The sequence below is a fragment of the Thermogemmatispora aurantia genome, from assembly GCF_008974285.1.
Classification (GTDB): Bacteria; Chloroflexota; Ktedonobacteria; order Ktedonobacterales; family Ktedonobacteraceae; genus Thermogemmatispora; species Thermogemmatispora aurantia.
Genome location: NZ_BKZV01000003.1, coordinates 229,909 through 287,579 on the forward strand (window position 1 = coordinate 229,909; position 57,671 = coordinate 287,579).

Below are 57,671 nucleotides of genomic sequence, written 5' to 3' on the forward strand. Positions count from 1 at the left end.
TTTCGCCGATAAGTCCCCGGAGCAACTGCGCGAGGGAGTCAAGCGGCTATCGTCGACGCTGCGCGCTCTGCTACATGGAAGCAGCTCTGGACGGGGACGGGCCTCGCCCGATCTGTTCACCGCTGTCTGAGGTCTGGAAAACCTGGAGGTTCGAAGCTCCCTTGCTCGCCTCCTCACGACTCTCGTCTCCTCTCCTCAAGGGCAGGGCAGCTATCTTGCCACCAGGTCGGCAGCACAGTACATCCCACCAGGGGAGGGTAGCACTATCGAGATGGGCAACTTGCTCTTCTCCGATCTCTTCAGTGCGCCCTCTCCATGAGCGATAGGCGGGCAGAGGCTCGGGCCTGTGATGCTTGCGTTACGTCTTGGGTTAAGCTGCTTCTGCCTCGGCCACATCCCAAGCTATGACGGGAGGGTAAAAGAGTCTGAGAGAAAGTAGCACGTTGAGAGGCTGCTGCTCTCGTCTGGCCGGACCTCATCCGCTCAGCCAGGCAGGAAGAGGTGAAACCAACGTCAATGGTTCGGAGAAGGTTTTAAGAGAAGGAAGAGGCGAAGGCCCGTGGGCGCGACCTGCCTGCCGTCTCAGGCAGAGTGAGGAGCCTTCTTTCTCTCTTCCTGCTCTACCTGTTACTGACCGGTGAAGTGCGCAGGACGCTTTTCCACGAAGGCCCGTGTCCCCTCCTGACGATCATGAGTCCCAAAGAGGACCAGCCAAGCCTCGGCCTCGATCACCAGGCCTTGGTCCAGGGAGGTCTGTAGCCCCTGATTGATGGCTCGCTTGGCTTGCTGCACCGCAATTGGGCTATTGCGCGCAATGCTCCGCGCCAGTTCATGGGCTTCGCTTAGCAGACGCTCGCGCGGGATCACCCGATTGACCAGCCCGATCTGCAGCGCCTCCTCTGCTCCTACACGGCGCCCTGTAAAGATCAGCTCCTTGGCCAAACCAGGTCCTAGCAGGCGCGCCAAGCGCTGGGTACCGCCCCAGCCAGGCAAGAGACCAAGCGAGGTTTCCGGCAAGCCTAGCTGTGCCCCTTCCGCCGCCAGGCGAATATCGCAGGCCAGGGCCAGCTCCAACCCTCCCCCAAGGGCATAGCCATTGATAGCCGCAATACTCACTTTAGTGCTGCGTTCAAGCCGCAGCAAGACCTCCTGTCCCGCATAGACAAAGCGCCGTGCCTCCGGCATGCTCATGGCCGCCATGTAGGCCACATCTCCCCCGGCCACAAAAGCCTTCTCGCCGGCCCCGGTCAAAATGACCACCATCAGCTCGTGATCCTGCTCCAACTCATCTACCAGTTGACGCAGCTCGTCGAGGACAGCGCGGTCAATGGCGTTGAGCTGTTCCGGGCGCGCAATGGTCACCTGCGCCACCTGGGGATGAGCGCGCTCCAGCTGTAGATAACGATAGCTCATCTTCGCCTCCCTCGCTTTACTTACACCCGCTCAGTACGAGCGCGGCAGCCCCAGCACGTGCTGGGCAATGTAATTGAGGACCATTTCCTGACTGATAGGCGCCAGGCGGAAGAGGCGGACATCGCGCCAGAGGCGCTCGATGTGATACTCTGTTGAGAAGCCATAGCCGCCCAGGGTCTGCATGGCCTGATCGCAGGCGTTGAAGGCGGCCTCTGCCGCCACCATCTTGGCCATATTGGCCTCCGCCGCACAGGGCAGGTGATGATCAAGCAGCCAGGCTGCTTTGTAGTTCATGAGACGAGCCATCTCAATCTCGGCTTTCAGACGCGCCAGCGGGAACTGAATGGCCTGATGGCGCCCAATCTTCTGACCGAAGACCATACGCGCATTGGCATAGTCGACCGCCAACTTGATGGCCAGCTCCCCGGCTCCTACGCAGCCCGCGGTTGTGACGATGCGCTCGCTGTTCAGGGTATCGACCAGATATTTCCAGCCCTCGCCCTCCTCACCAATGAGCGCCGTCTTGGGCACGACCAGTTCGTCAATGAAGACCATGCTTGAGGTCACGCAGTGCGTTCCCACTTTCTCCAGCGGCTGATGGCTAACGCCCGGCGAGCGCGGATCAACGAGAAAGAGGCTGAGGCCAAAGGTGCGGCGTGGCGCCTCCTCCAGCGGCGTGGTGCGTGCCACAAGCAACATGCCTCCAGCGCGATCAACTCCTGAGATCCAGACCTTTTGACCGCTGATGACGTACTCATCACCACGGCGGCGTGCCAGGGTCTTGGTGGCCAGCGTGTCGCTTCCCGCATCCGGTTCGGTGAGGGCCATGCTGAAGTCGAATTCTCCGCGCGCCAGCGCTGGCAGGTAACGTTCGCGCTGCTCTTCGGAGCCGTGCCGCAAGATAGTCAAGGCTCCAAAGACCGGCGTCATCATGAACAACTGGGCAATAGTGGCTCCCGCCCCGCTGGCGGCCATCTCTTCCACCACGATCGCCATTTCCAGCAGCCCCATGCCAGCTCCCCCATAGCGTTCGGGAATGATCGTCCCCAACCAGCCGGCCCGAGCCAGCTCCTGCCATAGCTCCTCGGGGAAAGCATGCTGGCGGTCCTTCTCGCGCCAGTACTCCAGGCCATAACGGCTGGCGAGCTGCCGTACGCTCTCACGAATGAGGGTATGCTCTTCTGAGGTCTGAAAATCCATCGTTGTTCTCCCTGTGCAAGATAGGATGGATCAAGATGGGTCGGGCCGCACCGAGGCCCTCCAGGATGGTGGACACCCTGTAAGATAACTCCCTCAATGGGACGAGAGGAGAAGCGTCCAGGGATGCTCCAGCAGATATTTGACGCGCGCAAGGAAACGCGCCGCCGGCTCGCCGTCGACGAGACGGTGGTCGAAGGTCAGGCTCAGCCCCAGTCGGCTGTAGCGCTGGAAACCCTCGGCGCCAGCACGGACCTGCTCGCAAACGCGCCCCACCCCCAGGACGGCCCCCTGCCCCCTGGGAAGGATGGGAGTGAAATAGTCGACTCCCTGCGCTCCCAGGTTGGTTACGGTAAAGGTCGCCCCGGCAAGGGCATCGGGCGGCAGCCGACCGCTGCGAGCCTGCTCGGCCAGGCTCTGCAGCTCCGCACTGATCTCGGCCAGGCTCTTGCGATCAGCTTCCCGGATAACAGGCACGAGCAAGCCATCCTCAAGCGCTGTGGCCACGCCAATATTGATCTCGCGATAAAGGCGGATCTCGTCCCCCACCAGGGCAGCATTGAGCCGACGATGCTCGCGCAAGGCAAGAGCCACCATCTTGATCAAGAGATGGGTAATGGTGATTCCGGTCCCTCCAAGGCGCTGTTGCTCTTGCTGTAGCTCCGCCCTGAGCTGCAAGGTCTGAGTGACATCGGCCTCCATCATCAAGGTGAGCTGGGCCGTCTCTTGCAGGCTGCTCAGCATATGCTCGGCAATACGCCGACGCATAGGGGTCAGTGGCTCGCGATCGTAGGCCGGCAGCGACGCGACGCGCTGGACGGGGGCCATCGCAGCAGGGGGCGACGCCGTGCTCACTGCGTCGACAGCCGCTGGCTGGCTGCTCTCCTCACGGAGCTGCTGCCAGGCCCGCAGAACGTCAGCTTTGTGAATGCGTCCCCGGGGTCCGCTGCCCTGGATACGCTCCAGGGGTAGGCCCAGATCCTGGGCCATACGTAAGGCCACGGGCGAGATCTCAAGCCGCCCACGCCCGTCTCCGCTACCAGCCTCCCGCCTTGGAACCGCTGGCGGTACTCTGTCTGGTTGCTTTTCTGTTCCCCACTCTGACCCCGGCCCTGGCCCCGGGGTCTCAACTGCTCTTGCGGCCCCTACAGTCACCGCCTCCCGCTGAGCCAGAATGCGTGCAATGACAGCACCGACAGCGACAGCTGTCCCTTCAGGCTGGAGGATTTGCAGATAACCACTCCTGGGAGCCTCAATCTCATGAGTGATTTTCTCCGTCTCAATCGTACAGACGACCTCGCCAGCGTTGACCCATCCTCCCTGCGGCTTGGACCACTGGACGATGGTACCCTCTTGCATGGTCAGGCCCAGACGAGGCATGATCACCTCGGACTGCGCTCCCTCACTTGCCTCAGTCATAGCTGCTCCCCAACGTGTTTGCTCGGCCAAATGATCAACGACCAGATCACGACGGCTGACGATCCCCGGTCAGGATAGCGTGAGAACACCAGCGCCTCATCTCACGGGGCCAGCACTTGCTCTACAGCCGCGATAATGGCCGTCCGATCGGGCACAATGGCCCGCTCCAGCGGCGGCGAAAAGGGAATCGGCGCGAACGCCGCTCCTACGCGCGTAATAGGCGCATCAAGCATATAAAACGCCTCTTCACCGAGAGCCGCCGCCAGCTCAGCCCCAACTCCGCCGCAGCGCGTGGCACTATGAGCAATCACCAGACGATTGGTCTTCTCCAGCGAGGTTCGTACCGTCTGCAGATCAAGTGGATTCGCGCTGCGCAGATCAATGACCTCGCAGGAGATCCCACGCTCCGCCAGCGCCTCCGCCGCCGCCAGGGCTTCACGCACCATGATCCCAATGCTGGCAATAGTCACATCCCGCCCCTCACGCTTAATGGCTGCGCGCTCCAGCGGCAGGACATAATCACCGTCTGGGACCTCTTCGGCCAGGGCGTACAGGGTCCGGTTCTCAACAACGATCACGGGGTTGTCGTCGCGGATGGCCGCCTTCAGCAGGCCCTTGGCCTCGCAGGGGCCAGAGGGCATCACCACTTTGAGGCCGGGTACGTGGGTTAGCCAGGCCTCCAGACTTTGCGCGTGTTGAGGGCCGGCGCTGTCGCGATAGCCAGTCTGGGTACGCACCACTAGCGGTAGTTTGGCCTGCCCTCCAGTCATGTAGCGCATCTTGGCCGCCTGGTTCACGAGCTGATCCATGACCAGGGCCAGGAAGTCCATGAACATGATCTCTACGACCGGGCGGAGACCGAGCGTGGCCGCACCGATGGCCAGGCCCACAACCGCCGCTTCGCTGATCGGCGTGTCGCGGACTCGTTGCGGCCCAAAGCGCTCCCGCAGGCCACGCGTGGCTCCAAAAGGCCCGCCAGGCGCCCCAACGTCGACCCCGAGCAGGCAGACCGCTGGATCGCGCTCCATCTCTTCACAGAGAGCTTCGTTGACTGCACGCACATAGCGTTTTTCCGCCACAGCAACTGCTCCTTTGCTTACCCGGATGTCAGTCCAGCCTCGCTCAGCTCAGCCTGCCCCAGACGGCTGGTAGAGCACATCTTCTAAGGCCGAGGCAGGATCAGGAAAGGCCGCCTCTTGAGCATAGGCGATGGCCTCCGCCACCGCCTGACGGGCCTGAGCTGCCACCTCCGCCTCCTCCGCCTCGTTCAACAGCCCTTCTCGCCGCAGACGCTCGGCAAAGAGGCGGAGAGGATCATGCGCTACCGCCTCCTCCAGCTCAGTGGACGAACGATAGCGCTGCGGATCACCTTCGTAGTGCCCTCGCACACGCCAGGTCAGGCACTCCACCAGAGCTGGCCCCTCACCAGCACGGACCCGCCCCAGCGCCTCGCGCACCGCAGCGCGCACGGCGAGCGGGTCTTGCCCGTCCACTCGCCAGGCCGGTAGCCGATAGGCGGCGGCTCGCTCAGCCACGCTCTCGACGGCGGCGTGCACACTCAAGGGCGTAAACTCGGCATAGCCGTTGTTCTCGCAGAGTAAGAGCAGCGGCAGGCGCCAGAGAGAGGCGATATTGGCCGTTTCGTGAAAGAGACCAGTATTGACCGCTCCATCGCCGAAGACTGCCACGGCTACCTGTTGCCGTCCCTGCAACTGTAAGGCCCAGGCCGCCCCCGCCGCATGCGGGAGGCCTGCCCCTACCACGCCATTGGCTCCCAATACTCCCACCTCAAACGCCGCAATGTGCATGGAGCCGCCCCGCCCTCGACAGTAGCCGCTGGCCTTGCCGAAGATCTCCGCTGCTACGCGCTTCAGGTCGGCCCCCTTGGCAATGACATGGCCATGTCCTCGATGCGTCACATACAAATAGTCCTCGCGCTCCAGAGCGCTGGCCAGACCAGCTGCCACTGCCTCCTGACCAATAGAGAGATGAATAAAGCCAGGAATATGCCTGGCGGCAAAATGATCGCGCACCGCCTCCTCGAAGGCCCGAATCAGCTGCATCGTCGCCAGCAAACGGCGCGCTAGCGCCCTATCAATCTCCTCAGCAGGCACACCTCGCCTCCTCTCCAAACAAGATCAAGATCGATCTCACAGGGCAGGCGGGCAACGACAACGGATAGCCGTTTTCACCAGCTTCCTGCGTTGCCCGTCTGCGCAGCGTTCAGCAGCACAACGCTAGCTGCCGACGGAGCTGGGGGCCGGTACCGCCAGCAAGCGCGTCAATTCATGCACATCCTGGCACTGCTCCAACGAGCGAATCAGCTCGATCAGCCGCTGCGTCGCCTCGGGCGTCAGAGGCAGATCTGGCTGCAGCTCCTTGAGCAGTTCCAGCTCGCGAGCAAAGTCCCAGGCATAGTAGCTGGCATCAACCTGCAGCTCCTGCTCCAATGTGCGCCCATCGACAAGATGAACCGTCAGACGCAGCGAGAGCGGCGGTAGATCCTGGCGGGCTCGCATCTCCAATTTGCTGATCAGAGCGCGCGTGGCCTCATCATCAAACTGGGTGAGGGCAGAGAACGAGAACGCGCGATGCGCCAGGGTCCAGGCCACACAGAAAGGCGCGCTCATCTGCGTCTGCTCCACCGTCGTAAATGGTCCGGTGTAGGCCATACCTGGATAATTGGCCTCGTAGGCGTTCATCTCCAGTTCAATACGCGCGATCTCCTCTGGACGTGGCCCATGCGCTCGCACCAGCTCCAAGGCTGCTGTAATGGGACTTTGATTAAAGGCGCAGACTGGATACGGCTTGAAGGTCACGTTGAGGATCTCCCAGGTGCGCCCCAGGTGACTCACCACGCGCTCCAGCCCCTCCCGCGTACCGGCAAAGGCCTGGTAGAAGCCGGCAGGACCTTCCAGAGCAATGGCCGAGGCCCGCGCTCCTTCGCGCGCGAGCAGAGCAGCCAGCAGACCGTTACGCGCCGCCACGCCATTTTCAAAGTGCCATTCCATCGTTCCCGAGGCGAAGGACTGTGTGGTTCCCCCGGCAAAGGCCGAAGCCAAACCAAGTGCCGCCGCCAGCTGCTCCTCGCTCAGAGCCAGCGCCTTGCCCGCTGCCGCCGCCGCCCCAAAGACTCCGTAGATCGCACTGGCCCGGAAGCCACGCGGCGTGGTCAAGGCTGTAAAATCGCGACTGACCGCCGCCAGGACCTCGTAGCCGGCCACCAGGGCGGTCAGGAAGGCCCGCCCATCCAGCGGACGCAGCTCGCTCGCAGCCAACAGCGCGGGGATGATCATCGTGCCCGGATGAGCCGTTCCATGCGTGTCCTCCTGGACACGTCCATGCAGAATGACTCCATTGGCAAAGGCTGCTCCAGCCACGCTTGCGCGCAGAGAGGAGCCGATCACGGGCGCGCTGACCTCACCCACACCAGGCTCGGCCAGCACCACCAGACGGCGTGCAATGTGAGCATACTCCAGCTCTGAGCCAGCTAGCCCCACCGCCAGACCGTGTAACAGGCACGTCTTGGCCTTGTCAATCACCTGGGCCGGCAGCGCCTCATAGCCCAGGCCAGCCACAAACTGCGCAAGCTCTGCGCTCAAGGTTCTTTCCATTGACACCCTCCTTGTTCTCACTCACTTGCTCACGCAAACAGCCGCAACCGCCTCCTGATCCGGTACCCGGCACCGGACTGACTCACCGCTCCTCGACAGACTCAGGCCGGATTGGCCGACTGGCTGGGGCTGGAGCTACCTCCCCTGGCCGTAGCCGCAGCATCCTCAGCGACGCGCAGGCGCAGCTCGCGCTTGAGTACCTTCCCCGAGGGATTGCGCGGCAGCGCCTCGATGAAAAAGATATGGTGCGGCACCTTAAAGCGGGCAAGCTTGGCCTGACAGGCGGCTCGCAGCTCCTCGGCAGTCACCGTCTGGCCCGGCTTCACCACAACATAGGCCACCGGCACCTCTCCCCAGCGCGGATGCGGCATGCCCACAACCGCCGCCTCCAGGACACGCGGGTCCTCGTAGAGCACTCGCTCCACTTCGAGCGAAGCGATATTCTCGCCGCCGCTGATGATCATGTCCTTCTTGCGATCGACAATGTAGAGATAGCCCTCCTCGTCGAGATAGCCGATGTCGCCGGTGTGGAACCAGCCGTTGCGCAAGGCCGCCGCCGTGGCCTCGGGGTCCTTCCAGTAACCCTTGAAGACCTTGGGACCGCGCAGGACGATCTCCCCCGGCTGGCGCGGCGGCAATGGCCGGTCGTTCTCGTCAACAACGCGCAGTTCCAGGTGGAGACAGGGCTTGCCGACTGAGCCAATCTTCTCTATGGTCTTGGCCTTGTCGAGATAGGTATCGCCCGAGACCGTTTCAGTCAGGCCATAGGCATCAGCAAACCAGGCCTGGGGGAAAAGCGAGAGCAGTTTCTGAATGAGCGGAATGGGCATCTTCTCGCCACCATCGATAATGAAGCGGACCGAGCTGAGGTCGTAGTTCCAGATGCCTTCGGCCTGGAGCAGCATGTTGATCATCGAGGGCGGCAGCCACATGTTGGTGACGCGCTCGCGCTGCACGGTCTCCAGCAAGGCCAACGGCTCAAACTTGCGCAGAATGACCACACTACCACCTGCATAGAGAACCGAGGTCGCAGGCAGATCCAGCCCACCAACATGGTAGAGTGGCCCCACAATGAGCGTGCGATCCGCCGCCGTGATGCCGAAGAGCGTGATCTGCGCAATATTCTTCCAGTAGAGGTTGCCATAGGAGATCATGACCCCTTTGGGGTAGGCCGTGGTGCCAGAGGTGTACATGAGACGGTGTAGATCATCGCTCCCTACCTCTACCGCCGCTATGCGCTGGCCCTGGTGAGCCGCCAGCAGCTCATCATAGACCAGCCAGCCCGCCGGTACGTCCGCCCCAACCCCAAGCACATGGCTCAGCGCCGGACAGCGCCCCCGAACCGCCTCAACAACGGGGGCAAACTCGCGCTCACTCACAAGCAGCTTGGTCTCGCTGTGATTGAGGATATAGACCAGCTCTTCGCCTACGAGCCGCCAGTTGACCGGCAGAGCTACCGCGCCAAGTCGGTTCACGGCGATGATGGTCTCCAGGAACTCGGGGCAGTTTTTGAGGAGAATAGCGACGATGTCACCAGCCTTCAAACCACGCTCCTGAAGAGCACAGGCCAGCGCCTCGCAGCGCTCTTGCAGCTGACCATAGCTGAGCCGCCGCCCCTCGTAAATAATGGCCTCCCGCTCGGGGTGCCGTTCCGCATAGTGCTCAATGACACTGCTGAAGTTGAAGGTCATGACGCGCTCCTTTGCCGGCTCACCAGGCCGCAGCTTAGCAGGCAGATTGCTCCTTTGCTCGCTCGCTGGTGGCCTGGCAAGCACCTTCCTTCCAGGTTGCTGGACCGGAGAGATGGAGAGGACAACACAACGCAAGGCAGAAGCCGCGCGCGGCTGCCACTCTGAACCGCCTGCTGGCAGACCCAGGTCCGGCCCCTCGCTCGTCGACGCGCTGGGCACGGGAGACACAGGCTCGGTGGCCGTGCCACACTTTCCCGACCGACCAATCGGTCTGTTTGGCGGAAGTATAACATAGCCTGCAATTTGGCGTCAAGGGTCAGTGGAAAGTATTGCGCAGATTACTGTCGCGCAGGATTAGATTTTACTAGTATCGTGATTTCACTAAAGGCGGAGGAGCAGCGACTTCTAAAAGTGCTATCATCGATAGACCCTTGACGGCGGTACTTCGCCTATGCTATACTCTCAACCGACTGGTCGGTCGCATAGAAGCGACCCGTCCACCGTAGACGCTGCCGCTGGCGCAGCGCACAGCGCAGATTGTCAGGTCGCTGCTCTGCTTTCGGCAGCTCCAGTAGAGCAGACGGCTGGCCGTCGACGTCAGGGTAGCGTGCTTCTGGCCTGGTCTTGTTCGGCCTGGCCCGCACAGAGACGACGTGCGGCCTTCGTTCAAAGGAGGTCTAAGGATGAGCGTCTACCCACGGTCCAGTGAGCCTTTCCTCTTCGTCCACAAGGAGCCTGTCCAGGGTCAATGTCCTGAGTGTGGCAGCCACAACCTGCGGCGCTACCCCGTGCTGAGTGAAGGCGGCTGGTGGCTCGTTACAAAATGCCAGGACTGCCTCTTCAGCCTGGAGCGCGAGCGCTGGGGTCGCCTCGGCTCCATCCAGCTTCTCTCCGAGACACTCTAGCCTGGCCTGATTGGGCGGAGTGACATCCATCCTTGCGCCCTGACTAACTGACTGACTTCACTGATCGTAGAGTCGCCTCGTGTGAGTATTTCTTCTGAGGAGTCTTTCTATGCTTGCAGTCGATGTTGGCGGCACGTTCACCGACGTTGTGGCCCTCGACGACCACATGATCAAGGTGACCAAAGTCCCTACCAATGCCCTGGAGACGGAGCGCTCGGTGATCGAAGGCGCGCGCCTGCTCGATATCGCCAGCAAACCGATCTTCAACCATGCCAGCACTGCCGGCCTGAATGCCATCATTACGCGCCGTCTCCCCAAGGTGGCTTTTCTGACGACTATCGGACATCGGGACATCCTGGACATGGGCCGAACATGGCGCCCGCTCGACGCCCTGACCGACCCCGGCTGGCGCCGCCCCTTCGGCGATGCTGCCGCTCCCCTGGTCCCTCGCTATCTACGCCGTGGCATCAGCGAGCGTATCACCGCTGATGGCAGCGTGCTGATCCCTCTCGACGAGTCCCAGGCCCGCCAACAGCTGGCCATTCTCAAGAAGTGCGGCGTTCAGGGAGTTGCTATCTGCCTGCTCAACGCCTATGTCAACCCACAGCATGAGATCCGCCTGCGTGAGCTTGTCCGCCAGGAGCTGGGTGATATTCCCTGCTCGATCTCCTCGGAGGTCTCTCCCCTGGCCAAGGAGTACGCACGCGCCTCGACAACGCTGATCGATGTGCTGATGAAGATCATTTTCTCTCAGTACTCGCACAATCTGCTCTCGGGACTGCGCGAGGCCGGCTTCACGGGCCAGGTTAATTTTGCTGATTGCGCCGCGATGCTACGCCCCGCCGAGATCGCGATGGAGCAGCCTTTCCGCATTGTCTTCGCCGGCCCGGCGGCGGGAGCGGTCTCCAGTGCTCATTTTGGACAGCTCATCGGCGAGGAGAATCTGATCTGCTGCGACATCGGCGGCACCTCCTGCGATATCAGCGTGGTGACGCATGGTCAGCCGGTGGTGAATGAGACCTTCGAGCTGGAGCATGATCTGCTGGTCAATGCGCTCTCGATCGAGATCACCAGTATTGGGGCCGGCGGCGGCAGCATCGTCTCGATCGCTCCTTCCGGAGAGATGCACGTCGGACCGGAGAGCGCCGGCGCCGATCCCGGTCCAGCCTGCTACGGCAAGGGCGGTACAGCTCCGACTCTGACCGATACCTGCCTGTTAATCGGTATCCTCGACCCCGAACGCTTCCTCGGCGGCCAGATGCGCCTTAATGTGGACCTGGCTCGCGCGGCATTCGAACGCCTGCCCACTTCGTTGAGCCTGGAGAAGCGCATCGAGTACGCTTATAAGATCGGTCTGAATAATATCGCCGAGGGCCTGCTGGACATCACCATTAAGCAGGGCATCGATCCACGCGATTATAGCTTGATCGCCTATGGCTCCGCCGGCCCGCTCTTCCTGCCGGCAATTCTGGAGCAGATCAAGGCCAGGCGGGTGATCGTCCCTCCCTATCCTGGCTTCTTCTCTGCACTTGGCCTGCTCAGCTCCGATCTGGTCTATTCCGACAGCCGCAGCGCCTATATGGTTCTGACGCCGGAGGCAGCTCCGACGATTGCGCAGATCTACCGCGCGATGGAGGAGAAACTCCTGGCGCGTATTCCTGGCGACAAGAGCCAGCTACGGGTCCTGCGCAGTTTCGATGGGCGCTTGCTTGGCCAGACCTGGGAGACCCCCTTTGTGGAGGTGCCCGCCGGCGAGATTACCGCCGAGACGATCTCGACAATGATCGAGAATTTCCATCGCGTCTACGAGCAGCGCTCGGGCAATCGCTTCGAGGCGATTCCGGTCCAGAGTGTGACCTATCGGGTGCAGGTCGTGGTGCCTTCGCAGAAGGTTGAATATCCTTTCCTGGGGCAGGGCCAGCCGCACGAGGCCGCTCCCGAGCGCTGGACGACGCTGCGCTATCTCGGCAACGGAGAGCTGCGAGTCGCAGAGTATGAGCGCACTCACCTGACGAGCGGGGCATTCGTGCGTGGCCCGGCTATTATCCGCGAACCGACCTCGACGATCCATGTGGTCGCCGGTCAGGTGGCCCGCGTTGGCTCCTGGGGAGAGATTGTTATCGAGCCAGCGGCTTAGCGCGGTTCAGCTCCATCTGGTGCGGGCAGGGGCCACTCCCTGCACTCATTCGCTCGCAGCAACAGCGAGCCTCTGCCCGCCCACAGACTCGCCAACGCCAATCTACTTCGCCCTGTCTTAGCCGTCTGTACGCTGCTACAGTACACAAGGAGGTCCTACTATGGTGCGCGTCGAGCCACCGGTGCTCATCAAGGATCTGGACGAGGATGCTTTCCGCGCGCGCTATCAGTGCGATCGCTTCACGGCAACGGTCCTGTCGAGCCGTCTACGCTATATCGTGCAGCATATGTGCACGGGATTACTGACCAATGCCTTTTCAGTTATTTTACGAGATTGGTACGATTTCGCCAGCACGATTGCTGGTCCGCCAGAGCTGGACTATCCGACACCGGCGGTGAGCAATAGCCTGGTGCTCTTCCTGGGTACGATGACCGATGCGGTGCGCAATGCCGTTGAGGAGTTCGGACCCCAGAATCTGCAGCCGGGCGATGTGCTGATGTGCAACGATCCCTATCGCATTGGAACCCATGTGAACGATGTCTGCTTTATTCGTCCGGTCTTCTTCGAGGGCCGTCTGGTCGGCTTTGTCAATCTACAGGCCCATATGCTCGATATGGGGGGCGTAGTGCCGGCTGGCTTCAGTGGCACGAAGCGCAATGTCTATGAGAACGGCCTGGTCATCGGGCCGCAGTTGCTCTATCACGACGATCGTCCGGTCAAGTCGGCCTGGAGCCTGATCTTCGACAATGCCCGCTTCGGCAATCTGCTGCTGCCAGATATTAAAACGATCTATCAGAACCTCCGTCTTGGCGAGAATCTGCTGCTGGAGACCATCCAGCGCTACGGCGTTGAGAGCTATCTGGGAGCGGTTCGCTATGCCTGCGATCTCTCGGCGGAGACCATGCGCCAGGCTCTGGCCCGTCTGCCGGATGGCGAGTTCGAAGGTGAGGATTTCATTGACTGCGATGGCGTTGACGATAGCGAGGAGTACCACGTCAAGGTGAAGGTGCGCATCCGCGGCGATCGCGCGGAGGTTGACCTGAGCGGCAGCTCACGCCAGGCGCGCACGAGTATCAATGGCGGTTGGCTGGACGCCAAGACGGCGGTGGCGGTGGCCCTCAAGTATCTGCTGGACCCGCGCAGCCCCTTTACGTCGGGCACGCTGCGCAATGTCGATATTGTGCTGCCGGAGGGCACTTTCTTTAGTGCCATGCCGCCCGACGGGGCGATCTTCCTCTATTGGGAGAGCACCCAGCCACTGCTGCTGGCGATCTTCCGCGCGCTGAAGGAGGCCCTGGGGCCGAACGCCGTCGGCGGCGATTACTGTTCGCTCAATATCCATAATGCCAACGGCGTGCGCAACGGTGTTCCTTGGGTGACAATGGCACAGTGCGGCGGCGAGCATGGCCCCTGGGGCGCGACCAAGGATGGCGATGCCGATAGCTATATGGTGTTCTACCTGGCGAATAATCTCGACCCTGCCACCGAGGCTATCGAAGCCGATTTCCCCTGCGTGGTGCTGCGCAAGGAGTATGCCACCGACACTGCCGGCGCCGGTCGGCATCGCGGTGGGGCCGCGGTGGTCAAAGATACGCTGTGGCTGACCGAGGCCGAGCACTATTCGATGCCGCTGCATACGAAGGCCCCCAGTGGCTTCGGCGTCTACGGCGGCAAGGATGGAGCCGTAGGGGCCGTCTGGGTCTGGGAGCCTGAGGCCTACGAGCAGGTCCAGCGAGCCGGCCTGGTCGGTTTCGATGAGGCGGTCTATCGCCAGGCTACGCCCGTCGCCGGGGTGCTCAATCCCGAGTCTCACACCCTCGACCACCAGGGACGCTACTTTCACTTCGCCCGCGTGCCCATCTGGCGCACACGCCCACGCACGATGTTCCGCTACCTCACCAACGGCGGTGGCGGCTGGGGCAATCCTTTGGAACGTCCCCCCGAGCGGGTTCTGCGGGATGTGCGCGATGAGTACATCAGCATCGAGACGGCACGAGAGCTGTATGGCGTGGTGATCCAGGGCGACCCTCAGCACGATCCCGAGGGACTCCAGATTGACTATGAGGCAACGCAGGCGCTGCGTAACGCAGCTGCCAGTCAGAGACATTGACAGGCGTTCTATAATCTGTACTGCATGTGAAAGGTGGGATCTATGGGCCAGCACTTCCCGATCTGCAGGAGAACACGAGGCCTTCGACCCGCGGTTCCGGCTTCCATCCCGGTGGCGGTTCCTCCTCATCCCCCTTAAATCAACGCCGCCTTTGCTTGCTGCAGTGCAGAAAATCAATTTGGGGCACGCTGATGGTGACTGACAGTTTGTCGAGGGAGCAGAGGCCGGCCCCCTGCCTCCCACCCCGCGTTCAGAGAGGAGGGTTCCCGTGGCGCGTAAGCGCGATATTATCGAGGTAGCTGCTCAGCTCTTCGCCCGGCATGGCTACCACGGTACCAGCGTACGTGACCTCTCCGAAGCGCTGGGGCTGGGCAAGGCCAGCCTCTACCACCATATCGAAAGCAAGGATGAGCTTCTGTTCTGGGTACATGAGCAGTTCATTAATCCCTTGCTAGAGGAGACAGAGCGACGCCTGAGTGCCGAGATGGACCCACGCGATGCTCTGCGCACTCTGAGCTGTATTCTGATGCGCGTCATCGCCGACTACCGGCCCTACGTGACTGTCTTCTTGAATGAGTGGCGGGCGCTCTCTCCCGAACGGGCCGCGGCGATTCGGGAGAAGCGCAAGCGCTTTGAGGGCTACATCCGCGCGGCTCTACAGCGCGGTGTTGAGCAGGGCCTCTTTCGGCCCCTGGATGTCTCGGTGACCTGCCTCGGCTTCTTGGGCATGCACAACTATGCCTATCAATGGCTCAATCCCGAGGGACGCCTCTCCCCCGAAGAGATTGCGGCTACCTTTAGTTCCATCTTCTTGCGCGGCATTGCCCAGGGAGACAACCAGAGCCAGGCCCCGGAGACCTCAGCCAGCCCACAAGCTGGCTGATCGGCATCGGCCCGCCGCGCGACTAGTCCATTCTTCTCTCGCTTGCTTACTTGCCGCGCGGCGAGTGGATGGCCAGCTGTGATGCAGTACCCAGTACGAGCCGGGACAGCCACAGGGAGTGCCTTGAGTACGCGTTGTGGCTTGCTGATCCTGGCTGCTGTTTGGGCGCTGCTGGTTGTGTTGTGTGTGCATTGAGGCAAAGTGAAGCGATGCAGCGAAAGGCGGTTCTCTTATGGCAGCAGCTCCTGTTAGTGATCGGATTAACCTGAGCGGTCAGGTGGCGGTGGTCACCGGCGCGGCGCGCGGCATCGGCCAGACCACCGCCCGGGTGCTGGCCCGCGAAGGGGCCAGCGTGGCCGCCCTGGATGTGCTTCCCTGTACGGAGACGGTGCAGGCAGTGGAGGCGCTGGGCCAGCGCGCGTTGAGTGTGCATTGTGATGTGTCCGATGCGCAGCAGGTGCGCCAGGCGATTGATGAGGTCGTGGCCCGCCTCGGCGCCCCCCATATTTTGGTCACCTGCGCCGGGGTGGTCTCGCGGACAGATCTGGAGGCGATGACGGTGGAAGAATGGGATCGGGTGCTGGCCATTGATCTGCGGGGCACGTTCCTCTGTGTGCAGGCGGTCTATCCCCATATGAAGGCCCGCGGCTATGGGAAGATTGTATGTGTAGGTTCGGTCGCCGGGAAGGTCGGCGGCGTGATCTCCGGCCCCCATTATGTGGCCGCTAAGGGTGGCGTTCATTCTTTTATTAAGTGGGTGGCGAAGGCTGGCGCTCCCCATGCAATCTATGTCAATGCCGTGGCTCCCGGCCCGGTCTGGACCGACATGACCATCGGGCACCCTTATCGCGATGAGATGTCCCCCCTGGGCCGCCTGGGCGATCCGCGCGATATCGCTGAGGCGATCCTCTTCCTGGCTTCCCCTGCCTCGAATTGGATCACCGGTCTGGTGCTGGATGTCAACGGCGGTATGCTCATGGATTAGCCACGCTTCGCTCTTCCCTCTGGCTCCGCTTTGACTCCAGTTCCAGTGAGCGCGGTGGCCTATTGCTGGCTTCTCGCTGGCTTCTGCCTTACCACCGCGCTCCTCCCTTATTATGGAGACTGCAGCTCTCTGCGTTCCGCACCGTTGCTCGGCTTCTGCGTGCTCAGACCGCATTTGCATCAATTGCTGAGCTTGTCCACCGGTCAGCAGTAATGCTATCCTGGTAGGTCAGAGTAAGAATGGCAAGCAGGAGGGGCGCTTGCTTCTCAAGAGCTGAGCAAGCGCGATGGCGCCGCTTTCCGGCTTGCACAGAAGCTGTAGCCTTCCTCTCTTCTACCAGAGCGATGATGAGGAACAGGTAGACCATGAGCAGTTCAGCGGAGCAACCAGCAGAGCACCAGTCTGGCGAGGCACTGGCCAAGCGCCGGCATACGTATGTGATCGATCCCGAGAATCCAGGCGAACTGGCTCGCCTGACGATGCAGGAGCGCATCATCACCGAGGGTATGGGCGGCCTCTTCCCCGAGGGGCTGACGCTACCGCCAGCGGCCAGAGTGCTTGACCTGGCCTGCGGCCCAGGTGGCTGGGTCCTGGACCTGGCGCGCACCTATCCCGATGCCGAGGTGATTGGGGTCGATATCAGTCCGACAGTAGTGGAGTACGCGACGGTCCAGGCCCAGACACGCCGCCTGGCCAATGCCAGCTTTCAGGTCATGGATGTCACCGAACCATTGGCCTTCCCCGAGACAGCTTTTGATCTGGTGAATGGCCGCCTGCTGTCTGGCTTCATGCTGCCCTCAGCCTGGCCACATCTGGTGGCCGAAGGGTATCGCCTGCTGAAGCCAGGCGCCGTACTCCGTCTAACCGAAGGCGAGCTGTCGCTGACAACCAGCCCAACGCTGAGCGCATTGCACGAGCTGGGAACACGCGTGCTGAAGATGGCTGGTCGCAGTTTTTCGCCTGATGGACGCCATGTCGGTATCACTCCTGTACTGCCACGCTTGCTGCGCCAGGCCGGCTTCCAGCAGGTACGCCTCCATGCGACCGCCATCGAATGGTCAATCGATACCCTTGCCTACTATGGCCTCTTTAAAGACTGCCTGATGGGCTTGGAGCTGATCCAACCGTTTTTGTTGGGCACCGGATTGATCGAACGTGAGGAGCTACAGCGTCAGATGCAGCAGGCTCTGGCAGAGATGCAGCAGGACGATTTTTGCGCTCTCTGGACCCTGGTGACAGTCTGGGGCCAGAAGCCAACAGCGTCATCTCCGGCCTGAGTTCCCTGGCTTGTCCCCACTCCTCCGACACGGTCTGGCCTGGCTCCAACTCGCCCCAGTGTGATCGTGGGCTAGAGCTGGCTTCCAAGAGCCAGCAGGAGTAGAAGGATACTCAGGAGGAGACCGCTGAGCAGGAGGAAGGCGATGAGGCGGGCCTGACGGCTGGTTTCGTCTACGGCGATGTCGACGGCCAGCAGCAGACTCTCATCGTTCATGGTCGGCTGGATCGGCTCTGCCGGATAGTGCGGTCTACCAGCGCTGGCCTTGGCCCGCCAGTGCCCAGGCCAGCGGCTGAGAGGCGTGAGCCGTGGCCGGCCCAGGCCACAGCGCAGATAGAGATAGCAGAGAACCACCAGGCCGCCAAGCAATAGCATGCAGACGATCAGCATGAGAAAGGGCAGCATCGTGTTTCGCTCCTTTGTGCTTCACGGCGCCTACACTCGTTCTTTCGTCACCCCAGGAAGAGTGTTGCCACTCTCCCAACACTTTGTAATGACGCTTGCCTCGGGCTTCCGTGAAAAGGAAAGGGCGCCCAGCTTCACCCATACTCACGAGCTAAGTAGCTCCCCGGGAGACAGGTCTCTCCCGCTGGAGAAAAGAGACTGCAGCGAACAGGCAGAACTGCCAGGTCAGCAGGAGGGATCTTCTACATCAGCATCTATCGCTCTTGGCGCTCACGGCTGAGATTGTGACCAGCCCACCGACTGTGATAGAGTACAGGGACGCAGAGAGAACGTGTGAGAAATGAGGTGTTCTATGAGTGACCACGACCAGTTGGAGCTGGCCACGCTCGCGGGAGGCTGCTTTTGGTGCACCGAAGCGGTCTTCAAGCGCGTCAAAGGAGTGGTGAGTGTGACACCAGGCTATGCCGCCTCCCAGGTTCCGAATCCCAGCTATGAACAGGTCTGCTCGGGAAAGACTGGCGCCGCCGAGGCCGTTCAGATTCGCTACGATCCGCACCTGATTTCCTACGAACAGCTACTTGACATCTTCTGGCATACCCACGATCCCACAACGCTCAATCGTCAGGGGAACGACGTCGGGACACAGTACCGCTCAGCCATTTTCTACCACAACGATGAGCAGCGACGCATCGCCCTGGCTTCGAAGGAGGCTCTGGAGCAGGCGCGGACCTACCGCGACCCGATCGTGACAGAAATTGTGCCCTTCAGCAACTTCTATCCGGCAGAGGATTATCACCGCGACTACTACGATCGTCACCCTAACCAGCCCTACTGCATGATAGTCATTACACCCAAGGTGCAGAAGCTGTTGAGGGAGTACACTCCGGTCGTTAAGGAAGACCAGGCGCACGCGTAGCCCACCAGAGAGGGCCACGTCTGTATGCGCTGGGAGCCGAGTTCGGGAGCGAACGGAAGAGCGGTGACCCCAGAGGGGGAGAGCAGACACCTGTCTGATTGTTTCAGGTATCCTCTCCCGGCTCGCCCTCTCTGCAACGCTCGTAAGAACCAGCCAAGAGGGCCTGCCTGGGGTCACCTTCTGCTTCGTTGATGACTGGGAGCGGAACAGCGGCAACAGCCGGGTCCGCTGCGAGGCGGTCGCTCTTAGAGGACAGCGGTTACCCGGCGCAACCTGCCATCGCGCAGGAAGTTCACAACCAGGCGATCACCGGGCACATGGCGCCGCACAATACGTTGCAGGTCGCGTGGCTCAGTGACTGGCTCACCGTCGGCAGCCACGATGAGGTCGAGGCGGCGCAGACCAGCTCGCTCAGCAGGACTGTCGCGGTGGACCTCCAGTAACTCCATGGCACTGGGCTGGCTGAGTTGGAGACTCCGCCGCAGGGCAGGATCAAGCTGGACACGCATTCCTCCAACTCCCAAGGCGACGCTACCCGTTCGTACTGTCCCCCCCCGCGTGATGCGCGCAATAGCCCCCTGAAGCGCCTCCAACGGAATCGAGAAACCCAGTCCCTGGGCCAGTGCCACCATTGCGGTCGTCATACCCACGACCCGCCCGGAGCTGTCAACCAGTGGGCCGCCCGAGTTTCCTGGGTTGATAGGAGTATCGGTCTGAATGAGATTGGTGAGGCGGCGCCCTCCACGCCCCTCCAGGGTACGCCCGAGGGCGCTGACGACACCTGCCGTCACAGTCCAGTTCAAGCCGTAGGGATTGCCTACGGCGATCACCAGCTGGCCTACCCGCAGCTTCCCTCGTCCAAACTCAGCAACCGGCAGGCGGTCCGCGCCGATACGCAGGAGAGCAACATCGGCATCAGCATCGGTACCGACCAGACCAGCATCAAAGGAGCGCCCATCGGCCAGCGTCACTCGAATGCGCCGCGCGCCCTCGACAACGTGGGCATTGGTAAGCACCTGCCCATCGGAGGCAAAGAGAAAGCCTGAACCCAGCCCGGTTGCATCGAAACCGGGTCCCCCGTAGGCCGGGGAAAGGTATGGCCAGCGCAGCCCGCCGCGCTCAACGTCAATTCGCACGACCGCCGGCCCCACCCGCTCCGCTGCCGTTGTTACCGCACGCGAATAGGCATCGAGGGCCTGTGCATCTCGTTCTTCTGTTTCCATCATAGCTGCAAGCTTTCTGACGTGGAACCCCATTTTTCGCCGAGCGTGCGAGGCCGCGAAGCAATGAGATTGCTTCCTATTGTATCACATACCCGCATCAAAGGACAGAGGAGGCACCCGGGCACCTGGGGAGAGCCTCACTTCGACTGGCTTTTCTCTCCCAGGGCAGGGCGCCCGTCCGATCGCTGGCTAGAGGTTGCCCAGCAGCTCCATGAGCTGCACCAGCTCGCGCCGGTCATCGGCTAGAGGCACCAGCGTCACGATCAGTTCATCAAGCCCCTGAGCCAGCAGTTCACGCAGGCGGTCGGCCACGCTGGCTTCATCACCCCACACAACCAGATTCCTGATCAATTCTTCTGGCAAGAGGCCATCGGCCCCCAAGGGATAGCCCGCATCTGCGAACATGTTGCGATAGAAGGGCGCGCGCCCATAAAAGCCGAGATGACTGCGCGCTGCCTCCAGGACTGCCTGCCAATCCGTTCCCAACGCCACCGGAACGTGGGCCAGCAAGGGCGGCACCGGGCGCCCGCGTGAGGTGGCGCCTTCGACCAGAGCCGGCCTGGCCTTCTCCAATAGATAGGGATGGGGGCACATCCACGAAATGGCACCATCGGCTAACTCGCCCGCCAGTCGAAAGGCCCGGCTGCGCAGAGCAGAGATCAGAATGGGAACGCGCACCGGCTGCGGAAAGGCGGCGTGCGCCGTGTAGAAGCGCCCCTGAACGTCCACAGTGCCATCCCACAGCGCCGCTCTCAGGATGCTCACATACTCGCGGAGCTGCTCCAACGGCTCCACCATCGAGAAGCCGTAGACCCCCTCAATCGAGTGGCGATGGCTGGTCCCTACTCCAAGGCGCAGGCGGCCCGGCCCCAGCTCCTCCAGCGTGTAAGCCTGCTGGGCCATCACCAGGGGATGCCGCGGGTAGGTCGGCACAATCGCCGTTCCCAGGCGGATGCGCTCCGTCTGCACCAGAGCCGCGGCAAACAGCGTCAGAGTATCCGGCGAGGTTGGCAGCTGCGTCATCCAGAACTGGCGCACCCCAGCCTGCTCGGCTTGACGAAGCCTCTCTAGAAGATGAGGCACACCGGCGCGCCCAAAGAGCGCCAGCCCAACACGCTCGCGCGCCGGCTGGTTAGCATTTCCTTGTCCGTGAGCAGAAGCGGTGCTCTCTTGCTGCATAGGTCTTCTCTCTTCCTCTATCTGGTAGTGCCTTCGCGGCAGCTACCAGTTCTCATGCAAGAGGAGAGCAGCCTTAGCAGGCCCTCTCCTGCCGTGCAACATAGCACCCAGCAAGCAGCCCTGTCAAGCCAAGAGAGCGCTCCCGGCGGACCGAAACCGCGCACGTAGATCAATCGTTCAAGCTAGAAGCAGACTAGCGACCAGCCAACGGCTGCTGACGCTGATTGGCCCCGGCCCGATATTCACGCATCACCAGCTCTGTCAGCTCCTCAACCGACGTCTGCCCCGCTGGCTTATCCAGGGCAATACGCCCGTGCTGCAGGAGATTGACGCGATCACAGATCTCCAGTACCTGGGCATAGTTGTGGGCGATCATAATGATCGAAACCTGACTCTCGCTCTTGAGCGTACGAATCAGATTCATAATCAGGCTGCCTTCTTTGGCCCCCATCGCCGCCAGCGGCTCATCCAGCAGCAAAATGCGCGCCTGTGAGTAGACCGCGCGCGCAATAGCAATCGATTGACGCTGCCCTCCCGAGAGTTGGGCCACCTCCGTATCGACCGAGGGGATATTGACTCCCATACTCTGCAGATACTCGCGTGCCAGGCGGCGCATGCGCCAATTATTGAGCAGCGGCAAAGGATTCAGCAGCGTCTCACGCTTGAGAAACATGTTATGATAAACGCTCAATTCATTTACTAGGGCCAGATCCTGATAGACAGTCTCGATGCCCAGTGAACGTGCATGGGAGACCGAGCGCAGGCGGACCTCCCTACCGTCGATAAAGATGCGGCCCTCATCAGGCTGCAGGAAGCCCGTCAGGATCTTGATCAGTGTCGACTTGCCGGCCCCATTGTCGCCGACCAGGCCCAGAACCTCACCCTGGCGCAGGTAGAGACTGACGCCATTGAGAGCTGTCACCGCCCCAAAGCGCTTGACTAGCCCCTCCGTGCGGATCACCTCTGTCGTTGCAGACTCACTCATTCGCGCCCTGCCTCCCGCCATAGTCGCAGGCGAACGTTCAAAATCATCGCCACCAGAATGGCCGCCCCCAGGATAATATCAAACGTGAAGGCGCTGACCCCGAGCAGGGTAAAGCCATCGCGCAAGATCGAGAGCACGAGCGTGCCCAAGAAGGCCCCGACAATCGTGCCCAGGCCGCCGGTCAAGGCTGTTCCCCCGATGACCGCGCCGGCTACCGCCATGAACATGATGTCGGTGCCACCAGCCAGGGGATCAATCGAGGTGATGCGGAAAGCCTCCAGGATGCCCGCGAAGCCACCGAGTACGCTACAAAGCATGAAATTGCCAATCTTGATACGCGCTACATTGACACCCACCTCGCTGGCTCCTAGCAGATTGCCGCCGGTCGCCACCGTGTGCAGCCCCCAGCGAGTCCAGGAGAGCACAATCTGCATGACGACGGTGATAGCAATGGCCCAGATGATTTCCGAGTAGGAGGCGTGCCCCAAGATTTCATTGATCAGCCCCTCCGAGGGCGTCAAGACCGGGAAACCCTGAGAGATGGTCAGCGTCAGGCCATTGATCAGGAAGAGAGTGCCCAGGGTCGTGATGAAAGAGGGCACTTTCAGCATAACGGTAATCAGGCCATTGAACAGCCCCACGAGCGCACAGACGATCAGCCCCAAAATCAGCCCCACCAGCAGCGGCAGGCCCGCCTGATTGGCAAAGTACATGATGAATGGCGCCAGGGCGTAGACTTGACCCACCGAGAGGTCGATCTCACCACAGATTAAGAGCATAACCTCACCGGCGGAAATGATGGCGGTCGCAGCCACAAACTGGGAGAGCGTCCTGATGTTCTGCGTTGACAGAAAGGCTTGATTGGAGAACTGGAAGTAAATGATCAGGGCGATGGCCACGACCACAATGCTGGCTTCACGCTGCCGCAGGAAGAGACGGGCCACTCGGAGCCAGGGATTGGGCCGCTCCGGCGTCGGTTCCGGCTCCGTCTGCACCGGCGGAGCAGAAAGCACATTTTCGGCCATTGCGATGCTCCTTCTTGTTGTGTGCTGTCTACCTTCTGATTGCCTTCCGCCCTCTCAAGCTCCAGCCTGCTCGCACGTTGCTAGGCTATCTCGCCAGGCAGATGGTGCTCCCCCCTTTCAACTGAGGAGCAGACAGTAATAGTATGTCCTATAGGATAGGAATCTGTAAGCCCTCGCCGCTTTCTCACTCCTCTTCCCCTAGGAGAGGCTACCACCCGTCAGGCAGGCCCAGGGAGCCAGTTCAGAGAAGCGCCAGCACGCCAGCATTACAGATTCCGCAGCTTATCTTACCCTCTTGCCAATTACCCTCTTGCCAAAGTACTACCTGGCTGGCCGTCCGCTAGCCGGGGAGAGAGAGGCAGCAGACAGACAGCCAGGCAGCTCTCAATAGGTCGGCTTCCCGGCTAGTCTTCTTCTGTCCGTGGGCTCACGCCCCTTCACGAGCGCGGCACCAGTTGCTCTTTCGAGGAACTGCCCTCAAAGCGCGTCTGCGTGCGTAGATAGGGGCCAACGTTCTCCTTGGTGACAAAGAGCAGGCCGGTGTCAGTGTCGGAAGGCACCATCAGACCGCCCGAGAGCAGGTAGAGGAAGAGCTGGATCACCGGGTAGAAGCCCTGCAGGTAGGGCTGCTGATCGATCGTGAAATCGAGGTTGCCAGCCTGGATCTCCTGGAGGGTCTTGGTCAACAAATCGTAGCCGCCGCCATGCACTCCCTTGGACGCCAGGTTGTATTTCTCCATCACCTGGGCAACGCCCTGGGTACTGCCCGCATCGACGGCAAACATGCCTTTGAGGTTGGGATGACCCAAATAGTAGGCTTCGATGCGCGACAGCTCCTCTTCTACCTGGGCTCCCGTCGCGACCTCAACAAAGTTGATCGGCGCTTTGGAGTCCAGGATAGCTTGCTTGGCACCGTCGATGCGCGGCTGAATGTTGAGTGAGCCAGGGGTGGCGATGAAGCCTACAACGTCGCCACTGCCTACGAGGGAGACGATGCGCTGTCCCATGCGATAGCCCGATTGATAGAGATCCTGACCAATGTAGGCCAGGCGCCGGTTCTTGCTCCCGGCTGGGGCATCGGCGTTGTAGGCCACCACCGGAATGCCCGCATCCAGAGCGCGATTGACCGGATCATCAAAGGCAGTGGGGTCGATGATGGCCACAGCAATGCCGTCGGCTTTGGCGGCAATGGCTGCGTTGAAGGCATCCACCATTTCCTTGACAATACTGTTGGCCGAGCCTGTCCATTGATAGGTACAGCCGACGAGGGCGCAGGCATCCTGTATGCCGTATTGGGTGGGGACGAAGAAGGGATTGGTGGTGACGTGATTGATGAAGACAAAGTTCCATTTCGGATGGCTGGGGAAGTTGCCCTCCGTTCCCGTGGGCGAGCTGCTCGATGACTGGCCACCACAGGCCGCCAGCGCCGAGGCCAGTGTGGCCCCGGCCCCTCCGGCTAGCGCGGTCTGCAGCAGACGCCGTCGTCTGAGAGGAAGACGCTCGAAATACGCTGAAAAGCTTGATCCTTCCACGGCTGGACCTCCAGTTCCTTCTAGTCGCCTGACAGACAGAGCGATTGCCTGGGAAGGCTCACTCCGAGCGAGCGACGAAACTTGACAAGGAGAGCCTCCTCCTTGCTGTTGGCTTGCTTGCTTTCCTCGCTTCAGTCGCTTGGCTGATTGATTCGCGCTCTTGCTCCCGGGTCCCTACAACCTCGTACGGATGCTCGTGCTCTCCAGCAGCCTTATCATCGATATTCATCTATATCATGATGAAGAGGGATGGCTGCGCTGGTGCTGGATTACTCACCTCCTTCCCTGGTAGTAGCTGGCGCCTTGCCATGGCCAGGGCAAGTGCTCAGCGACAGATTGGGGCCGGTGCCGCTATAGCCCAGGGCCCGGTGCACATCCTCGGTGGTCAAGACAATGAGTTGGCGCATAGCCTCCTCGGCGGCCAGTTCCTGACCCTGGCGAATGGCCTCAGCAACGCGCCGGTGGAGCGGCATCGTGCGCCGATTAGCCCCTGGCAGGCGCGCCGTCACCAGACGGCTGGCGCGCAAGGGGGCCGCTAGCGTGGCCACAATGCGCTGTAACAGCTCATTGTGGGCCGCGGCACAGATGGCGCTGTGAAAGGCCAGGTCGGCCTCGATGTAGGGCTCGGCTTCCTCAACCAGCTCCTCCAGCCGGCCACACGCTCGCTCGATGGTCTCTATCTCTTCGGCAGTCGCCCGCGAGGCCGCCAGCCGTGCCGTCATCGGCTCAAACATGAGGCGCACTTCACAGACCGCCTCCAGAAAGGCTGGGTCAGGCCCCACCTCGTACTGCCAGGTCAGCACTTCAGGATCAAGCAGGTTCCAGTCCGTCCGGGGACGCACACGTGTCCCCGTCCGGGGGCGCGATTCAATCAGCCCCTTCTCCGCCAGCACTTTGAGCGCTTCGCGCAAGACCGGACGGCTGACGTTGAACTGCTGGCTCAGTTCTGGTTCGCTCAACAGGGCATCTCCTGGCTGAAATTCCTTACGCATGATGCTCAACCCGATCTCCCGCACAACCTGCGCGGACAGGTTCTGCCGCCTGAGCGAACGAAAGGTTCTTGCCATCTGCCTCCACAATTGTCATACAATTTAACGGTATGATAATATAGGGAAGCGGCCTCTGTCAAGCCGTCCATTGACGGAGTCCGCTTCGTGGTGCCGTTCACCGTCGATCCGATTACCTCTAGAGGAGCTAGCGGGTACCGTTATGAAAATTGTCGATGTCAAGACCCACGTGATGGGCACCGCCTGGCGCAATCTGACCTTTGTGCGTGTGATTACCGATGAGGGACTGGAAGGGGTCGGTGAGGTGCGCATGCTCAATCATACTGATGCCCTATTGGGCTACCTGGCCGAGGCCGTGCCTAACCATGTGCTCGGCCACGATCCGCGCCACATTGAGGATCTGGTTCAGCGTATGTATCGCAACGATTATGCCCGCGCCGGCGAGATTGCCATGTCGGCCATTGCCACCATTGAGATCGCTTGTTGGGATATCGTGGGCAAGGCCCTGGGACGCCCGGTCTATGAGCTACTGGGCGGCCCGGTTCGCGAGCGCATCAAGGCTTATGCCAATGGCTGGTATACAGTCGAGCGTACACCGGAGGAGTTCCACCGGGCGGCGCGGCGCGTGGTCGAGTACGGCTATCGTGCCTTAAAGCTCGATCCGTTCGGCTCAGGTTTCTATGAGCTGGAGCCGGCAGAGAAGCGCAAGGCGGTAGCCCTGGTGGAAGCAGTGCGCGACGCTGTGGGTCCAGATGTGGAGCTGCTGATCGAGATGCATGGGCGCTTTAATCCAGCGACAGCGGTGGAGATGGCCCGCGAGCTGGCTCCGTTCAGACCCTCCTGGATTGAGGAGCCGGTCCCGCCTGAAAACCTGGCGGCGCTCAAGAAGGTGGCCGAGCAGGTGACGATTCCGGTCGCAACTGGCGAGCGCCTGCATACGCGCTACGATTTTCGCCCGCTCTTTGAGCTGCAGGCTGCCGATATTATTCAGCCCGATATTACGCACTGCGGCGGCATCCTGGAAATACGCAAGCTGGCCGCTTGGGCGGAATGCTACTATCTGCTGGTGGCCCCCCACAACGTCGGCGGCCCGGTTTCGACAGCGGCGGCCCTCCACCTGGCCGCTGTGATCCCCAACTTTAAGATCCAGGAGCATTTTAACGATCTCAATGAGGAGTGGGTCAAGCAGGCAGCTCCGGGTAATCCCGCGGTGGTCGACGGCTATTTCTCGCTCCCCAAAGGGCCGGGCCTGGGAGTGACACTCGATGAGGCTTTTGTGGCCGCCCACCCACGCCAGCGCATTTTCTTTAATCTGTTCGCGGAAAACTGGCACCTGCGCCAGGCGGTGCAGCCACCGCTGCCGGGATCTGGCGCTTCTTCTGCCGAGCAGCCACCATCGCCGACAGCCTCCTGACCAGCGACTGAGACAAGCCGCTCCGCTGCGCTGAGGGCTGATGAACTCCTCTCCTCTCTCTTAGATGGGCTGGAGCAGGACGGTCATGAGGAGGGCCGCGCCGGCTCCAGCCAGTGTCCACAGCAGCGACCACGGCTCGTTGGGGCGTTGACTCGCCGGTAAGAGATGACTGGCTCCTAGATAGAGCAGGAAGCCACTAAAGAAGCCCAGGTAGCGCGGCAGAAGCGCGGTTGGCAGGCTGATCCAGATGGTCGCCAGAGCCCCCACCAGGGGCGTGCAGGCAAAGAAGAGCAGCCAGGCAAACGCCTGCCGGCGGCTGCTGCGGTTGGCCAGTAAGAGGACAACGGCGTTGAGGCCCTCGACGAGGTTGTGGAGAATGATGGCCCCGGCCAGGAGCAGCCCAGTAGCCGGGTTGACGATGAAGCCAAGGCTGATGGTCGCTCCTTCGAGCAGGCGATGCAGTGAGAAGAGCAACACGGAGATAATGCCGAGAAGAGGCCGCCCCACGGCGACAGCCGGGACCTCGCACTGCTCCGCTTGCCAGTGCAGGGCCAACCTTTCAAGCAGATGAAAGGCGAAGAAACCGCCGGCCAGGGCGACAAACGCCGCAAAGCGTTCGTTCGGTAGTAGGGCCAGCACACTGAAGAGGCGCGGCAACCATTGAAAGGCGGCCAGGCCGACAAGTGCGCCGGCGGCGAAGGCCATGACCTGCTGGAGCTGTTCCCGTTGCCTCAAGGCGACGATTCCTCCTGCACAGGTGGAGCAGAAGGCGATAATTGATAGCCAAATCGTGCTCATCCGGGTTTTCACTCCTGAACTGGGAACAGGCCGACTGAGAGAGATCCTCAGCGATGTCACCGCCAGCGCTGGCGGCACACTCCCAGGAGGCCAATCCGTCCTGGTCCTTTCTCTAAAAGTGATACCATATTGTTCCTTTTCAAAGCAATGCATTTCTGATACTCTTACTCCCGAAAGTCGCTTGCTTGTCAGTCTGAAAGCGCCAGAGAGGCGAGCGCGCTCGAGGGAGCGCCGGGACCTCAACTCAACGGGAGGATGAGGCCGGGTGCAGAGGCGAGGAGGCTGGCGGAAGGAAGGGATGAGGGAGACTGGCCAGGCCACTGGCGGCAGCGCCTGGCATCATCGCATCGCTTCGCCCTCTCTCTCCGGGAGAAGCTGGGACAAGCGTAAGGCTGAGGGAATGCTGCCTGCGCTCCCTTGCCTGGCGCAGGGCCATTTCGCTCAGGTTCGCTCCGCCCTGCTCTCAGACTGCGTTGGGGGCGCTCAGTAACGCATCGATGGCCGCGGTCAGTGTCTGAAGCTTGAAGGGTTTTTCGACGACCACCGCCCGAGGAGCGATGCTTTTGGCTTGCTCAATCTCGCTGGCTGGCGCCGCGGTGCAGAGAATGAGCGGCAGATTACGCGTGTGCGGATGGGCCCGGAGCTGACGAAGAACATCTTCGCCAGCCATATCGGGCATGTAAAGATCGAGGATGAGGAGATCGATCGGTAGAGAATCAGCAGCCGGCCCTTCGGCTTCCGTCCCAGCGGGTTTATCCGCAAGGAGAGCTTCCAGACACTCGCGGGGATGTCGATAATGTACCACGCGATGACCAGCAAAGTCGAGAAAGGTCACGCAGAGCTTCGCAATGCGCGGATTATCTTCCAGCAGGCCAACCTGCGCCATGTTGCTACCTTCTTCTTTAAGAAAGCAGATCTGTTGTCCGCTCTTCCTACAAAAGGATACAGACAACACCCTGCAAATCTGGTAATGCTTCTGCTTTGCTCAACACATCCCGTTCAAGATTGTAGTGTTCTTGATAGACGCATGTCAAGATAGTGTTGCACCAGGGCGGGGGACAAGGAGGTAGCTCACTTCGCCTCGACGGGCCGGCTTCGATGCTGTACAATGCCTTCAGACGAGGCAGTTCGCTGCTGCATTGTGGCTGTTCTGCCGCTCTGAGGCGCCGTTACCACGTTATTCTCAGCCGGGTTCTGCCTTCATTCACATCAGGGGACTCTGCTTTGGCTCGGCCCAACCTGGTTGAGTGTGGCCTGTCGCGGCAGGGCAGGGGAAGAAATACAGCAGCACTAGGGGGCGAGCCAGCCATCAGGATGCGAATGTTACGTTACAAGGAACGTATGAGCGAGAGCGAACAGGAACAGAGCAAAACACTCCCCGTTAGCGTGGTCCGCTTCGGCCTGGGAAAGGAAATTCAGCTTTATCCAGAGGAGCTGGCGGTGGTGAAACGCGAGGAGGGGGAGGAGACGCGCATTCCACTGGCGCAGATTCAGCGTCTGATTCTGATGCCAGGCGACCCCAATCCCGCCAAGCTGATCTTGTTGGCCGATCTTGACGAGAACGAGACCGTCATGCTGGCCGAGGGAATGAGCAATGTGCGCGATTTTCGCGCGATGCTGCCGCGTCTGCGCGAGCTGGCGCCCCATATTCAGTTTGATCCCCCCGACATGGAGGAGCAACTGCGCCAGGCGCTTAATACGCGCCGTGCCTGGACCTTGACCTGCTATGGCGCCATTCTCCTGGTCTGCATCTTACTCTATTTGATTTATTTGCTGGTAGCCTATATCGGTAGTCACCACCCATGAGCGTTTCGATCGCTACGAGGTGCTATCCACGGAGGAGCACCGCCTGCCCCTTGCGCTCCTTGCCTCTATCTCTGGTCAGGAGGCGGCGGTCCTTCCTGCCGGCGAGGAAGGAGAGTAGACGGTAGCTCCGGCTCTTGCTCCTCCTGCTGCGTGGGTGGCTGGTCACTGGGTCCCGCTGTGGGCCGCGCCGCGCCGAGCAGCCCGCGCCGATGCCGACGGTTGCTGCGCGTGAGCCAGTAGAGCAAGGCGAAGAAAGCAACAGCCAGGAGCAGAGGGACGAAAGCGTTGGTATTCCAGCCGCCGCTGCTGCCTGGGAAAATATAGACATCATCCACAGCAGCGTAGAGCTGACTGTAGTCGCTGGCACCCAGAGTCAGGGCGTAGACCTGCCGATCCTTGGGAAGATCACCGCCGATCACTGCGCTCCAGACCTGGCCGCTGTCGTTGCTGCGCAGGACGCCGATGCTGGTTCCCAGGTAAATAGTGGTCGGACTGCGAAAGTCGATCAGGATAGCCCGCACGCTGACGCGCGCCAGGCCCTCTTTGTTGCGCTGCCAGCTCGCGCCGTTGTTGTGCGAGAGAAAGATGCCCTGATCGCTGCCAGCGAAGACCAGGTTCGGATCTCCTCCGCTGAGGGCCGCCGGACGCACGCGGTAGATGGTGATCCCCGCAGGCAGGCCTTGGCTGAGCGAGCGCCAGCTCTGCCCACCGTTGTCCGAGCGATAGACGCCGCCAACGGTGGCCGCCCAGAGTTGACCCTGATCGCTGACATAGGCCAGGTCATTGATCGGAAGGTTCGCCGGCAGTCCCCGAGAGGCCGCGCGCCAGTGTTCTCCGCCATCGCTGCTGACAAAAACGCCGTGGTGAGCCGTCCCGATGTAGAGCACACTGGCGTGCTCCACGTCGATGGCCAGGGCCGTGCAGCTATCTGCCGGCAGCCCCTGATTGACTGCCTGCCAGTGCCCTCCACCGTCGCTGCTGACAAAAACGCCGCGGCTGGTGGCTGCATAGAGGCGGCGCTCGCTGGCATCAAAGCTGAGGGCATTGACGGCCAGCGGCAGGGGCAAACCCTGATTACGGGGCAGCCAGTGCTGACCGCTATCGCTGCTGGCAAAGATACCATCATGGGCATCGCCGGCATAGAGCTGAGCCGGATCTGCAGCGTTCGCCACCAGAGTCCGGATGTGTTCGCGCTGCAGGCCCGTGGATTCCCAGGCACCGCCGGCGAGGATGCCACTGCTGGGAGCACAGGACGCCAGGAGCAGCAACAGCCCAAGTACCAGTGCCCGCAAGAGTAATGAGCGCAGCCTTCGCCGCGACCGCGCCTTATGAACGACGGCGAATGACTCGCTCGACGTAGACAACCGTTTCGTGAATCTCATAGCCCCGTGGTAGCTTAGGGGCCTTCTCAGATGCCACCGGCCCCAGCGGCTTCAAATGGCTCAACAGCGGCAGGACCTGAGCAGCCTGGTGCCTTGCCCCGGCAGGGCGTACCAGAAGGGCGATCAGGCGCCGCCGGAGGAGCTCCAGGCCCACGCCCACAGCCAGGGCCCCTACTCCGGCGGCTACCCCCTGCACCGGACCGCGCAGGAGCGCCGGCCACTGCCGCCGCTGTGGAGCCAGGGCTGGTCGAGGCCTGGTCACCAGGCTGCGAGAGACCGGGATGACCAGCTCAGCACCGCAGGCCGGACAACGCTGGTCCTCCGGCGCGCAGCTGGCATGACATTCAGGACAGACCATCGCTCTCCTCCCTTACGTCCTTTGTGCTTGTCATGCTTGCTTGCCTCTTGCATACAGAAATAGAACGAACCGTCGCAGAGCCTGGTTTCGCTCCTTTCCGATCTAGCCCTGACCGCCGCGGCCCCGCTCTTCCAGAATCTCTTCGAGTGCCGCGATGATCATAGCGTTCTCCTCGATAGTGTTGTAAAAATAAGGAGAGATGCGCACAAGGCCAGGGCGCGAATCGACAATAATATTGCGTTTGATCAGCTCAGCGACGATCTGCTCGGGCTGCGCCATCTCTAGCATGACGATCGAGTTGCGTCGCTCCGGCTCATGGGGAGCACGCACCTGCCAGCCACGCTCGCGCGCCCGCGCAATCAGGTCATTGGTCAGGTAGCGTGTGCGCTCACAGATGGTCTCAACGCCAATCTCGCATACAATCTCCATACCGGCGTTGGCAACGTAGACAGACGGAACCGCCGGCGTCCCCAGCTCGATCCGCGCTGCATCTGGGCGAAATTCCAGCTCCTTCGTCTTGAACTGGAACTGCTGGCGATGGCCAAACCAACCAGCGATCGTCGGCTCTAATTGCGAGAGCAGCCCCTCGCGGATATAGACAAAGGCCAGACCAGGGCCACCCATCAACCACTTGAGAGTGCCACTGACCAGAATATCGATGTCCATTGCTTCGACATCGATGGGAATCTGCCCCGTACCCTGGTAATCGTCGATCAGAAGATAGGCCCCCTGCTTGTGAGCAATGTCGGCCACTGCCCGCACGTCCTGAATATAACCGCTGGTATAGAAGACGCGCGAGGTGGCTACCAGCAGGGTGCGCTCGTCTACCTTCTCCTCAAACAGCTCAGGGGGCGTGCAGATGCGATCGGGGCTTTCGACAAAAACGCATTCAACGCCCAGGCGCCGCTTGGCCAGCCACTGGTAGGCGAGGGTAGGAAAATCCATGTCGGCCAGTACCACTTTGTTGCGCTGGCGATAGTCGAAAGCACTGGCAATCGCCCCGAGAGCCACGGAGACATTGGGGGCGAGGGCAACCTCGTGCGGCTCTGCGCCGATGATGGCCGCAAACTGGCGCCGCGCCCGCTCTAGCTCGCCTAGCCAGATCTCGTACCAGGCATGCGCCCCCCACTCATTCCAGCGCTCGGTGAATTCGGCCAGGCGCGCCATCCCGCGCTGCGAGAGGGCCCCCAGCGAGCAGCTATTGAGATAGGTTTTGCGCTGGAGAATGGGGAATTCCTTTCGGTAGGCCTCTAGCTCAGGGTGCTCTACCGCAGGTGGTACAGGATACGGCACACGCGACGCATCCGTGGTCATGGCTGCTTGCTCCTTGCTTGCTCGTGTCTTGTTTTAGGCGGGTCACCCCTGGGCAACGGCTGGGAGGGAAGCCTCAGCCACAAGCCAGTCGGGCCGGGGCAGGTGTTCGACCGACAGCAGGCTGTATGACCCGGCTACCGGTCCTCATCTCAGCCAGATCGCGCTGGCCATAGCCAGAATTTGGCTTCGCTCGCGCTGCTGCCTTTGCTCCTGCTCTCTATCTATTCTAGCGCTGCTCGTGTACACAGGGGAGAGCATGCTGGTCTTGCTTGGTGGCTTGTTGCCTTTCCCACCTCATCCACCTGATCAGCGCTAGCCCCCGTTGCCAGCCCAGAGTATACCAGATCCGTCGTCGCTTGTCTTCCCATCTCCTGGTGAAGCACAACCAACGGGGGAGACAGAACCAGGGACCGGTCTTCTCAGGTCCTAGGGACGCACATTGCGGGCCAGGGCACCGACGCTGCGCAGCAGCGAGACGGCGGCCCGTTCGACTTCGTCAACGCTGCTCCAACGTCCGAGTGTGAGACGCAGGGCGCCCAGGGCGCGTTCACGGCTCAGGCCCATCGCCAGGAGGACAGGCGACGGGTCGGTGCTGCCCTCATGACAGGCGGAGCCCGTGGAAGCGGCCACTTCCGGCGTGGCCGCCAGGACCTCTTCGCCGCTGAGACCACTGACGCTCACATTGAGTGTGTTGGGCAAACGCTCATCGGGATGGCCGTTAAGCTGGACACGTTCGCCCAGGCTTTCGCGCAGGCGCTGCCAGAGCAAGTCGCGCAGACGCCGCAGCCGCGTCCTCTCTGAGGGCAGACGCTCCGCTGCCAGACGGCAGGCAGCACCCAGGGCCACACAGGCCGCCACGTTCTCGGTTCCAGCCCGTAGGCCACGCTCCTGCCCTCCCCCATAAATGATCGGCTCCAGGTCAAGGCCCAGGCCGCGACGCACATAGAGGGCGCCGACCCCCTTGGGAGCGTAGAGCTTGTGCCCGGCCACCGTGAGCAGATCTACACCCAGCTCGGCAACAGGAGTGGAGATCTTGCCCACACTCTGGGCAGCATCGCTGTGCATGAGCGCGCCGTAACGGTGAGCAATGGCCGCGATCTCAGCCAGCGGCTGCAGAGTGCCGGTCTCATTGTTGGCATGCATGATGCTGACCAGCACTGTGCTCCGATCAATCGCCCGCTCGACCTGTTCTGGGGAGACGCGTCCGTACTCGTCGACCGGCAGATAAGTGACGCGGAAACCGTGGAGCCGCTCCAGCGCGCGACAGGTATTGAGCACAGCTGGATGCTCGGTGACCTGGGTGATGATGTGGTTACCCTGCTCCCGCCGCGCCAGGGCCACCCCCCGAATGGCCAGGTTGTCGCTCTCGGAGCCGCCCCCAGTGAAGATAATTTCTCCTGGGGTGCAGCCGAGCAGCGCAGCTACCTCAGACCGCGCGCGTTCGAGAGCCTGATGGGCCATCCAGCCATAGCTGTGAGCGCTGGAGGGATTGCCAAAATGCTCGCGCAGGTAAGGAAGCATGGCTTCAACGACGGCAGGATCAACCGGCGTAGTGGCATTGTAGTCCAGATAGATCAGATCGGTACGCAGCCCTGGATGCCGCAGGCTCATGCTGGCTTCTGCCTCCTTCCTTCTCTCCTGATCCGGCCTTGTTCGCTCTCCTTGAGCAGTTCCGCTCTCCTTGAGCAGTTCAGGAGCGCCGGGCCAGCTCAGCCTCCAGCCCCTCCCGCAGCTCTTGCCACAGACCACGCACGGTCTCCTCGCTGGTGCGCAGATTGCCGATGGCGGCCCGCAAACTATATCTGCCACGCAGCCTGGTATGCGAGAGAAAGTAGTGACCCGCTCCGTTGATGCGATTGAGAAGGCGCTCGTTGAGAGCCGTCAGCTGCTCCTCGTCGTCAAGTCCGCGCGGATGGGCCCGGAAGCAGACGGTGCTGAAAGGAGCGGGTGCCAGGCGCTCGAAATCGGGCGACCCATCGATCCACTGGGCCAGGAGCTGCCCGAGGCGAATGTGCTCGCGTAGACGCGCCTGCAGACCCTCCTGTCCAAAGTAGCGCATAATCATCCATAACTTCAGGGCGCGGAAGCGCCGCCCGAGCGAGATGCCATAGTCCATCAGATTGGGAGCCTCCTCGTCGGTGCGCAGAATCTCCAGCACCAGACTGAAGGTGGCCTTGACAATCTCAGGCTTGCGGGTGAAGAAGACACTGCAGTCCAGCGGCGTGAAGAGCCACTTGTGGGGATTGACAATAAAGCTGTCGGCACGCTCGCAGCCGGCCAGAATGTGGCGATACTCCGGCAGCAGCGCGGCAGAGCCGGCGTATGAGGCGTCGATGTGCAGCCAGAGGCCGTAGCGCTCACAGAGATCAGCAATGGCCGGCACCGGATCGACGCTGGTGGTGGAAGTGGTGCCAACGGTTGCGACAACGGCGAAGGGCCGCCAGCCAGCGGCCAGGTCCTCCTTGATGGCTCGCTCCAGGGCGGCAACGTCCAGGCGATACTCGTCGTCGACGGGAATCTTGCGCAGGCCTTCCAAACCAACGCCCAGAACGATGCCTGCCTTGTCGACAGCGGAGTGAGCTTCTTGAGAGGCATAATAGCGCAGACGCGGCACCTCGGGCCGCCCACTCATGCCGCGCTGACGGATCTGGAGATCGCTGAGGGCTTCGCGCGCCGCCGCCAGGGCGTAGAGCGTACCGGCGGAAGCGGTATCATTAATGACGCCAAAGAGTGGCTCGGGCAGGCCGAGCATCTGTCGCAGCCAGTCGAGCGCCACTTGCTCTAGCTCCGTGGCTGCCGGAGAAGTGCGCCAGAGCATGGCGTTAACGTTGAGGGCCGCGGTGAGCAGTTCGCCAAGAATGCCCGGGCCGGAGCCGGTAATGCCGAAGAAGCCCATGAAGCCAGGCGCGTTCCAGTGAGTGATGCCGGGCAGGAGAACGCGCTCAAAGTCAGCGAGGATGGCTTGCATCGATTCGGGCTGCTGCGGCGGCTGGGCCGGTAAGGCCCTCCGGATATCGCCCGGCTGCGTGCGCGCAAGGACGGGATAGTCGCCAACGTGCTCTAGATAATCGGCAACCCAGTCGACCACCTGGTGGGCATAGAGGCGAAAGCTGGCCGGGTCCATGTCGCCGGTGGCCTGCTCTTGTTGGGCAGGATCAAGGGCTGCCCGCTTCTGCTCTCTTTCTTGCATGGTCAGGGTTCCTGCTCCTCTCAACATCGATCGCCTCGCCACTGCCGCCTGGCTGGCTCCCCGCTTGAAGCCGTCGGTCGCTCAGAGCACGGTTTACCGCGCTGGTGAGGCCACAGCCTGACTGACACATCTCCCAAGCGGGGAACGAAACCCGGGAGACGGGCGAGGACTGATCGTTTAGATCTTATCACATCTGGCCCACCGGGGGGACAGGCGTAGCCCAGGCTCGGCGCCATTCAGCCAGAAGATAGAGGATGCGGGCTGCCAGGCTAGCTGCCAGCGCTTTCTGTGCCTGGGTCCCCCAGCGCCTGACCGCACGGGGACGAGGAGAAGGCACCAGGATCACTACGGCGCTGAGCGGCCAGCCCTGGCCTGGCTCTGTGGTCACGATCTAGCGCATTGCGCGCTCAGCTGAGGCCGAACTTCTGCGCCAGCTCGCGATTCGAAGGCTCCACGAGAACAGAGCCATCGGGGAAGACGATGGTGGGAACGCTGCGCAGGCCGCCATTGACCTGCATGACGTAGGCCGCAGCCTGCTCGTCTTTTTCTATATCGATGTAGTCATAGGCAATGTGGTGTTCGTCGAGCCAGCGCTTTGCTCTACGACAATCACCACACCAGCTTGTCGCATATACCTTGATTTGCTGTTGGGTAATAGTCGAAGCGGTAGCGTGTCCTTCCACTGAGATAGCTCCTTGGGGATATGATGATAGTGGAGTGCGGAACCCCGGGTTACACTTTATAAAAACACAGCCGGGGCGCTTCTCTATTCCTGAGGCTGCCCTCCAGACCCCAATGCGACGCTTGGCTGGCCTGGTCTGGTCCTGCTCTCCCAGCTCTGAGACACCTGAGCGACTACGCTCCCCGCCTGGGGTCTCCCCAAGCCTCTCCACGTCGTGGCAATGGCAGAGCGCGACCCACAGACAGGCGAGGCGGTCTGGCTCGCAACCTTTCTCTCCGGCCAGGTGTTATAAGGAGCAGAGTCAAGCGAAAAAGCACGCCTGCCTGGACAGGGGTGAGGCATCAAAGGAGAGGAGGCCAGTACAAGCAGTGAAGCCGGCTTTCACCTTCATTCCCATAGCTAGCAAATACCTGAGATCGGGCCTGGCGGAGCAGGAGTCCAGAGTAGGCCGGGGTTCTGGAGCAGGGCCATGCCCATGAATCACGCTGATGAGGCAGGTTTTCATCAAGAGCAGGCGTTGTTGAATAGCTTGCTTGCCGATCTCGACCGCTGCTTCGAGCAGGTAGTGCTGTACTATGAACAGCGCCTCTTTGCCTTCGCTCTACGGCTGAGCGGGAGTTACGAGGAGGCGCAGGAGATTACCCAGGATGCCTTTGTGCGCGCCTATCACGCGCTCAGCGGCTATTCTGTCGAGCAGGTACGCAGTCTGGCTCTGCGCGCCTGGCTCTATCAGATTGTGCTCAATGTGGCGCGCAATCGACTGCGCAAGCTCCGTCACCTGCCGACCTGTGTCTCGCTGGAACAGGCCAGCACTGACGCGGATGAGGAGCTAGAGGGGGCACGCGCTGAAGGGCCCGAGGCCCACCTGGAAGCGCGCGAGCGCCAGCGCCTGCTGCAGCAGGCGCTGCTGACGCTACCGCTTGCCTATCGTGAGGTGATTGTGCTGCGCCACATCGAGGGGCTGAGCTATCCAGAGCTGGCGCGTCTGCTCAATCAACCGATTGGCACCGTCAAGGCCAGAGTCCATCGTGGCCTGGCGCAGCTGCGCCAGGTGCTTGCCCAACATCATGCTCGTGAGGTGCTCTATGACTGAGCAACAGTCTCGCAGCCTGTCACAAGCACGACAACTGGTCCGCGAGCTGCGCACTTTCCAGCAGGAGGCCTCACCCCCACCAGCCCTGCGCTCCCACGTGTTGTTTCGAGTCGGGCTGGCTGACGGCTACCTCCGCTTCTCGTCGCCGATCGGACCGGTTTTCGTGGCACTGAATGCGCGCGGGATCTCCGCCGTGGATCATGCAGAGGATGCCGCCAGCTTCGAGGCTCGCTTCCGCGCGGAGTTTGGACGGGCCATCTTTCCACTCGATCCCGCCGAGGCTCCAGCCTGGGTCGGGCAGATCGAGTCAGCCCTGCAGACCGGTCAGACGGCCCATCTGCCTTTTGATCTGCGCGGTCGCAGCCCCTTCGAACAGGCCGTCCTGTGCCGGACGCTGCTGATCCCCTCTGGCGAGGTGCGCCCCTACGCCTGGGTAGCGCGCGAGATCGGGCAGCCACACGCCGTACGGGCCGTGGGCAATGCCCTGGCACGCAACCCCATCCCGCTGCTGATCCCCTGCCACCGGGTGGTGCGCAGCGATTGCCAGATCGGCAACTATAGTCTGGGCGGCCCGCTCAATAAACGGGCGTTGTTGGAAGCCGAAGGAATCGACCTGGCCTTGCTAGAGCAGCTCTCCGCCAGGGGGGTGCGCTACATCGGCAGTACGACTACCCATGTCTACTGCTTCCCGACCTGTCGCTACGCGCGCCGGATCGCCCCAGAACATCGCCAGCCCCTGCGCTCGCCCGAGGAGGCAACAAGCCTTGGCTATCGCCCCTGCCAGCACTGTCGTCCTGCCCCCCCGGCGAGTCCAGACACCAGTCTCGCCAGCGAGTAAGTCAGGGGGAAACCAGCCAGCGCTCACTCAGCTCGCGTTGGCCCCCTGACCCAGACGCTCTAGAAGACGCTCCAGCAGGCGCCGGCCACCGCTGGCGACGAGACGCGGGCTGCGCGCCATCATTCCCATGAGCAGGCCCGCGGTGAACTCGCCACGCATAGCCTGGGCCCACTGAGCCGGCGTCAGGCGCCGGAGCAGGACCAAGGCATCGTCCCATTGCTCATCACGGTAGGCCGCAATGTGACGATTGATCAGATAGGCAAGCTCCATCTCGCGCCCAAAGCGCGCCCGCCAGCGACGGTCAAAGCGCTCCAGGAAGGCTGCCGAGGTATTGCCCTCCTCGATCGCCTCCGCCGCCACCTCTCCAGCCAGACGCCCGGCGTAGATGGCAAAGCGAATGCCCTCGCCTACCAGCGTCGACCCCTGCCCCCCAGCATCGCCCGCCAGCAAGAGGCCAGCGGCGGAGAAACGTTCCACTGGCCCTTCCGCCGGGAAGAGACCCGTGTGATACTCCACAGCACTGGCACCGCGCAACTTTTCCCGCAGGCGCGGCTCCTCGCGGAGCAAATACTCTAGATAGAGACGCGCATCGTCTTCGCTATCTGGATGGATCACCCCCACCCCGACGCGAACCCGCCCCTGCCCACGAGGAAAGACCCAGGCGTAGCCGCTGGGCGCGACCTCGCTCCCCATCAGCAAATACAGCTCTTCCTGGGGATAGTGCGGCGCATAGAGATCGTACTCGGCTCCGTAACCATAGCGGCGGAAGGCGCCGCCGAGTCCCACTCGCACGGCTATATGACGAGCCATGCCGCTGGCATCGATGGTCACCTTGGCCCTGACCATCAGACGACGTCCACGCTCGTCGCGCACCGTTACGCCGCGCACCTCCCCCTCTTCAAGCAGCACCTGATCGACCGCATGGCGCAAGCGCAGCTCTGCCCCTGCAGCGATGGCGCGCGCCGCCAGGTACTGATAGAGGGCGCGCACATCGAGGACACAGGCCACCGGCGGATCATAGCGCAGCGCCACCTGCTGCCGAGGTGAGAGAAAAAACACCTGCAGGATCGGATGATAGAGCTGGGCGGGTACGCCCAGCTCCTGCATATCCTTGATCCAACTTCCGCCACTGGTATGGACCGGATAGCCGATCTCGCTCTGCCGTTCTAATACGAGCACCCTCAGTCCCTGGCGCGCTACCGCCTCTGCGGCGGCCAGACCCGCCGGCCCTCCCCCCACAACAACAACGTCCCTGGACTCCTGCATAGGCACCGTCCTCTCCCTTTCTTGATCAATCAGCTCCCAGACAACGCTCAACTGGCCGGCTTACCAGGAGGGCTAGCGAGCGTTCTCCGTGCGGTGAAACTCCTCGGCATAGGCTAACTGATGCCGCGCCCCAGACTCCTGGGCCCCACGACGCACGCGCTCGGCTACCTGCTCAAAGTGGTCTCCAACCTGGCTGGCATGGGCCCGCAGTGCCTGCAGCTTCAGCTCGATGGTCGTGGAGATATCTTCAGCATGGTTGAGCATGGGCGCCCCAACAATGTAAACTTCGCGCACCCGATGCGGCTGTAATCCCTCGGCCAATAGCTCAGGGAAGTCCCAGGCATTCTGAGAAGCAGGATAGACGGCCTCCAGGGCCATCCGCCCGGCGGTCAGATGATCTGGATGATAGCGGCCTAAAAAGAGCACTGGCGACCACGAGCGCTCGGGCGATTGACAGACCACGCGCGTGGGGCGATATCTGCGCAGGAGGCGCACTAGCTCGCGCTTCAATTCGGGCGTCGGCTGGAGCTGCCCGTCGGGATAGCCGAGGAAAATGACTTCTTTGACCCCCAGAATCTGACAGGCAGCCCGCTGCTCGGCCTTGCGCGTCTCAATTGTACGCTGCCGGGCCTCTGCACTGACATCCTGCGCCTCGTCCGGCCCTCCCCCTCCTCCATCGGTACAGATGACGTAGTAAACCTCCCATCCCTCGCGCGCCCAACGCGCCACAGTGCCGCCACAGCCGAATTCTGCATCATCGGGATGAGCCACAATCACCATTGCACGCTTTGCTTGCTCTTTCGATGTCTCAACTGCTTCTTGTTGTCCCTGCATCAAAAGACACGCTCCTCTAGGATCTCAAAAGGCATCGGGGAAGTCGGCCTTATTGTACCACGCCCGCCTCTCTCTGCCTATCGCTGAGCTATCGCTCTGCCCTTCCAGCCAGCTACAAGAGCCATCGCTCACTCCCTCGGAGGAACGAGCCTTTCAAAAAGCGCTCATCCTATCCCCCAAGAGGGCAGCGAGCGTCACAGGCCAGGTGGTACTTTCCTGCTAGAGAGGGCCGGGGGCCACAAAAATCTATTAACATGAAAGCATCCTATTTCAATGCTATCTCGCCTTAACGGTCAAAATCTGTGGAAGGGAAGTACACAAAAAGACGTATGCAGTTTACTAGACAGGCCCAACAGCAACCACAACAATTAATGACCTGTCCCCAGTGCGATAACGTCGTGCCCATTGGTGCACCCTTCTGCAATATCTGCGGGACACGTCTCTATCCGCCACCCACAACCGCGCAGGCTTCAGCAGCTGCTGCCGCCGCCGGAGCCGCGGCCTCCGCCACCGCCGCCCCCGCGCAGCCTGGTGCGGCCCCGACAGCCCCAGCGCCGCCCGATTCCTATGATGAGGAGGAAGACGAAGAGGAAGAAGATTACGAATATGAAGAAGGGGAGGAGGAAGAGGAAGAGGAGAGTGGAAAGGCCACCCAGACGGTAACTCCCCCTCCCGCTCCGGGTGAGATCCATAGCCTGCTCCAGCGTCTGGAGGAGCAGGTCGGTCAGATCGATGTTTATTTCCCGGCCAACCTCCCCGATAAAGCGCAAAAGATCAATGCCTGGAAAAAGCAGCTCCAGCGTGCCTCGGCCTGTGCCCGCTTACTGGAACGACCACAGATCCAGCAGATCGAGTCGCAGCAGGCCCTGCGCCTGCGCCACCACATCGCCGAGGCGGCACGCGCTCTGGATTATACGCGAGAGTATACCGTCAAGCTGGTCGGGCACGCCGGCGCCGGCAAGAGCACGCTCCTGGCCGCCCTGATCGGACAGGATATCTTCCCACGCCTGGCCGGAGGCGCCGTCACGGGGGTGCGCACGCGCGTGCGCCTCTGCCGCGACGATGAGCCGGAGGAAATGCACGTCCACTTTCTGACACGGGCCGCCTTCGGCCACCTGCTCAGCCAGACCCAGCAGGCCATCAAGACGGCACCAACGCAGAAGATGCGCGAGGCCCTGGCCGCTGAGCTAAATATCCTGCTCAAAGCGAGCGAAGCCTTTGGCGATACTTACCTGAAGGATGACCAGCCCTACGTGGAGATCGTGCCACGCGAGCGCTGGAAAACGGAAAGCCGCCGCTATATCGAAGAGCCAGCCCGCGATAGCGAGGAGCCACGCCTGACACGCGTTATCGACTATGTAGAGTACCGCGTGCACGCGGGACCGCGCTCAGTGCTGCCCCCCAACAGCGTCCTGGTCGATTTGCCCGGCGGCGCCGCCGGCCAGATCTATCACGACCTGATGCTGCGCGAGGAGCTGAAGCAGGTCGATGCCTTGCTGCTGGTGATCGGCAATAACCGCTTCGGCGACGACGAGCGCATCCAGCGCATCTTCGAGGAGGTACGCCAGGCCGTCCTGCAAAACCGCGCCTTCGACGTGGCCAGCCGCATGCTCTTCCTGGTGGTGACGCATTGGGACGAGATTAATTCTCCCGCCAGCCAGGAGAAAGCCCTCGGCAGCCTGCGCCCCTTCCTGCGCGAACTGCCCCCCGGCTACGCGAGCTACCATCGCCACGGCTCACGCCATACCTATTTCTTCTACCCGCTGCGAGCTCTCGATGCCCTGCTGGCAACCCTGGGCCTGGCCGGCACCTCCCTGGATGAGGAACGCCAACAGGAGGGCCGTGAGTACGCCGGTCGCCTGCTGGGAATCTACCCCGAGTTGCTGAAGGTGGCCCCCTCGCTGCCGCCGACTACCAGCGCTCAGGAGTTTGAGCAGGTAACGCGCGAGCAGCATGAGGCCATGTTGCAGTATAGCGGTCTGCCCGAGCTGACACACGACCTACAGGTCTTTTTAACGGAGAACCGCTATGAGGTGCAGCTGCGCCACGCGGAGACGCAGCTAGCGATGGCTTTGCAGCTGACTGAAGACCTGTGCTGGGAACAGATGAGCCAGCTCGGCGTCGAAAGCCATGATCTGCAGGAGCTGCAGCAGGAAATGCGCTCGCGCCAGGCTCGCCGCAGCGCCGCTCGCTTCGAGCACCTGCAGCGCCGCACCAACGCCATGCTCGATGCCTGGAACGACGCCCTGCGCCAGTTCGATTCAGCGATCAGCAGCGAGAAGAGCGTCTTCCAGCGCGTGCTGCAAACGGCCCACGAGCGCGCCGCTCAACGCGTCAAAATCCGCATCACACAGGGCCACTTCGATCACTATATTAAGGTCGGCAACCGCCGCCCCGAGGATTCACCAGCGATGGAGATCGGCAATCGCTGGACGGATATCGACGGCTGGGGCCTGATTAAGGCGCTGCGCCAGAGCCTGTGCATGGCCCTGGAGCGCGAACTGAATGACCCCGCCCGCACGCTGGCCGAGGCCTTCTTGATGCCGATTGCCTACAAGGAGGAAGTCGACGGCTCGCTCGATATCAATCGGGTGGCTCTCGGCGAGTTCGGCGGCGAGCTGGATGAGATTCAGAAAGCCTACAATAAACTGAAGCGCAGCATCCGCGAGAAGGCCCGCGATATCTGCCTCTATGTGACTCTCGGCGAACTGCTCAATGAGGAGAAATACGCCCCCACTCGCGAGAATCCAGCCGTGGGTGCGCTCTATCGCCTGACGAACGCTCAGGGGAGGGCCGAGGAGATCATCCAGCAGGCCCGCCGGCTGATGGCCCCAATTCTCGATACGATCTGTAACGGCCTGGCCCGCAGCACCGAGCAGCGTATCGCGCGCCTCTTCCGCTACGAGCTGGATAAGCTTCAGGAGCGCCAGGTCTACGATAGCGATCGCCTGGAGGCTCAGCCGGTGTCACAAAACGGTACTTTCTCGGATATCGTGACGCGCCTCTACAGCCACCTGACCGAGCGTGTGCATACTTCGGAAGCCCTGCGCCAGCAGCTCGATAACTTGCAGGCGCAGCGTGAGGCCGCGCTGGATCAGTGGGTTGATCTGATTCAGGAGGTGGAGGCACTCAAGACCATTCATCGCCAGGAGTAAGCGGCCTGGAGAACAGTACACGAAGATGCCCCGAGCTGAGGCCTAACCTGACCTGGCCCGGCTCGGTGGCATGTCCATCCCTTTCTCCTATCAGGAGATGAAATATTTCGCTCTCTAACTGCTCACAGGAAGCCGGATAACCCTCGTCCTATAAGCAAGCTCTAGTAAAGAGGGAGGGAGAGCGCTCAGGGCCGCGTCTCTCCCTCCCTTTTCCCTGTTCCCCACGACAAACCCGCCTACAGGATCACGTCACATCTCAGTCCCCCCAGGGCCGGCCTCCCATTGTCAACCCCCCATGCATTACGATAGCCGCACCAGGCTCCGATCCCGGTGAATATCGCGTTGAGATGCAATGAAGATCTAGCAGAAGTCGCTCCTCGGAGTTGAGAAATATTCATATAACGCTCGCAGAGCCACCGCCTCTTCTTCTTATCTTGCCCGGCAGATTCCCTGGTCGCTGTCTTCTCCCAAAACGGATGAGAGTCAATAGTATAGCTTCAGCCGAGATAAAACCTCTATTATCTGTCAATCTCTGACTACATAAAAAATACTGGTACTTGTGGCCTACCTATTCATCCAGATAGCAAGCATGCAGCGTAATGTGATTGTGTAGTCCAGCCCCTGTCAGGCGCCCGCTAACCAGGGTGGTCGATCAGACCCACCTCGACTTTCTCGAAAAGGTGGCAGGGCTGGACCAGGTACTGGAGAGAGAAGGAGGCCAGGTATGCACGGTCTCATTTTTACAACTTGGGAAAAGTATCTAGGCGAGCGCTTTGGCGGCGGCCTGTTGAGCGCCTACCGAGAGGCCATCGGTGAATCGCCGAGCGCCACGCCCCTGGTGAGCCGTTCCTACGACGATGGAGCGCTTCTTGAGGGCGTAGCAGCAGCCAGCCGCCTCAGCGGTCTGGCCCCTGATCAGCTGCTGCGCGAATATGGACGCTACTTTATGCTGAATAGCCTCACCGGCCATCTCTGCAAGTATATCCTCTCGGGCGTGAGCAGCGCCTACGATCTGCTGCTCACGATGCGGGATGTCCATAGCCGTCTGCGTAAGACTGCCGCGGGTCTGACTCCGCCGCTCTTCAACTATGAGTTCGCTCCTCAAGAGCGTAGCGTTATCCTGATCTACGATAGTCCGCGGCAGCTATGCGCGGTCCTCCTGGGAGCCATCGAGGGCGCCGCCGAGCGCTATGGAGAAGAGGTCACGATTTTTGAACACAGCTGCATGAAGCACGGTGATCCCGTGTGTCGCATTGCCGCTACTTTTGCCCGTGACACTAGAAGCGCAGAGCAGCTCTCAGAGCAGGCGCGCGCTAATGCCTTCGAGCAGCAGGCGCACCAGAATGCGATGCGTGAGCTAGGACAGCGCATTCTGACGATTCTGCCCACGGAGCAGGCACAGGCATTGACTCTGCGCGAAGTTCGTCAGGCGTTGGTGCTGCGCTACCGTCTGAGTCCCACCTACCAGCGCCCGGCAGTCCTCCTGCAGGCTCTGCGCCATTTGCAGTTTGCCGGCTACGTGGCCGCTACAGACGGAGAACTAGAGAATAACCTGACGACCCGCCGCTACTGGCGTGTCAGTACCTACTGGGAGTACTAAGGCAGGCTGACCCCGCTGCTCTGGCTTGTCGGCGCCCTGCTGGTGAGCAGCACCTGAGATCCGCAGAGATCACACGCTCTCTCCTGGTCGCTGTGCCGCCTACAGTTCGGGCGTCGGCAGGCCATGAGAGCCTAGAATGAGGAAAAGCTCTCCCCCATGATGGAGATCATGCTCGATGAGGTGCCAGATGATTTCCTGACACACGTAGCTGTAGGGTCTGTCGCGCCAGACCCCCGAGAAGGTGGTCTCCAGGTCGGCGAGCGTCCACTGCCCAAGTTGCTCATCGATGATCCGCCAGGTGGTCTCTAAGCCCTCGATAAGTACGGTCACCGGTCCATCAGGAGCTTCTATGTTCCAAGATGTGTAAGGCAGCAGCAGCTCCGGCTTTATTTCCATGACTCCCCCAAACCAGCCAGCTCGCGCCGCGGCAATATGGGCGGCAAGCTGGCGGATGTTGCGCAGGTGAGGAGCGATACGTAGCTCCAGCTGCCCCTCGCTGAGTGGGGTCAGTGCCTCGACCAGGAGCTGCTGATAGCGGCCCCAGCCACGATAGATCTCTGTCAGCGTTCTTCCTCGGGGTCGGGTTTGCTCGGCTTCTGTCATGCTTTGCTCCTTCTCTCTGATGATTCATCCGTTGTTTGTGAAGCTCGCCCCTCGCAAGCAGGGTGAGGGAGGAGCGTACAGACTCTAGACTAGCACGAATAGCGGACAGCTGCTGACCTACAATCTTCCAATTTCAGACGAGCAATGTGCTAACCAAACGGCGAGAAGACAAGGGCAAAGCTGCTGAGGTGCGGTCTTCCTCCTTTTGACCCTTCTTTCAGGCCTGGCGCCTTGCTCTGCTCCCACACAATGCCGGGCTGAAACGCTTCCCTGGCAGAAGGGCGTGATAGGGATGGACATGATCAGGCAGATCACGAGAAAGGCACAGAGAAAAACCTCAAGCAATCTCCGTTGTAGTGCGCTATCTCATCGGCTGTTGCCTGGAGAGGAGAAGAGTGTCTCATGACGAACTGGAGCGCTGCCGATATTGAAAAGGGCCTGAGCGTCTATAGCGCCGATCAGCACCACCTGGGTCAGATAGTGGCCATCTACCCTGAGAGTGTGCGGGTGCGCCGTGGGCCGTTGCTGTTCTGGACAGATCGTTTTTATCCCTATACGGCCATCGCCACGCGCCAAGATCAACGCCTGATTCTGAAGATGAGCGCCTCCGAAGCCGGGGAAGGGCAGTGGCGCAAACGCCCAGCCTATGGGAAGCATCCTGGGGATGTCCTGCAAACCTTCTACGATCGCGGTCACGGGGTCGAGGACCCCTTCGATCCCGAGCAGGGCTGAGCCAGCGCTCTCAGCTGGCCCGCGGGTCATGGGTCCGCTACCTGTTCTGGCCGCTCCGGGCGTCTTTAAAGGGTAAGTCTGCAGGGGAGGGACCGCCCGGCGGGGGGGAAGAAGCAAACGGTCAGAAGGAAGATACGGTTAGAACCTGAGAGAATTTAAGGTAAACACCTGATGTTGGCTAACCTGGGTTCCAGGTAGAATAAAAGCCGCTGGATGGATGCCAGGAATGGGCCTACCCGGCACCAAATGCCGACCACGAGGCCGTACGGAGGCCGGCAAGCTGGTTTTTGTCGGTGAGTTTCCCGAAGGGAGCGTGGAATCATGGCTATAGCTGCTGCAGATCCCGTACGCGATGGCCGCAGGATGCGACCGGCCAGCCAGTCAGCGAGGCGGCGCATAGGCCGGAAGGCGGCCACGCTGGAGATAGAAAGCGAGGCCGTTCTGCTGGCCACTGGCGAGGACGATGCTGCCCTCCCCGCGAGCGAGACCGTTGCCGATCTGGCCCTTGATCCGTTGCTGGAGAGCAGCGATGAGCTAGAGATGGAGAGCGTCGAGCCCGACCTGGCTGATGAGGTTCCCGAACGCCGCTCTCCAAATGTACGCCAGGCGCTCGGCTCTGAAGATGCTTTTCAGAGCTACCTGCGCGATATCCGTGGCCTGGGGCTGCTGACCCACGAGGAAGAGCTTGAGCTGGCACGACGTGCCGCTGAGGGCGATGAGCTGGCGCGTCGGAAACTGATCGAGTCAAATCTGCGTCTGGTCATTGCTATTGCCCGTCGTTATACAAGCACCGGCGTCCCCCTGGTCGATCTGATCCAGGAGGGTAACCTCGGGCTGATGCGCGCCGCCGAGAAGTTTGATTATCGTCGCGGTTGCCACTTCGGCACCTATGCAACCTGGTGGATTCGTCAGGCTGTCAGCCGCGCCGCCGGCGAGCAGTCTCGCCTGATTCACTTGCCTGAACATGTGGCGACCCGCCTCCGCAAAGTACGCCGCGTCGCCGCTCAGCTTTCTCAGGAGAGCGGGCTGGACCCCGAACCTGAGCAGATTGCTGCAGCTTGCAATATTGACGTGAATGAAGTCATCGATCTCCTCAGTGTGATTGAGCAACCCGTCTCTCTGGATGCCCCCGTCGACGACGAGGCCCGCCATTCGCTGGCCGATACGTTGGAGGATAGTACTGCCCCCGCTCCCGCTGAGACCGCTTCACAGCACTTGCTCGGCGAGGAGCTACATCGCGCTCTTTCAACGCTTACCCCGCGCGAGCGCGCTGTGATTACGCTCCGTTACGGCATCGGCGATGGACGTAGCCGCACGCTGCTGGAAGTCGGCAAGGAATTGGGCATTTCGCGCGAGCGCGTCCGCCAGCTCGAGGTGGTGGCCCTGATGAAGCTGCGCAATTTCAGCGGCAACGCTTCTTTACGGGAGTGCGTGTGAGTGCGCGCTCGCCTAAACCGGACCGACTGGGCTTGTCCAGTAACCCTGGCTAAAGGAAGAGCCCGGCGCTCCGCAAAGAGAGCAGATAGATCCTTCCCTTTGCCCGCTCAAGGGGGCATGGGTCGGCTGGCTGGCTAGCCCATGCCCTTCACGGTTATGCCTCCTCGATGGGAGAAAAGGCCTTTCCTTCGCCCTCGGCCTCCCTACTTCTACGTCCGGCTTCCTCGCATTCCCTTTCCGGTCGACCCGATCCCACGGCTCTCCCCTTTTTTGCGACCTGCCTCTCGTGAAAGCCAGGGCCGCATCTCCCACTCTCGACGAAAAGACTTACCCTGTGGTAGACTGCGGAAGAGTAATCAGGAGAGATAAGAGTTTGCTACGAAGCGCTTGCTTTTGTCTGAGAGGAGAATTCAGCAGATGCAACCTTGTGCAACCTGTGGTACCGATGTGAGCGGTAAACGTTTCTGCCCGCAGTGTGGTACACCTGTGCCACAGACCCAGCCTCTGCAGCCACAGCAACCGACCGTCACCCCAGGCGGAGCGGCGGCGGCAAACGGGGAATGGTGCCCGCGCTGTGGCGGCCAAGTGCGACCCGGAGCAGCTTTTTGCTCCCACTGCGGCCATGCTCTGCGTCCAGCAGCACCCAGCGCGCCGACAGGGCCGTCCATGCGGCTCTGCCCTCAATGTCACGCGCAGGTGGCTGCCCAAAATGCCTTCTGTACGAACTGCGGCGCTGCTCTGACCGAGCCTGCCACGCCGCGCTTCTGCCCCCAGTGTGGCCAGCCCCAGCAGAGCGGCGCCCGCTTCTGCAGCGCCTGCGGCACAGAGCTGAACGTCGCGGCAGTAGCCTCCGCCCCAACAGTAACGACCGCCGGCCCCTACCCTGTGCCCCCGGCTGCCAGTGCTGGCAGCACACCCGGAGCCAGCCCATACCCCGCACCGGCTCCAGCTGCCGGCTCGCCCGCTTATGCTCCCCCCACGGCCCAGCCACCGGCCCAGTATGGAGCCTATCCTGCCGGACAGCCAGTCCCTGGGCCTGCCAATGCGATCCCCGCTGGCCCCTATCCTGCACAAACACCATTGGTGCTGCGCTGCCCGGTCTGCTGGGCCATCTCTCCCCTGGGGACAAGCAACTGCCCAGGCTGCCACACGAGTCTGGTCGGCGTCGCACCCGTGCCTGCTACCGCAGTGCAGCAGCCACCCAATCAGCAGGGCGGCGGCCCCGGTGGCCTGTTCCAGGGGAACGGCGGCAAACTGGCAATGGGCGCCCTGGGCGGGGCAGCAGCAGTGATCGGCGGCGAGATGCTCCTGCACGGCCTGGAGCGCTCCCTGGAGGGCAATGACTACGGCTACCCTCACCACCACCACCACCATCACCATCACCATCACAGGCAGGAGGAGGGCGTCTTGGGCGACTTGGGTCGCCTGGCAGACGACGTGGGCCTGATTTGAGCGACCCTGACTGCGTACCATACAGCCTGCGGCCTCTCAGCAAAATCCTTCTGCCGCCGCGCAGCGTGAGGGTCAAGGGCCGGGCTACCTCTCTTCGGCCCGGCCCGGCCTGCTGCTGGCCCTCTACTCTTAGCTACCTGCTTGTGCGCCGCTTCTCGCTGTACCCAGATGGGCTAGTCTGCCTAACTTCTTCTATTGCCTTGTTGCGACACACCTGTAAAGGGTCTATAATGTCTGGCGACAGGGGGTATCATTCTCAAGAGAAGCCGCTCGGGCGTGCCTCACCTGCCTGTTTACCGACTGGCTCACTAGCGGCTGAATTCATGACGAAACGCATGCATCGATGCAATACGAGCGAACTACGCTGCCAAACGGCTTGCGTCTGCTGACGATGTGCGTGCCGAGCATCCGCTCGGCCAGCATCGCTTTTTTCTTTGCCGCCGGCTCGCGCTACGAACCGGATCACCTGGCCGGCATATCCCACTTTATTGAGCATATGCTGTTTAAAGGTTCAAAAAATTATCCAAGCGCACGTATTCTCTCGGAAACAATCGAGGGGGTAGGGGGAGTCTTCAACGGCAGCACGGGGAAGGAGCTGACTAGCTATACGGCGCGCGTCCCCTGCGAGCACCTGGACGTGGTGATCGAGGTTCTCGCCGATATGATCCGCTATCCACTTTTCGATCCCCACGAGATCGAGAAGGAGCGGCAGGTGATCATCGAGGAACTGAGCGCGACGCGCGATGACCCGCAGGAGTGGTCGGGCCTTCTGCTCGACCAGGTTATGTGGCCCGGCTTGCCGCTGGGGCGCGATGACGCGGGACGCGACGAGACGGTGGCCGCTATCAGCCGCCAGGATATGCTGACACACCTGGAGCAGTTTTATTGTCCCAATGCCCTGGTGGTGGGTGTGGTGGGTAATATTCACCATGCCCAGGTGCGAGAGCTGATCGAGTGGCTCTTCCACGACTGGGAGCCGCGCCCGCTACGAACCTGGACACCCTGCCCGCCGCCGCGGGATGTTCCACCCGTGGCCGTGGTCTATAAGGAGACAGAGCAGACGAATCTTTCGCTAGGTACCCTGGGAGTTGCTCATTCTTCTCCCGACTATTATGCGCTGATGCTCTTGAATGCCATCCTGGGCGAAGGAATGAGTTCGCGTCTCTTCCAGAGTATTCGTGAGGAGCGCGGGCTGGCTTACGATATCGGTAGTTACACGAGCAGTTACTATGAAACAGGGAATCTGGTGGTGAGCGCAGGGGTCGACCCTTCCCAGACGGAGGCCGCTGTACAGGCCATTGTGCAGGAGTTAAACAGGCTCTGCGAGGTGCCCGTCTCTGAGAGGGAGCTAGAGCGCTTTAAAGCCTATGTCTGCGGGGGCCTGATCCTGGGTCTGGAGAGCACTCAGCAGGTCGCCAGTTGGCTCGCCAGTCAGGAATGCCTGCTTGGCCGTGTGGTCGATGTGGATGAGATGATCCACCAGATTCAGACCGTGACTCCCCAGGATCTCCAACGGGTGGCGCGCACCTGCTTCGCCCCCGAATGGCGCCGCCTGGCGTTGATTGGCCCCGAGGACCCTCGACAGATCGACCATTTTCAGAAGTTGCTCACAGCTGCCTAACGCGGGAAGAGGAGACCAGGTTCTATGCTGAAAACAATGTCTACGCTGCGTGAGTATTTGCAGTATACGGAGGATGCCCTGAGCGCCGGGCGCATCGAGGAGGCCCTCGAACATTGCCAGTATGTACTCTCGCACTTTCCTCACTCTCTAGAGGCTCACCGCCTCCTCGGCGAGATCTATCTGGCCCAGAATCGTCTGGTCGAAGCCCAGCAGACTTTCGATTGGGTCCTGACAAATGATCCCGAAAACGTGCTCGCTTACTGCAACCGCGCGCTGACAAGCGAACGCCTGGGCGATGTGGAAACTGCGCTCGATTGCTATCAGCAGGCTTATGAGCTGAGCCGTGGCAATAGCCAGATCCGTCAGGAGTTTAATAAGCTGAGCGCTCGCAGCGGCCAGCCTGGCTTTATGCTCTCGCGCGCCGGCCTGGCCCGCCTCTACATGCGCGGTGACCTGCTCTTCCAGGCCATTCAGGAGTGGGAAGCGGTGCTGACCGCCACCCCCGATCGCCTGGATGCCCGCACTGGCCTGCTCGAGACCTGCTGGCGCGATGGCGACTATGAGCGCGCTGAGCAGATCGCGACAGGCTTGCTGGAAGAGATTCCTGGCTGCCTGAAGGCTCTGCTGCTTCTGGCTCATATGACCTTCCCCCATAATCCAGCCCGCGCTCGCGAGCTGATCCAGCGCGCTGAGACGCTTGATCCCGAGATGACAATGGCTCGCGAGCTGTTCAGGGATCTGCTGACAGCCTCCCCCAATGACCCTTTCCTGGCGCTTGTGCGCAAGGATGCTGTCTTGATGCCGCCTCCTGAGCGGCCCGCCGCTCCATCCGTGACTACTGCAGCTTCCGCTGCTGAGCTGGCTTCGGCCAGACCCGGCTCAGCTCTGGCCGAGGAGCAGGAATCAGCCAGCGAGGAGAGCGAGCCGATCTTCGGATGGACGACACCCGACCCTTATCCTCTGGCTTTGACGACGACGCCTCCTTCCTCTCCGACGCCTGCACCGCCTTCGACGCCCTCGCAGCCGCCAGAGGCCCCTACCTCCAGCAGCAGCGAGGCCTACCGCGCAAGCTCCCCTTCCTGGTCTCTCTCTGGCAGCGATCTCTCCTTCGGAGAGCAGGGACTTGCCTGGGAAGAACAACCGGCATGGCCCCCCCTCTCATCAGCGGGTCCCGAGGAAGACCTGGGGCTGTCGGCTGGCCAGTCTTCCACCCATCCTGCCTGGCTAGATGCCCTCGATTCACCGCTCTATCGCCAGCCATCTGGCTCGCTCGCTACCCCAACTCCTTCGCCTGAGCTAGCGGCCTCTGCTGAGGCAGAGGGAGAGGCGGCTGCCGCGCCCGAGCCGGAGTCAGCAAACCTGGCCCACAGGGAAGAGGCCTCAGACAACGCCTGGCCCCAGCCCACGGCTCAGGCAGAGTCACCCGCTGATCAACAGGAGGCAGCGGAAGAGATCTTTCCATTCATGCAGGAGGGAGCCGACCCGGAGGAGGGCTGGCCGGAATGGCTGAAGTCCCTGGGAGCGGAGACAATAGAGGAAGAGGAGCCTGCCGAGGAGTCACCGGCCTCTCCCGCCAGCGCTGGCTCACGCGGAGCAGTCTGGGGCGAAGTCGGGGAGGAGGAGCAAGTGCCAAAGCCGGGAAGAGAGGCGGCCTGGCTATCAGGTCAGGGAGCGCAGGCCACCCCAATGGCCCCAGTTTCGGCAGAGGCCGACGGCTATGGGCGCCAGGAACAGGACCTTCTCTCTGAGCCAGCCGCTCGCTCTGCAGAGGACTACTCTTTGCCGGAAGCGACTTACCCGGGCTCAGCAAGCTGGGACGATCTGACAAGCGAGGAATTTTCCGCCCCTATGGAAAAGCCGGCCTGGTTGGAGCAGCTGCAGGCCAGCCACAGCGCCTTTGAGGAGCAGGAAGTGGCTAGCCCGCTCTGGCCACCTTCTGCCTCGCCAGCCATGCCTGGGACAGACGCGACGCCCGCTCCTCCAGCCGCTTCGATCTGGGGAGAGGAGCCGCCCATGTCCTCCACACCTGCGTCCGCCACACCCGCCGCCTCGCCAGAGAGTTCCACTCACCCGGAGGCAGGGATTCCCTGGCTTGAGCAACTGGCCGGTTGGTCAACAGGCTCCGCAGGCTCTGCAGGCTCGTCTACGGATGCTCCGTCTGTTTATGAGGCCCAGGTCGCGCGCCCTGAGCCAGAGCCAACACCCGCCCCTTCAGCCCAACCCCGAGAGCAGCCAGCCTCGTCGTGGCTGACTGAGCTGGCTGCCGGCGCTGGACAGCGCCCCGCAGAGCAGAGCGGGCCACCAGCAGCCGCCGAGCAACGACTGCTGACAACTTTGGAGGATCTCGAACAGCAACTTTATGCTCAGGGCTTCGTGCCGCTACAGCCGGGCGAGCTGGCTGCCTTTGCACAGCAAGGGACGCCCTCCCAGCCCGCAGCGCCTGAACAGCAGCCTCGGATCTCCTATGGCAATCAGCCACAGCCAGTGATCCCTCCAGCCTCACCCCCTCCTTCCGAGCTGGAGGAAACGGTTCGCGCCCCGCAGGGACAGCCGCCGCTGCAGCCTCCTCGTTATGAGGAGCCAAGGCGCGCTCCTGAACCGCTCTGGCCCGCGACCCCCGGCTCAGGCCCAAGCTCTGCTCCGGGTCCCTCACTGCCGGGCTACCGACCCGATGCCCTGCTGGAGGACGAACTGGAGACGACGATGAAGCGCCCAGTTTTCCGACTCCAGCCAGCCCAGAATCGTCCTGCGGCACCAGGTGGGCGTCCCTCCTCACCAGCTCGCCCCGCCGGTCGCGAGACCGCCAGCATCGGTACAGGTGGCCCCAGCACCAGTGCGGGCAGAAGCTCGGAAGGCAGCGAGGCCAATTACAAGGAGCACCTGATCCGCGGGTATCAGTACCAGCTCGCCGGCGCTTACGACGAGGCCATGCAGGAGTATCGCATTGTGATCCGCAATCAGCCGGAACTGCTGGGCGAAGTGATCAGCAATACACGCGCTTTACTGAAGCTGGCACCGAAATATGCGCCAGGCTACCGCGTGCTGGGTGACGCCTACATGCGCCAGGGCGAGTATCTGCAGGCAATGGAGGCTTATAATAAGGCGCTGACAATGACACGCCGTGCCAAGGGTCAGGGCGCTTCCTCCTAGCGCCGGGTCAGCATGACACCAGGCGAACACTCGCCGACAGCTCGCCCGGCAAGCAGAAAGAGCAGTAGGTAGGTAGGCAGGCAGGCAGGCAGGCAGGCAAGGGGAGAGAGGCCCGGTCAGCCAGGTGGGCCGTGCACTCGCCCGGCTCTGACTTGGGCTGGCTTGAGCCGAGCCGACCTGCCCTCCTCCCGGCCACTACTCTCTAGGCCAGGCCGGCTCAGGACCGGCTGCGCTCTGGCGTTGAGGTGAGCGACTCTCAGCTCAGAGAAGAATCTAGCTACCATCCAAAGGAGTCATCAGTGGAGACGATTCTACAGCGGTTGACCGAGCTTGATGAGGTCACAGGCGTCATCCTGGTGGGTAAGGACGGGCTGATCGTCAGCGGAACGTTGCACAGCGAGGATGAGGAAATGATCGGTGCCTTGTCCGCTACCGCCTTTGGCTCCCTCAGCACCTATACCAAGCAAATTAACCAGGGCGAGATTCGCCATGCTATAATTGAAACGCAACAGGGGACAATCCAGATGGCGGAGGTGGGCGACCTGATCCTCGTCGTGACAACCCAGCAGACCCGCTCTCCCAATCTCGGACGTGTACGCCTGGAGATGAAGAAGGCCTGTCGCCAGATTCTCCCTCTGGTGACAAGCCAGTAGGAGTCTCTTCTTCCTCCTTCGCTCAACTAAACCATTGGTCTGTAATTCGGTGGAAAGGAAGTTTTGACTGCAAGCGATGGAACGAACGCTGATTATCATTAAGCCCGAGGGGGTCCAGCGCGGCCTCATCGGGCAGATTCTTGCCCGCTTCGAGCAGCGAGGGCTGAAGTTGGTTGGCCTGAAGATGCTGCAGATGTCTCCCGCACTGGCAGAGGAGCACTACGCTGTCCATAAAGGGAAACCCTTCTACACCGGCCTGGTGAAGCATATTACTTCCGGTCCCGTGGTGGTCGGCGTGGTCGAAGGCCGTGGCGCGATTAAGATGGTGCGCACCATGATGGGGGCGACCAACGCCGCCGAGGCTGCCCCCGGTACGATCCGCGGCGATTTTGCCCTGGAGATCGGCTACAATATTATTCACGGCTCCGACGGCCCTGAGACCGCAGCTCGAGAAATTAGCCTCTTCTTTAAGCCAGAGGAGCTGCTTGATTACCGGCTGGCCAGCGAGTCCTGGCTCTATGAGGAGCAGGCGAACCAGTGAGCAAGCTTTTGCTCTCTGATGCTACTTACCTCTTAGTCTAATCGACTGGTCTCTGCGTCGGCTGACAACGCCCAGGTTCACGGCCTGCCCCCTGCCTGCCTATCTATTGGTCCGCCCGCTGGAGTTACTGCGCCGCTTTTCTTCACCCGGCTCCAGCGCGCTCCTCGCGCTTTTTCTCTACCTGACCTGCCTTACATGACCGGGCGGCTGCTTGCCAGGCGCCGCCCGCCCGCCCAGCCGCCCGGCAACGAGCTACGCTCTTCCGTACGGCAGGGCAGCGCTATCTTCAGCGGGAATAGCTGGCCTGGCCAGTTGAAGGCCCGGAGAATTAGCCATAAGCCCGGCCTCAGAGCATAAAGGCCGGCACAGCTCATGAGAGGAGAGGAACAGCAAGCAGGCAAGGAGAGAGGAGGACAAGGCAGATGACGAGAGTAGGCCGCTTCGCCTGACCTGGAGCCAATGCGGACTGCTCGCTGAGGCCGTGAGATTCTGACTGGACAGGCGTCAGCCCACCATTTGGCCGATCAGTCGGGACTGCTCCTCCGGGCCCCTTTCCCTTTGACAGCTTCTTTCTTCTCCGCCTTCTCTGTCAGACGCCAGCAGCACGTCTTGCTACGCAGGCAGCGGTTCTGCTCTTCCAGAGTGAGCGGGGGCGTGCCTTTCATGCAGAACACCTGATACAGCGGCTCGCCCGCTTCTATATCGCTGTCGGAAAACCAGCGCTCGCGATAGAACGGGCAACCGTTGCGGTGCTTTCGCCAGTTTGGACTGTTCGCTGGATTACTTTCAAGTGTACCTGCCAAGAATCCCTTCCTTCCTCTCAACAAACGCGCTTTTGCTTGTTCTGCTCGCTAACTGTACCAGAAAGACGTGCGACAAGCATTCTGCCAATTTAGGCCGACGAGGAGCTGGCACCCTCTCCCTGCTCATCTGCTTCTGAGTCGCCTCGCCAAATCTGGTACGGATGAGGTGGCTGCATCGTTCTGACAAGCTTTTCCCTCGCCGGTCTGGTGGTCTCATCCTACTGCGGAAAGGGCTGCCATGTCAAGTTGATGATACGCAAAAGATCAACCAAAGATAGAGGGAATCGCTTTTTGTCTGGAGAGTCAAAAAGAGACGCTATCATTCTTTGTCACCGGCTAGCACGATGGCAAGCCGCGCTTGCAGAGCAAGGCAGGCATCCGCTATACTGGGCAAGAGGCCAGGAGGCTTGCTCGCCGACGAGCACGGGAGCGAGGGCCAGACAGGTTCTGACACTCCCTCCTGGTTCCTTTCCTGGATGCGATGTGCCCTGTCACTCCGACCTAGCTGGAGGATTTGGTGAGTTCGTTGTCATATCCCGAAAGGGACCCCCAGCCAGACCGCCCACCTCAGAGAACAGAGGAGGCCCCTGTTCCCTGGTCGTTTCGCGAGACCTGGCTGGCGCTGTTGATCCCCCTGGTGCCCTGGCTGCTACTCTCGCTCGGTACCCAGCTCCAGGGAAGTCGCTTACCTGCACCGAAGGCGCCTCTTTCGTTGCAGCAAGATCTGGAGGGGGCGCTGGCCGCTGCGCTCTCGACGCTGGTTGTGGAGGGAGCCTTTTTGCTGGTTGCGCTCTTCTTTGCCCGCCGGGCCCTGCGTCGCCAGGCAGCTTCTGAGGCTGGTAAGCTAGCGACGACCGAAGCTGGCGGCGAGATCCCGCCGTCTTCTGCATCGGCAACAGCGAAAGAGGTACGCGTTCCCCTCGGGGCAGTGCTGCAAACCCTTGGTCTGCGTCGCTTTCGACCGCTTTTTCTGTGGCTGATTGTGGCTTTTCTGGCCCTTCTCTATCTGGTCAACGGTCTCTATTCGGCACTGCTTGAGGGCCTGCA

At 61.5% G+C, this 57,671-nt stretch carries 48 protein-coding genes (2 of these 48 only partly in view); 22 read left to right on the forward strand and 26 right to left on the reverse strand.

Annotated features, from left to right (window positions below; all coding sequences use genetic code 11):
• Positions 1 to 130: the 3' end of a MocR-like pyridoxine biosynthesis transcription factor PdxR gene (gene pdxR / locus KTAU_RS10665; protein ID WP_151728376.1), read on the forward strand. The gene continues 1,508 nt to the left of window position 1, outside the view; only the last 130 of its 1,638 coding nucleotides appear in the window; its start codon lies beyond the left edge, outside the window; its stop codon occupies positions 128 to 130.
• Between the two features lie 497 nt (positions 131 to 627).
• Here the strand turns inward: pdxR and KTAU_RS10670 are convergent, their stop codons facing one another.
• From KTAU_RS10670 to KTAU_RS10700, 7 genes are all read right to left on the reverse strand, one after another.
• Positions 628 to 1,413 (reverse strand): enoyl-CoA hydratase/isomerase family protein, encoded by a 786-nt coding sequence (locus KTAU_RS10670; protein ID WP_151728377.1) that lies wholly within the window; start codon positions 1,411 to 1,413, stop codon positions 628 to 630.
• Positions 1,414 to 1,443: 30 nt separating this feature from the next.
• Entirely contained in the window at positions 1,444 to 2,613 is a 1,170-nt protein-coding gene (locus tag KTAU_RS10675; RefSeq protein WP_151728378.1) for an acyl-CoA dehydrogenase family protein, read from the reverse strand.
• A 93-nt stretch (positions 2,614 to 2,706) separates the two neighbouring features.
• A complete protein-coding gene (locus KTAU_RS10680) occupies positions 2,707 to 4,029 on the reverse strand; it encodes a dihydrolipoamide acetyltransferase family protein (RefSeq protein ID WP_151728379.1) in 1,323 nt (440 codons plus the stop codon).
• 101 nt (positions 4,030 to 4,130) lie between these two features.
• Positions 4,131 to 5,108: an alpha-ketoacid dehydrogenase subunit beta gene (locus tag KTAU_RS10685; protein WP_151728380.1), complete on the reverse strand. Its 978-nt coding sequence runs from the start codon at positions 5,106 to 5,108 to the stop codon at positions 4,131 to 4,133.
• 48 nt (positions 5,109 to 5,156) lie between these two features.
• Complete coding sequence (locus KTAU_RS10690; protein ID WP_228026403.1) at positions 5,157 to 6,143, reverse strand: thiamine pyrophosphate-dependent dehydrogenase E1 component subunit alpha; 987 nt, start codon at positions 6,141 to 6,143, stop codon at positions 5,157 to 5,159.
• Positions 6,144 to 6,266: 123 nt separating this feature from the next.
• Positions 6,267 to 7,643: an MmgE/PrpD family protein gene (locus tag KTAU_RS10695; protein WP_151728381.1), complete on the reverse strand. Its 1,377-nt coding sequence runs from the start codon at positions 7,641 to 7,643 to the stop codon at positions 6,267 to 6,269.
• A gap of 101 nt (positions 7,644 to 7,744) precedes the next feature.
• Complete coding sequence (locus KTAU_RS10700; protein ID WP_151728382.1) at positions 7,745 to 9,334, reverse strand: acyl-CoA synthetase; 1,590 nt, start codon at positions 9,332 to 9,334, stop codon at positions 7,745 to 7,747.
• Positions 9,335 to 10,017: 683 nt separating this feature from the next.
• Here KTAU_RS10700 and KTAU_RS10705 point away from each other — a divergent pair.
• The 6 genes from KTAU_RS10705 to KTAU_RS10730 all read left to right on the forward strand — a co-directional run bounded on the left by KTAU_RS10705 (position 10,018) and on the right by KTAU_RS10730 (position 17,631).
• On the forward strand, positions 10,018 to 10,239 hold the full coding sequence (locus tag KTAU_RS10705; RefSeq protein ID WP_151728383.1) for a hypothetical protein: 222 nt from the start codon (positions 10,018 to 10,020) through the stop codon (positions 10,237 to 10,239).
• A gap of 109 nt (positions 10,240 to 10,348) precedes the next feature.
• Entirely contained in the window at positions 10,349 to 12,376 is a 2,028-nt protein-coding gene (locus KTAU_RS10710; RefSeq protein WP_151728384.1) for a hydantoinase/oxoprolinase family protein, read from the forward strand.
• A gap of 160 nt (positions 12,377 to 12,536) precedes the next feature.
• Complete coding sequence (locus tag KTAU_RS10715; RefSeq protein WP_151728385.1) at positions 12,537 to 14,486, forward strand: hydantoinase B/oxoprolinase family protein; 1,950 nt, start codon at positions 12,537 to 12,539, stop codon at positions 14,484 to 14,486.
• 268 nt (positions 14,487 to 14,754) lie between these two features.
• Positions 14,755 to 15,369, forward strand: coding sequence for a TetR/AcrR family transcriptional regulator (locus tag KTAU_RS10720; protein ID WP_170293216.1), 615 nt, complete (start codon positions 14,755 to 14,757; stop codon positions 15,367 to 15,369).
• Positions 15,370 to 15,601: 232 nt separating this feature from the next.
• On the forward strand, positions 15,602 to 16,354 hold the full coding sequence (locus tag KTAU_RS10725) for an SDR family NAD(P)-dependent oxidoreductase (RefSeq protein WP_112426390.1): 753 nt from the start codon (positions 15,602 to 15,604) through the stop codon (positions 16,352 to 16,354).
• A 365-nt stretch (positions 16,355 to 16,719) separates the two neighbouring features.
• Complete coding sequence (locus KTAU_RS10730; RefSeq protein ID WP_151728386.1) at positions 16,720 to 17,631, forward strand: class I SAM-dependent methyltransferase; 912 nt, start codon at positions 16,720 to 16,722, stop codon at positions 17,629 to 17,631.
• 71 nt (positions 17,632 to 17,702) lie between these two features.
• On the opposite strand, the gene KTAU_RS10735 is transcribed toward KTAU_RS10730, so the two are convergent.
• On the reverse strand, positions 17,703 to 18,035 hold the full coding sequence (locus KTAU_RS10735; protein ID WP_151728387.1) for a hypothetical protein: 333 nt from the start codon (positions 18,033 to 18,035) through the stop codon (positions 17,703 to 17,705).
• 352 nt (positions 18,036 to 18,387) lie between these two features.
• Here KTAU_RS10735 and msrA point away from each other — a divergent pair, with 352 nt between their 5' ends.
• Entirely contained in the window at positions 18,388 to 18,951 is a 564-nt protein-coding gene (msrA, locus tag KTAU_RS10740) for a peptide-methionine (S)-S-oxide reductase MsrA (protein ID WP_151728388.1), read from the forward strand.
• 245 nt (positions 18,952 to 19,196) lie between these two features.
• On the opposite strand, the gene KTAU_RS10745 is transcribed toward msrA, so the two are convergent.
• From KTAU_RS10745 to KTAU_RS10770, 6 genes are all read right to left on the reverse strand, one after another.
• Positions 19,197 to 20,177: a S1C family serine protease gene (locus KTAU_RS10745; protein ID WP_170293217.1), complete on the reverse strand. Its 981-nt coding sequence runs from the start codon at positions 20,175 to 20,177 to the stop codon at positions 19,197 to 19,199.
• A gap of 186 nt (positions 20,178 to 20,363) precedes the next feature.
• A complete protein-coding gene (locus KTAU_RS10750; protein WP_151728390.1) occupies positions 20,364 to 21,353 on the reverse strand; it encodes an LLM class flavin-dependent oxidoreductase in 990 nt (329 codons plus the stop codon).
• A gap of 193 nt (positions 21,354 to 21,546) precedes the next feature.
• Positions 21,547 to 22,338 (reverse strand): ATP-binding cassette domain-containing protein, encoded by a 792-nt coding sequence (locus KTAU_RS10755; protein ID WP_151728391.1) that lies wholly within the window; start codon positions 22,336 to 22,338, stop codon positions 21,547 to 21,549.
• Positions 22,335 to 23,363 carry an ABC transporter permease gene (locus tag KTAU_RS10760; protein WP_151728392.1) on the reverse strand — a complete coding sequence of 343 codons (1,029 nt, stop codon included), beginning with the start codon at positions 23,361 to 23,363 and terminating at the stop codon, positions 22,335 to 22,337. The genes KTAU_RS10755 and KTAU_RS10760 overlap by 4 nt, the downstream gene beginning before the upstream one ends.
• Positions 23,364 to 23,800: 437 nt before the next feature.
• Entirely contained in the window at positions 23,801 to 24,895 is a 1,095-nt protein-coding gene (locus KTAU_RS10765) for a sugar ABC transporter substrate-binding protein (protein WP_174844064.1), read from the reverse strand.
• 269 nt (positions 24,896 to 25,164) lie between these two features.
• On the reverse strand, positions 25,165 to 25,962 hold the full coding sequence (locus KTAU_RS10770; RefSeq protein ID WP_151728393.1) for a FadR/GntR family transcriptional regulator: 798 nt from the start codon (positions 25,960 to 25,962) through the stop codon (positions 25,165 to 25,167).
• A 142-nt stretch (positions 25,963 to 26,104) separates the two neighbouring features.
• Here KTAU_RS10770 and dgoD point away from each other — a divergent pair, with 142 nt between their 5' ends.
• On the forward strand, positions 26,105 to 27,316 hold the full coding sequence (dgoD, locus tag KTAU_RS10775; RefSeq protein WP_151728394.1) for a galactonate dehydratase: 1,212 nt from the start codon (positions 26,105 to 26,107) through the stop codon (positions 27,314 to 27,316).
• A 60-nt stretch (positions 27,317 to 27,376) separates the two neighbouring features.
• Here the strand turns inward: dgoD and KTAU_RS10780 are convergent, their stop codons facing one another.
• Positions 27,377 to 28,114, reverse strand: a complete 738-nt coding sequence (locus tag KTAU_RS10780) for a ZIP family metal transporter (protein WP_170293218.1) — start codon at positions 28,112 to 28,114, stop codon at positions 27,377 to 27,379.
• A gap of 463 nt (positions 28,115 to 28,577) precedes the next feature.
• Positions 28,578 to 29,000 (reverse strand): response regulator, encoded by a 423-nt coding sequence (locus KTAU_RS10785; RefSeq protein WP_151728396.1) that lies wholly within the window; start codon positions 28,998 to 29,000, stop codon positions 28,578 to 28,580.
• A gap of 455 nt (positions 29,001 to 29,455) precedes the next feature.
• On the opposite strand from KTAU_RS10785, the gene KTAU_RS10790 reads away from it, so the two are divergent.
• On the forward strand, positions 29,456 to 29,920 hold the full coding sequence (locus KTAU_RS10790) for a hypothetical protein (RefSeq protein WP_112426361.1): 465 nt from the start codon (positions 29,456 to 29,458) through the stop codon (positions 29,918 to 29,920).
• Positions 29,921 to 29,985: 65 nt separating this feature from the next.
• On the opposite strand, the gene KTAU_RS10795 is transcribed toward KTAU_RS10790, so the two are convergent.
• The 7 genes from KTAU_RS10795 to KTAU_RS10825 all read right to left on the reverse strand — a co-directional run bounded on the left by KTAU_RS10795 (position 29,986) and on the right by KTAU_RS10825 (position 36,847).
• Complete coding sequence (locus KTAU_RS10795; RefSeq protein WP_170293219.1) at positions 29,986 to 31,302, reverse strand: WD40/YVTN/BNR-like repeat-containing protein; 1,317 nt, start codon at positions 31,300 to 31,302, stop codon at positions 29,986 to 29,988.
• Positions 31,247 to 31,660 (reverse strand): zinc ribbon domain-containing protein, encoded by a 414-nt coding sequence (locus tag KTAU_RS10800; RefSeq protein ID WP_151728398.1) that lies wholly within the window; start codon positions 31,658 to 31,660, stop codon positions 31,247 to 31,249. The genes KTAU_RS10795 and KTAU_RS10800 overlap by 56 nt, the downstream gene beginning before the upstream one ends.
• Before the next feature lie 102 nt (positions 31,661 to 31,762).
• Positions 31,763 to 32,974 (reverse strand): aminotransferase class V-fold PLP-dependent enzyme, encoded by a 1,212-nt coding sequence (locus KTAU_RS10805; protein ID WP_151728399.1) that lies wholly within the window; start codon positions 32,972 to 32,974, stop codon positions 31,763 to 31,765.
• Between the two features lie 426 nt (positions 32,975 to 33,400).
• Complete coding sequence (locus KTAU_RS10810; protein ID WP_151728400.1) at positions 33,401 to 34,585, reverse strand: cysteine desulfurase family protein; 1,185 nt, start codon at positions 34,583 to 34,585, stop codon at positions 33,401 to 33,403.
• A 79-nt stretch (positions 34,586 to 34,664) separates the two neighbouring features.
• A complete protein-coding gene (locus tag KTAU_RS10815) occupies positions 34,665 to 36,164 on the reverse strand; it encodes a pyridoxal phosphate-dependent decarboxylase family protein (protein WP_228026404.1) in 1,500 nt (499 codons plus the stop codon).
• 187 nt (positions 36,165 to 36,351) lie between these two features.
• On the reverse strand, positions 36,352 to 36,552 hold the full coding sequence (locus KTAU_RS10820; RefSeq protein WP_151728401.1) for a hypothetical protein: 201 nt from the start codon (positions 36,550 to 36,552) through the stop codon (positions 36,352 to 36,354).
• A 19-nt stretch (positions 36,553 to 36,571) separates the two neighbouring features.
• Positions 36,572 to 36,847 (reverse strand): mycoredoxin, encoded by a 276-nt coding sequence (locus tag KTAU_RS10825; RefSeq protein WP_223258162.1) that lies wholly within the window; start codon positions 36,845 to 36,847, stop codon positions 36,572 to 36,574.
• A 468-nt stretch (positions 36,848 to 37,315) separates the two neighbouring features.
• Between KTAU_RS10825 and KTAU_RS10830 the strand changes: the two genes are divergently transcribed.
• Together KTAU_RS10830 and KTAU_RS10835 are read left to right on the forward strand one after the other, a co-directional pair.
• A complete protein-coding gene (locus KTAU_RS10830) occupies positions 37,316 to 37,939 on the forward strand; it encodes an RNA polymerase sigma factor (protein WP_151728402.1) in 624 nt (207 codons plus the stop codon).
• On the forward strand, positions 37,932 to 38,777 hold the full coding sequence (locus KTAU_RS10835) for a methylated-DNA--[protein]-cysteine S-methyltransferase (RefSeq protein WP_170293220.1): 846 nt from the start codon (positions 37,932 to 37,934) through the stop codon (positions 38,775 to 38,777). Before KTAU_RS10830 ends, KTAU_RS10835 begins: the two co-directional genes overlap by 8 nt.
• A 27-nt stretch (positions 38,778 to 38,804) precedes the next feature.
• Here KTAU_RS10835 and KTAU_RS10840 read toward each other — a convergent pair whose 3' ends face one another.
• On the reverse strand, positions 38,805 to 40,043 hold the full coding sequence (locus KTAU_RS10840) for an NAD(P)/FAD-dependent oxidoreductase (RefSeq protein ID WP_151728403.1): 1,239 nt from the start codon (positions 40,041 to 40,043) through the stop codon (positions 38,805 to 38,807).
• Between the two features lie 72 nt (positions 40,044 to 40,115).
• Positions 40,116 to 40,877: a PIG-L deacetylase family protein gene (locus KTAU_RS10845; protein ID WP_151728404.1), complete on the reverse strand. Its 762-nt coding sequence runs from the start codon at positions 40,875 to 40,877 to the stop codon at positions 40,116 to 40,118.
• Between the two features lie 329 nt (positions 40,878 to 41,206).
• Here KTAU_RS10845 and KTAU_RS10850 point away from each other — a divergent pair, with 329 nt between their 5' ends.
• Positions 41,207 to 44,032 carry a dynamin family protein gene (locus KTAU_RS10850; RefSeq protein ID WP_151728405.1) on the forward strand — a complete coding sequence of 942 codons (2,826 nt, stop codon included), beginning with the start codon at positions 41,207 to 41,209 and terminating at the stop codon, positions 44,030 to 44,032.
• Between the two features lie 724 nt (positions 44,033 to 44,756).
• Positions 44,757 to 45,632 (forward strand): heme NO-binding domain-containing protein, encoded by an 876-nt coding sequence (locus KTAU_RS10855; RefSeq protein WP_151728406.1) that lies wholly within the window; start codon positions 44,757 to 44,759, stop codon positions 45,630 to 45,632.
• Between the two features lie 99 nt (positions 45,633 to 45,731).
• Here KTAU_RS10855 and KTAU_RS10860 read toward each other — a convergent pair whose 3' ends face one another.
• Positions 45,732 to 46,235, reverse strand: coding sequence for a DinB family protein (locus tag KTAU_RS10860; protein WP_151728407.1), 504 nt, complete (start codon positions 46,233 to 46,235; stop codon positions 45,732 to 45,734).
• A gap of 402 nt (positions 46,236 to 46,637) precedes the next feature.
• Between KTAU_RS10860 and KTAU_RS10865 the strand changes: the two genes are divergently transcribed.
• The 8 genes from KTAU_RS10865 to KTAU_RS10900 all read left to right on the forward strand — a co-directional run.
• Complete coding sequence (locus tag KTAU_RS10865; protein ID WP_151728408.1) at positions 46,638 to 46,967, forward strand: hypothetical protein; 330 nt, start codon at positions 46,638 to 46,640, stop codon at positions 46,965 to 46,967.
• A 321-nt stretch (positions 46,968 to 47,288) separates the two neighbouring features.
• A complete protein-coding gene (locus KTAU_RS10870) occupies positions 47,289 to 48,404 on the forward strand; it encodes a sigma-70 family RNA polymerase sigma factor (RefSeq protein WP_228026405.1) in 1,116 nt (371 codons plus the stop codon).
• A gap of 417 nt (positions 48,405 to 48,821) precedes the next feature.
• Positions 48,822 to 49,856, forward strand: a complete 1,035-nt coding sequence (locus KTAU_RS10875; protein ID WP_151728409.1) for a zinc ribbon domain-containing protein — start codon at positions 48,822 to 48,824, stop codon at positions 49,854 to 49,856.
• 343 nt (positions 49,857 to 50,199) lie between these two features.
• A complete protein-coding gene (locus KTAU_RS10880) occupies positions 50,200 to 51,477 on the forward strand; it encodes a M16 family metallopeptidase (RefSeq protein ID WP_151728410.1) in 1,278 nt (425 codons plus the stop codon).
• A 24-nt stretch (positions 51,478 to 51,501) separates the two neighbouring features.
• Entirely contained in the window at positions 51,502 to 54,627 is a 3,126-nt protein-coding gene (locus tag KTAU_RS10885) for a tetratricopeptide repeat protein (RefSeq protein WP_151728411.1), read from the forward strand.
• A 299-nt stretch (positions 54,628 to 54,926) separates the two neighbouring features.
• The gene (locus tag KTAU_RS10890; RefSeq protein ID WP_170293221.1) at positions 54,927 to 55,280 is read left to right on the forward strand and encodes a roadblock/LC7 domain-containing protein; all 354 of its coding nucleotides are present in this window, start codon (positions 54,927 to 54,929) and stop codon (positions 55,278 to 55,280) included.
• Between the two features lie 76 nt (positions 55,281 to 55,356).
• Positions 55,357 to 55,821 carry a nucleoside-diphosphate kinase gene (gene ndk, locus KTAU_RS10895; RefSeq protein ID WP_151728413.1) on the forward strand — a complete coding sequence of 155 codons (465 nt, stop codon included), beginning with the start codon at positions 55,357 to 55,359 and terminating at the stop codon, positions 55,819 to 55,821.
• Between the two features lie 1,320 nt (positions 55,822 to 57,141).
• Positions 57,142 to 57,671, forward strand: the 5' portion of a protein-coding gene (locus KTAU_RS10900) for a CPBP family intramembrane glutamic endopeptidase (protein WP_170293222.1). 370 nt of this gene lie beyond the right edge of the window; 530 of the gene's 900 nt are visible here — the first part of the coding sequence; its start codon is at positions 57,142 to 57,144; its stop codon lies off the right edge, out of view.

Excerpts from the sequence above, each read along its gene's own strand:
- KTAU_RS10670 (WP_151728377.1), bottom strand. The coding sequence starts at position 1,413 with ATGAGCTATCGTTATCTACAGCTGGAGCGCGCTCATCCCCAGGTGGCG.
- KTAU_RS10675 (WP_151728378.1), bottom strand. The coding sequence starts at position 2,613 with ATGGATTTTCAGACCTCAGAAGAGCATACCCTCATTCGTGAGAGCGTA.
- KTAU_RS10680 (WP_151728379.1), bottom strand. The coding sequence starts at position 4,029 with ATGACTGAGGCAAGTGAGGGAGCGCAGTCCGAGGTGATCATGCCTCGT.
- KTAU_RS10695 (WP_151728381.1), bottom strand. The coding sequence starts at position 7,643 with ATGGAAAGAACCTTGAGCGCAGAGCTTGCGCAGTTTGTGGCTGGCCTG.
- KTAU_RS10700 (WP_151728382.1), bottom strand. The coding sequence starts at position 9,334 with ATGACCTTCAACTTCAGCAGTGTCATTGAGCACTATGCGGAACGGCAC.
- KTAU_RS10705 (WP_151728383.1), top strand. The coding sequence starts at position 10,018 with ATGAGCGTCTACCCACGGTCCAGTGAGCCTTTCCTCTTCGTCCACAAG.
- KTAU_RS10710 (WP_151728384.1), top strand. The coding sequence starts at position 10,349 with ATGCTTGCAGTCGATGTTGGCGGCACGTTCACCGACGTTGTGGCCCTC.
- KTAU_RS10715 (WP_151728385.1), top strand. The coding sequence starts at position 12,537 with ATGGTGCGCGTCGAGCCACCGGTGCTCATCAAGGATCTGGACGAGGAT.
- KTAU_RS10725 (WP_112426390.1), top strand. The coding sequence starts at position 15,602 with ATGGCAGCAGCTCCTGTTAGTGATCGGATTAACCTGAGCGGTCAGGTG.
- KTAU_RS10730 (WP_151728386.1), top strand. The coding sequence starts at position 16,720 with ATGAGCAGTTCAGCGGAGCAACCAGCAGAGCACCAGTCTGGCGAGGCA.
- KTAU_RS10735 (WP_151728387.1), bottom strand. The coding sequence starts at position 18,035 with ATGCTGCCCTTTCTCATGCTGATCGTCTGCATGCTATTGCTTGGCGGC.
- msrA (WP_151728388.1), top strand. The coding sequence starts at position 18,388 with ATGAGTGACCACGACCAGTTGGAGCTGGCCACGCTCGCGGGAGGCTGC.
- KTAU_RS10745 (WP_170293217.1), bottom strand. The coding sequence starts at position 20,177 with ATGATGGAAACAGAAGAACGAGATGCACAGGCCCTCGATGCCTATTCG.
- KTAU_RS10750 (WP_151728390.1), bottom strand. The coding sequence starts at position 21,353 with ATGCAGCAAGAGAGCACCGCTTCTGCTCACGGACAAGGAAATGCTAAC.
- KTAU_RS10755 (WP_151728391.1), bottom strand. The coding sequence starts at position 22,338 with ATGAGTGAGTCTGCAACGACAGAGGTGATCCGCACGGAGGGGCTAGTC.
- KTAU_RS10760 (WP_151728392.1), bottom strand. The coding sequence starts at position 23,363 with ATGGCCGAAAATGTGCTTTCTGCTCCGCCGGTGCAGACGGAGCCGGAA.
- KTAU_RS10770 (WP_151728393.1), bottom strand. The coding sequence starts at position 25,962 with ATGGCAAGAACCTTTCGTTCGCTCAGGCGGCAGAACCTGTCCGCGCAG.
- dgoD (WP_151728394.1), top strand. The coding sequence starts at position 26,105 with ATGAAAATTGTCGATGTCAAGACCCACGTGATGGGCACCGCCTGGCGC.
- KTAU_RS10780 (WP_170293218.1), bottom strand. The coding sequence starts at position 28,114 with ATGAGCACGATTTGGCTATCAATTATCGCCTTCTGCTCCACCTGTGCA.
- KTAU_RS10785 (WP_151728396.1), bottom strand. The coding sequence starts at position 29,000 with ATGGCGCAGGTTGGCCTGCTGGAAGATAATCCGCGCATTGCGAAGCTC.
- KTAU_RS10790 (WP_112426361.1), top strand. The coding sequence starts at position 29,456 with ATGAGCGAGAGCGAACAGGAACAGAGCAAAACACTCCCCGTTAGCGTG.
- KTAU_RS10795 (WP_170293219.1), bottom strand. The coding sequence starts at position 31,302 with ATGAGATTCACGAAACGGTTGTCTACGTCGAGCGAGTCATTCGCCGTC.
- KTAU_RS10800 (WP_151728398.1), bottom strand. The coding sequence starts at position 31,660 with ATGGTCTGTCCTGAATGTCATGCCAGCTGCGCGCCGGAGGACCAGCGT.
- KTAU_RS10805 (WP_151728399.1), bottom strand. The coding sequence starts at position 32,974 with ATGACCACGGATGCGTCGCGTGTGCCGTATCCTGTACCACCTGCGGTA.
- KTAU_RS10810 (WP_151728400.1), bottom strand. The coding sequence starts at position 34,585 with ATGAGCCTGCGGCATCCAGGGCTGCGTACCGATCTGATCTATCTGGAC.
- KTAU_RS10815 (WP_228026404.1), bottom strand. The coding sequence starts at position 36,164 with ATGCAAGAAAGAGAGCAGAAGCGGGCAGCCCTTGATCCTGCCCAACAA.
- KTAU_RS10830 (WP_151728402.1), top strand. The coding sequence starts at position 37,316 with ATGCCCATGAATCACGCTGATGAGGCAGGTTTTCATCAAGAGCAGGCG.
- KTAU_RS10835 (WP_170293220.1), top strand. The coding sequence starts at position 37,932 with ATGACTGAGCAACAGTCTCGCAGCCTGTCACAAGCACGACAACTGGTC.
- KTAU_RS10840 (WP_151728403.1), bottom strand. The coding sequence starts at position 40,043 with ATGCAGGAGTCCAGGGACGTTGTTGTTGTGGGGGGAGGGCCGGCGGGT.
- KTAU_RS10845 (WP_151728404.1), bottom strand. The coding sequence starts at position 40,877 with ATGCAGGGACAACAAGAAGCAGTTGAGACATCGAAAGAGCAAGCAAAG.
- KTAU_RS10850 (WP_151728405.1), top strand. The coding sequence starts at position 41,207 with ATGCAGTTTACTAGACAGGCCCAACAGCAACCACAACAATTAATGACC.
- KTAU_RS10855 (WP_151728406.1), top strand. The coding sequence starts at position 44,757 with ATGCACGGTCTCATTTTTACAACTTGGGAAAAGTATCTAGGCGAGCGC.
- KTAU_RS10860 (WP_151728407.1), bottom strand. The coding sequence starts at position 46,235 with ATGACAGAAGCCGAGCAAACCCGACCCCGAGGAAGAACGCTGACAGAG.
- KTAU_RS10865 (WP_151728408.1), top strand. The coding sequence starts at position 46,638 with ATGACGAACTGGAGCGCTGCCGATATTGAAAAGGGCCTGAGCGTCTAT.
- KTAU_RS10870 (WP_228026405.1), top strand. The coding sequence starts at position 47,289 with ATGGCTATAGCTGCTGCAGATCCCGTACGCGATGGCCGCAGGATGCGA.
- KTAU_RS10875 (WP_151728409.1), top strand. The coding sequence starts at position 48,822 with ATGCAACCTTGTGCAACCTGTGGTACCGATGTGAGCGGTAAACGTTTC.
- KTAU_RS10880 (WP_151728410.1), top strand. The coding sequence starts at position 50,200 with ATGCAATACGAGCGAACTACGCTGCCAAACGGCTTGCGTCTGCTGACG.
- KTAU_RS10885 (WP_151728411.1), top strand. The coding sequence starts at position 51,502 with ATGCTGAAAACAATGTCTACGCTGCGTGAGTATTTGCAGTATACGGAG.
- ndk (WP_151728413.1), top strand. The coding sequence starts at position 55,357 with ATGGAACGAACGCTGATTATCATTAAGCCCGAGGGGGTCCAGCGCGGC.